65 protein-coding genes (1 of these 65 only partly in view) are annotated in these 56,495 nt (G+C 39.0%); 11 read left to right on the top strand and 54 right to left on the bottom strand.

Annotation, left to right across the window (positions count from 1 at the left end):
• Nucleotides 1–11: 11 nt before the first annotated feature.
• Complete coding sequence (locus AB5I83_RS04510; RefSeq protein ID WP_448973133.1) at nt 12–533, top strand: MerR family transcriptional regulator; 522 nt, start codon at nt 12–14, stop codon at nt 531–533.
• A gap of 140 nt (nt 534–673) precedes the next feature.
• On the opposite strand, the gene AB5I83_RS04505 is transcribed toward AB5I83_RS04510, so the two are convergent.
• From AB5I83_RS04505 to AB5I83_RS04480, 6 genes are all read right to left on the bottom strand, one after another.
• On the bottom strand, nt 674–874 hold the full coding sequence (locus AB5I83_RS04505; RefSeq protein WP_101641882.1) for a cold-shock protein: 201 nt from the start codon (nt 872–874) through the stop codon (nt 674–676).
• A gap of 106 nt (nt 875–980) precedes the next feature.
• Nucleotides 981–2,012, bottom strand: coding sequence for an ion channel (locus tag AB5I83_RS04500; protein ID WP_448973131.1), 1,032 nt, complete (start codon nt 2,010–2,012; stop codon nt 981–983).
• 17 nt (nt 2,013–2,029) lie between these two features.
• Nucleotides 2,030–3,259 carry a glutathionylspermidine synthase family protein gene (locus AB5I83_RS04495; RefSeq protein WP_448973130.1) on the bottom strand — a complete coding sequence of 410 codons (1,230 nt, stop codon included), beginning with the start codon at nt 3,257–3,259 and terminating at the stop codon, nt 2,030–2,032.
• A gap of 10 nt (nt 3,260–3,269) precedes the next feature.
• The gene (locus tag AB5I83_RS04490) at nt 3,270–3,734 is read right to left on the bottom strand and encodes an RNA helicase (protein ID WP_226085075.1); all 465 of its coding nucleotides are present in this window, start codon (nt 3,732–3,734) and stop codon (nt 3,270–3,272) included.
• 14 nt (nt 3,735–3,748) lie between these two features.
• Nucleotides 3,749–4,150 carry a DUF350 domain-containing protein gene (locus AB5I83_RS04485; protein ID WP_167832594.1) on the bottom strand — a complete coding sequence of 134 codons (402 nt, stop codon included), beginning with the start codon at nt 4,148–4,150 and terminating at the stop codon, nt 3,749–3,751.
• A gap of 12 nt (nt 4,151–4,162) precedes the next feature.
• Nucleotides 4,163–4,606 carry an aminotransferase yhxA gene (locus AB5I83_RS04480; RefSeq protein ID WP_448973127.1) on the bottom strand — a complete coding sequence of 148 codons (444 nt, stop codon included), beginning with the start codon at nt 4,604–4,606 and terminating at the stop codon, nt 4,163–4,165.
• 391 nt (nt 4,607–4,997) lie between these two features.
• On the opposite strand from AB5I83_RS04480, the gene AB5I83_RS04475 reads away from it, so the two are divergent.
• Entirely contained in the window at nt 4,998–5,972 is a 975-nt protein-coding gene (locus tag AB5I83_RS04475) for a LacI family DNA-binding transcriptional regulator (RefSeq protein WP_448973126.1), read from the top strand.
• A gap of 43 nt (nt 5,973–6,015) precedes the next feature.
• Here AB5I83_RS04475 and AB5I83_RS04470 read toward each other — a convergent pair whose 3' ends face one another.
• The 8 genes from AB5I83_RS04470 to AB5I83_RS04435 form a co-directional block, all read right to left on the bottom strand.
• Nucleotides 6,016–6,576, bottom strand: coding sequence for an MEDS domain-containing protein (locus AB5I83_RS04470; RefSeq protein WP_448973125.1), 561 nt, complete (start codon nt 6,574–6,576; stop codon nt 6,016–6,018).
• A gap of 193 nt (nt 6,577–6,769) precedes the next feature.
• Nucleotides 6,770–7,768 carry an NAD(P)H-dependent flavin oxidoreductase gene (locus AB5I83_RS04465; RefSeq protein WP_448973123.1) on the bottom strand — a complete coding sequence of 333 codons (999 nt, stop codon included), beginning with the start codon at nt 7,766–7,768 and terminating at the stop codon, nt 6,770–6,772.
• 115 nt (nt 7,769–7,883) lie between these two features.
• Nucleotides 7,884–8,069, bottom strand: a complete 186-nt coding sequence (locus AB5I83_RS04460; RefSeq protein WP_448973121.1) for a hypothetical protein — start codon at nt 8,067–8,069, stop codon at nt 7,884–7,886.
• Nucleotides 8,070–8,208: 139 nt separating this feature from the next.
• Nucleotides 8,209–8,784 (bottom strand): glycerol-3-phosphate acyltransferase, encoded by a 576-nt coding sequence (locus AB5I83_RS04455; protein ID WP_448973119.1) that lies wholly within the window; start codon nt 8,782–8,784, stop codon nt 8,209–8,211.
• A 170-nt stretch (nt 8,785–8,954) separates the two neighbouring features.
• On the bottom strand, nt 8,955–10,205 hold the full coding sequence (locus AB5I83_RS04450) for an MFS transporter (RefSeq protein ID WP_448973118.1): 1,251 nt from the start codon (nt 10,203–10,205) through the stop codon (nt 8,955–8,957).
• 485 nt (nt 10,206–10,690) lie between these two features.
• On the bottom strand, nt 10,691–10,924 hold the full coding sequence (locus AB5I83_RS04445) for a hypothetical protein (protein ID WP_448973116.1): 234 nt from the start codon (nt 10,922–10,924) through the stop codon (nt 10,691–10,693).
• 134 nt (nt 10,925–11,058) lie between these two features.
• Complete coding sequence (locus AB5I83_RS04440; protein ID WP_448973114.1) at nt 11,059–11,790, bottom strand: ZIP family metal transporter; 732 nt, start codon at nt 11,788–11,790, stop codon at nt 11,059–11,061.
• A 79-nt stretch (nt 11,791–11,869) separates the two neighbouring features.
• Nucleotides 11,870–12,253: a VOC family protein gene (locus tag AB5I83_RS04435; RefSeq protein ID WP_448973112.1), complete on the bottom strand. Its 384-nt coding sequence runs from the start codon at nt 12,251–12,253 to the stop codon at nt 11,870–11,872.
• Between the two features lie 386 nt (nt 12,254–12,639).
• On the opposite strand from AB5I83_RS04435, the gene corA reads away from it, so the two are divergent.
• Nucleotides 12,640–13,590, top strand: coding sequence for a magnesium/cobalt transporter CorA (gene corA, locus AB5I83_RS04430; protein WP_448973111.1), 951 nt, complete (start codon nt 12,640–12,642; stop codon nt 13,588–13,590).
• Between the two features lie 43 nt (nt 13,591–13,633).
• On the opposite strand, the gene AB5I83_RS04425 is transcribed toward corA, so the two are convergent.
• The 3 genes from AB5I83_RS04425 to AB5I83_RS04415 form a co-directional block, all read right to left on the bottom strand.
• On the bottom strand, nt 13,634–13,822 hold the full coding sequence (locus AB5I83_RS04425; protein ID WP_226641928.1) for a hypothetical protein: 189 nt from the start codon (nt 13,820–13,822) through the stop codon (nt 13,634–13,636).
• Nucleotides 13,815–14,786 (bottom strand): stage II sporulation protein P, encoded by a 972-nt coding sequence (spoIIP, locus tag AB5I83_RS04420; RefSeq protein ID WP_448973109.1) that lies wholly within the window; start codon nt 14,784–14,786, stop codon nt 13,815–13,817. The genes AB5I83_RS04425 and spoIIP overlap by 8 nt, the downstream gene beginning before the upstream one ends.
• A gap of 275 nt (nt 14,787–15,061) precedes the next feature.
• On the bottom strand, nt 15,062–16,000 hold the full coding sequence (locus AB5I83_RS04415) for a magnesium transporter CorA family protein (RefSeq protein ID WP_448973107.1): 939 nt from the start codon (nt 15,998–16,000) through the stop codon (nt 15,062–15,064).
• A gap of 308 nt (nt 16,001–16,308) precedes the next feature.
• Here AB5I83_RS04415 and AB5I83_RS04410 point away from each other — a divergent pair, with 308 nt between their 5' ends.
• On the top strand, nt 16,309–16,704 hold the full coding sequence (locus AB5I83_RS04410) for a hypothetical protein (protein ID WP_448973106.1): 396 nt from the start codon (nt 16,309–16,311) through the stop codon (nt 16,702–16,704).
• 76 nt (nt 16,705–16,780) lie between these two features.
• On the opposite strand, the gene AB5I83_RS04405 is transcribed toward AB5I83_RS04410, so the two are convergent.
• A complete protein-coding gene (locus tag AB5I83_RS04405; protein ID WP_448973104.1) occupies nt 16,781–17,503 on the bottom strand; it encodes a DUF421 domain-containing protein in 723 nt (240 codons plus the stop codon).
• Nucleotides 17,504–17,774: 271 nt separating this feature from the next.
• Here AB5I83_RS04405 and AB5I83_RS04400 point away from each other — a divergent pair, with 271 nt between their 5' ends.
• Complete coding sequence (locus AB5I83_RS04400; RefSeq protein WP_448973102.1) at nt 17,775–19,892, top strand: transglycosylase domain-containing protein; 2,118 nt, start codon at nt 17,775–17,777, stop codon at nt 19,890–19,892.
• A gap of 388 nt (nt 19,893–20,280) precedes the next feature.
• Here the strand turns inward: AB5I83_RS04400 and AB5I83_RS04395 are convergent, their stop codons facing one another.
• The 3 genes from AB5I83_RS04395 to AB5I83_RS04385 form a co-directional block, all read right to left on the bottom strand.
• Nucleotides 20,281–20,838: a GNAT family N-acetyltransferase gene (locus AB5I83_RS04395; RefSeq protein ID WP_448973100.1), complete on the bottom strand. Its 558-nt coding sequence runs from the start codon at nt 20,836–20,838 to the stop codon at nt 20,281–20,283.
• Nucleotides 20,839–20,907: 69 nt separating this feature from the next.
• On the bottom strand, nt 20,908–21,852 hold the full coding sequence (locus AB5I83_RS04390; protein ID WP_167832576.1) for an ABC transporter permease: 945 nt from the start codon (nt 21,850–21,852) through the stop codon (nt 20,908–20,910).
• Nucleotides 21,849–22,790: an ABC transporter ATP-binding protein gene (locus tag AB5I83_RS04385; RefSeq protein ID WP_448973097.1), complete on the bottom strand. Its 942-nt coding sequence runs from the start codon at nt 22,788–22,790 to the stop codon at nt 21,849–21,851. The genes AB5I83_RS04390 and AB5I83_RS04385 overlap by 4 nt, the downstream gene beginning before the upstream one ends.
• A gap of 213 nt (nt 22,791–23,003) precedes the next feature.
• Between AB5I83_RS04385 and AB5I83_RS04380 the strand changes: the two genes are divergently transcribed.
• A complete protein-coding gene (locus AB5I83_RS04380; RefSeq protein ID WP_102263026.1) occupies nt 23,004–23,159 on the top strand; it encodes a YpzG family protein in 156 nt (51 codons plus the stop codon).
• Between the two features lie 68 nt (nt 23,160–23,227).
• Here AB5I83_RS04380 and AB5I83_RS04375 read toward each other — a convergent pair whose 3' ends face one another.
• From AB5I83_RS04375 to AB5I83_RS04350, 6 genes are all read right to left on the bottom strand, one after another.
• Nucleotides 23,228–24,055, bottom strand: a complete 828-nt coding sequence (locus AB5I83_RS04375) for an undecaprenyl-diphosphate phosphatase (RefSeq protein ID WP_448973095.1) — start codon at nt 24,053–24,055, stop codon at nt 23,228–23,230.
• Nucleotides 24,056–24,194: 139 nt separating this feature from the next.
• Nucleotides 24,195–24,689 carry a GtrA family protein gene (locus AB5I83_RS04370; RefSeq protein ID WP_448973093.1) on the bottom strand — a complete coding sequence of 165 codons (495 nt, stop codon included), beginning with the start codon at nt 24,687–24,689 and terminating at the stop codon, nt 24,195–24,197.
• Nucleotides 24,646–25,680, bottom strand: coding sequence for a glycosyltransferase family 2 protein (locus AB5I83_RS04365; RefSeq protein ID WP_448973091.1), 1,035 nt, complete (start codon nt 25,678–25,680; stop codon nt 24,646–24,648). Before AB5I83_RS04365 ends, AB5I83_RS04370 begins: the two co-directional genes overlap by 44 nt.
• A 17-nt stretch (nt 25,681–25,697) precedes the next feature.
• Entirely contained in the window at nt 25,698–27,368 is a 1,671-nt protein-coding gene (locus tag AB5I83_RS04360; RefSeq protein WP_448973089.1) for a DUF6044 family protein, read from the bottom strand.
• A gap of 109 nt (nt 27,369–27,477) precedes the next feature.
• Entirely contained in the window at nt 27,478–27,933 is a 456-nt protein-coding gene (locus AB5I83_RS04355; protein ID WP_448973918.1) for a CBO0543 family protein, read from the bottom strand.
• Nucleotides 27,934–28,149: 216 nt separating this feature from the next.
• Nucleotides 28,150–29,394, bottom strand: a complete 1,245-nt coding sequence (locus tag AB5I83_RS04350; RefSeq protein ID WP_448973087.1) for an MFS transporter — start codon at nt 29,392–29,394, stop codon at nt 28,150–28,152.
• Between the two features lie 322 nt (nt 29,395–29,716).
• Between AB5I83_RS04350 and AB5I83_RS04345 the strand changes: the two genes are divergently transcribed.
• A complete protein-coding gene (locus tag AB5I83_RS04345) occupies nt 29,717–31,459 on the top strand; it encodes an AAA family ATPase (protein WP_448973085.1) in 1,743 nt (580 codons plus the stop codon).
• A 29-nt stretch (nt 31,460–31,488) separates the two neighbouring features.
• On the opposite strand, the gene AB5I83_RS04340 is transcribed toward AB5I83_RS04345, so the two are convergent.
• The 14 genes from AB5I83_RS04340 to ltaE form a co-directional block, all read right to left on the bottom strand.
• Nucleotides 31,489–32,316 (bottom strand): STAS domain-containing protein, encoded by an 828-nt coding sequence (locus AB5I83_RS04340; RefSeq protein WP_448973083.1) that lies wholly within the window; start codon nt 32,314–32,316, stop codon nt 31,489–31,491.
• A gap of 144 nt (nt 32,317–32,460) precedes the next feature.
• Complete coding sequence (locus AB5I83_RS04335; RefSeq protein ID WP_448973081.1) at nt 32,461–32,736, bottom strand: YkvA family protein; 276 nt, start codon at nt 32,734–32,736, stop codon at nt 32,461–32,463.
• A gap of 508 nt (nt 32,737–33,244) precedes the next feature.
• Nucleotides 33,245–34,006 carry a MerR family transcriptional regulator gene (locus AB5I83_RS04330; protein WP_448973079.1) on the bottom strand — a complete coding sequence of 254 codons (762 nt, stop codon included), beginning with the start codon at nt 34,004–34,006 and terminating at the stop codon, nt 33,245–33,247.
• A gap of 101 nt (nt 34,007–34,107) precedes the next feature.
• Nucleotides 34,108–34,743: a hypothetical protein gene (locus AB5I83_RS04325; protein ID WP_448973077.1), complete on the bottom strand. Its 636-nt coding sequence runs from the start codon at nt 34,741–34,743 to the stop codon at nt 34,108–34,110.
• Nucleotides 34,733–35,257 carry a sigma-70 family RNA polymerase sigma factor gene (locus tag AB5I83_RS04320; RefSeq protein ID WP_448973075.1) on the bottom strand — a complete coding sequence of 175 codons (525 nt, stop codon included), beginning with the start codon at nt 35,255–35,257 and terminating at the stop codon, nt 34,733–34,735. The genes AB5I83_RS04325 and AB5I83_RS04320 overlap by 11 nt, the downstream gene beginning before the upstream one ends.
• A 118-nt stretch (nt 35,258–35,375) precedes the next feature.
• Nucleotides 35,376–37,661, bottom strand: coding sequence for an ATP-dependent DNA helicase (locus AB5I83_RS04315; RefSeq protein WP_448973073.1), 2,286 nt, complete (start codon nt 37,659–37,661; stop codon nt 35,376–35,378).
• Between the two features lie 116 nt (nt 37,662–37,777).
• Nucleotides 37,778–37,906 carry a hypothetical protein gene (locus AB5I83_RS04310; protein ID WP_448973071.1) on the bottom strand — a complete coding sequence of 43 codons (129 nt, stop codon included), beginning with the start codon at nt 37,904–37,906 and terminating at the stop codon, nt 37,778–37,780.
• A 278-nt stretch (nt 37,907–38,184) separates the two neighbouring features.
• Nucleotides 38,185–39,405 (bottom strand): helix-turn-helix domain-containing protein, encoded by a 1,221-nt coding sequence (locus tag AB5I83_RS04305; protein ID WP_448973069.1) that lies wholly within the window; start codon nt 39,403–39,405, stop codon nt 38,185–38,187.
• 186 nt (nt 39,406–39,591) lie between these two features.
• On the bottom strand, nt 39,592–40,878 hold the full coding sequence (locus AB5I83_RS04300; protein WP_448973067.1) for a S8 family peptidase: 1,287 nt from the start codon (nt 40,876–40,878) through the stop codon (nt 39,592–39,594).
• A gap of 364 nt (nt 40,879–41,242) precedes the next feature.
• The gene (locus tag AB5I83_RS04295) at nt 41,243–41,989 is read right to left on the bottom strand and encodes a hypothetical protein (protein ID WP_448973065.1); all 747 of its coding nucleotides are present in this window, start codon (nt 41,987–41,989) and stop codon (nt 41,243–41,245) included.
• Entirely contained in the window at nt 41,976–42,638 is a 663-nt protein-coding gene (locus AB5I83_RS04290) for a cobalamin B12-binding domain-containing protein (RefSeq protein ID WP_448973063.1), read from the bottom strand. The genes AB5I83_RS04295 and AB5I83_RS04290 overlap by 14 nt, the downstream gene beginning before the upstream one ends.
• An 11-nt stretch (nt 42,639–42,649) precedes the next feature.
• Nucleotides 42,650–43,018 (bottom strand): hypothetical protein, encoded by a 369-nt coding sequence (locus tag AB5I83_RS04285; RefSeq protein ID WP_448973061.1) that lies wholly within the window; start codon nt 43,016–43,018, stop codon nt 42,650–42,652.
• Nucleotides 43,015–43,320 carry an antibiotic biosynthesis monooxygenase family protein gene (locus tag AB5I83_RS04280; RefSeq protein ID WP_448973059.1) on the bottom strand — a complete coding sequence of 102 codons (306 nt, stop codon included), beginning with the start codon at nt 43,318–43,320 and terminating at the stop codon, nt 43,015–43,017. Before AB5I83_RS04280 ends, AB5I83_RS04285 begins: the two co-directional genes overlap by 4 nt.
• A gap of 280 nt (nt 43,321–43,600) precedes the next feature.
• The gene (gene ltaE / locus AB5I83_RS04275; protein ID WP_448973057.1) at nt 43,601–44,626 is read right to left on the bottom strand and encodes a low-specificity L-threonine aldolase; all 1,026 of its coding nucleotides are present in this window, start codon (nt 44,624–44,626) and stop codon (nt 43,601–43,603) included.
• Nucleotides 44,627–44,760: 134 nt separating this feature from the next.
• Here ltaE and AB5I83_RS04270 point away from each other — a divergent pair, with 134 nt between their 5' ends.
• Complete coding sequence (locus AB5I83_RS04270) at nt 44,761–45,186, top strand: CBS domain-containing protein (protein WP_448973055.1); 426 nt, start codon at nt 44,761–44,763, stop codon at nt 45,184–45,186.
• A 38-nt stretch (nt 45,187–45,224) separates the two neighbouring features.
• On the opposite strand, the gene AB5I83_RS04265 is transcribed toward AB5I83_RS04270, so the two are convergent.
• The 4 genes from AB5I83_RS04265 to AB5I83_RS04250 all read right to left on the bottom strand — a co-directional run bounded on the left by AB5I83_RS04265 (nt 45,225) and on the right by AB5I83_RS04250 (nt 47,576).
• Complete coding sequence (locus AB5I83_RS04265; protein ID WP_167832553.1) at nt 45,225–45,683, bottom strand: STAS domain-containing protein; 459 nt, start codon at nt 45,681–45,683, stop codon at nt 45,225–45,227.
• Nucleotides 45,684–45,812: 129 nt separating this feature from the next.
• On the bottom strand, nt 45,813–45,950 hold the full coding sequence (locus tag AB5I83_RS04260; protein ID WP_448973053.1) for a hypothetical protein: 138 nt from the start codon (nt 45,948–45,950) through the stop codon (nt 45,813–45,815).
• A gap of 690 nt (nt 45,951–46,640) precedes the next feature.
• On the bottom strand, nt 46,641–47,249 hold the full coding sequence (locus AB5I83_RS04255; RefSeq protein ID WP_448973051.1) for a hypothetical protein: 609 nt from the start codon (nt 47,247–47,249) through the stop codon (nt 46,641–46,643).
• A gap of 177 nt (nt 47,250–47,426) precedes the next feature.
• The gene (locus AB5I83_RS04250; RefSeq protein ID WP_226641952.1) at nt 47,427–47,576 is read right to left on the bottom strand and encodes a hypothetical protein; all 150 of its coding nucleotides are present in this window, start codon (nt 47,574–47,576) and stop codon (nt 47,427–47,429) included.
• A gap of 261 nt (nt 47,577–47,837) precedes the next feature.
• On the opposite strand from AB5I83_RS04250, the gene AB5I83_RS04245 reads away from it, so the two are divergent.
• Complete coding sequence (locus tag AB5I83_RS04245) at nt 47,838–47,972, top strand: BA3454 family stress response protein (RefSeq protein WP_448973049.1); 135 nt, start codon at nt 47,838–47,840, stop codon at nt 47,970–47,972.
• A 77-nt stretch (nt 47,973–48,049) separates the two neighbouring features.
• On the opposite strand, the gene AB5I83_RS04240 is transcribed toward AB5I83_RS04245, so the two are convergent.
• The 8 genes from AB5I83_RS04240 to AB5I83_RS04205 all read right to left on the bottom strand — a co-directional run bounded on the left by AB5I83_RS04240 (nt 48,050) and on the right by AB5I83_RS04205 (nt 52,952).
• Nucleotides 48,050–48,451: an anti-sigma regulatory factor gene (locus tag AB5I83_RS04240; protein ID WP_448973047.1), complete on the bottom strand. Its 402-nt coding sequence runs from the start codon at nt 48,449–48,451 to the stop codon at nt 48,050–48,052.
• Nucleotides 48,452–48,455: 4 nt separating this feature from the next.
• Nucleotides 48,456–48,812 carry an STAS domain-containing protein gene (locus AB5I83_RS04235; RefSeq protein WP_102263056.1) on the bottom strand — a complete coding sequence of 119 codons (357 nt, stop codon included), beginning with the start codon at nt 48,810–48,812 and terminating at the stop codon, nt 48,456–48,458.
• A gap of 252 nt (nt 48,813–49,064) precedes the next feature.
• Nucleotides 49,065–50,081, bottom strand: coding sequence for a LysM peptidoglycan-binding domain-containing protein (locus AB5I83_RS04230; RefSeq protein WP_448973045.1), 1,017 nt, complete (start codon nt 50,079–50,081; stop codon nt 49,065–49,067).
• 401 nt (nt 50,082–50,482) lie between these two features.
• Nucleotides 50,483–50,914 (bottom strand): hypothetical protein, encoded by a 432-nt coding sequence (locus AB5I83_RS04225; RefSeq protein ID WP_448973043.1) that lies wholly within the window; start codon nt 50,912–50,914, stop codon nt 50,483–50,485.
• Between the two features lie 106 nt (nt 50,915–51,020).
• Nucleotides 51,021–51,881, bottom strand: coding sequence for a DUF421 domain-containing protein (locus AB5I83_RS04220; protein ID WP_448973041.1), 861 nt, complete (start codon nt 51,879–51,881; stop codon nt 51,021–51,023).
• A gap of 11 nt (nt 51,882–51,892) precedes the next feature.
• Nucleotides 51,893–52,096, bottom strand: coding sequence for a DUF1657 domain-containing protein (locus tag AB5I83_RS04215; protein ID WP_448973039.1), 204 nt, complete (start codon nt 52,094–52,096; stop codon nt 51,893–51,895).
• Nucleotides 52,097–52,154: 58 nt separating this feature from the next.
• Nucleotides 52,155–52,358 carry a DUF1657 domain-containing protein gene (locus tag AB5I83_RS04210; protein ID WP_023614288.1) on the bottom strand — a complete coding sequence of 68 codons (204 nt, stop codon included), beginning with the start codon at nt 52,356–52,358 and terminating at the stop codon, nt 52,155–52,157.
• A gap of 123 nt (nt 52,359–52,481) precedes the next feature.
• Entirely contained in the window at nt 52,482–52,952 is a 471-nt protein-coding gene (locus AB5I83_RS04205; protein WP_448973037.1) for a hypothetical protein, read from the bottom strand.
• 243 nt (nt 52,953–53,195) lie between these two features.
• On the opposite strand from AB5I83_RS04205, the gene AB5I83_RS04200 reads away from it, so the two are divergent.
• Together AB5I83_RS04200 and AB5I83_RS04195 are read left to right on the top strand one after the other, a co-directional pair.
• Nucleotides 53,196–54,359: a TIGR04053 family radical SAM/SPASM domain-containing protein gene (locus tag AB5I83_RS04200; protein ID WP_448973035.1), complete on the top strand. Its 1,164-nt coding sequence runs from the start codon at nt 53,196–53,198 to the stop codon at nt 54,357–54,359.
• A gap of 164 nt (nt 54,360–54,523) precedes the next feature.
• On the top strand, nt 54,524–54,820 hold the full coding sequence (locus AB5I83_RS04195; protein ID WP_448973034.1) for a HesB/YadR/YfhF family protein: 297 nt from the start codon (nt 54,524–54,526) through the stop codon (nt 54,818–54,820).
• A gap of 36 nt (nt 54,821–54,856) precedes the next feature.
• Here AB5I83_RS04195 and argS read toward each other — a convergent pair whose 3' ends face one another.
• Nucleotides 54,857–56,495 carry the 3' portion of an arginine--tRNA ligase gene (argS, locus tag AB5I83_RS04190; protein WP_448973032.1) on the bottom strand. Its footprint extends 59 nt past the window's final position, so 1,639 of the gene's 1,698 nt are visible here — the last part of the coding sequence; the start codon falls outside the window, past its right edge; the stop codon is at nt 54,857–54,859.

The following is a 56,495-nucleotide window of genomic DNA, read 5'->3' as shown; positions in this document are numbered from 1 at the left end:
GAGGGATTTTGATGAATACTAGCGCAGTCGCAAAGATGCTCGGAGTTTCTCCCAGCACGATTCAGCGGTGGGTGAAACAGGCAAACCTTCAAATGGAGCGAACAGAGTTGGGTCATTATCAGTTTTCTGATGAGAGCATCGAGGTTTTAAAGGACATTAAAGACCAGCTAAATAATGGGGTATTGTTACAAGACTTAAAAGTAAAGGGAAGAAAGCACAGAAAAGCGGCTATACCAGCTGTGAAACCAGATTTGCCAGTGGAAAAGCTGATGAAACGCATGGAGGAAATTGAAAAAAGGCTGGACAGAAAGGCTGATGAAGTAGTTTCTTATCAACTCCTCCAGCACCGCAGAGAAATTGAGGAACTGCAAAAAGAAGTAGCGCGGCTGACCGAAGTGATCACAAGCATGGAGGAGGCTGCTGCTCAACGAGAAACAATTACACAGGAGGAAAACAAACTCTCATTAACGCCTGGTAACACTTTAAAGAAATTCAAAAAGCGAAATATAATAAGCTCCTTTTTTGGATTTTAATTTGGCACATCAGGGATGTGTTATTTTTTTGGGGTTAAAAACACTATTCAAAGCTAATCTTATATAAATTCCCAATGTTAGAAAAGAACATATAAAAAAAACAGACCCAGTAAACCTGAGTCTGTTTTAGAAATCCTTAGTTAGACTTTCTGTACGTTTGTCGCTTGAGGGCCACGCTGGCCTTGTTCAACATCAAATGTAACTTCTTGTCCTTCATCTAAAGACTTATACCCTTCGCCCTGGATTGCTGAGAAGTGTACAAATACATCTTCTCCGCCTTCGCGTTCAATGAATCCAAAGCCTTTTTCACTGTTAAACCATTTTACCTTACCACGTTCCACAATTGTTGCCTCCTAGCGATTAAAAAAATTGCAATTTAACCTTGCGTGATTATTATATCCTTCCCAAAACATTTTAAACTCAAAAAAGAATATTTTTAGAAGAGGTTTAACTACTGGATATTTTTTTATAAGTTTCCTCATCGCAAATCACAAACATTTTCGTCCCTTCTGGGATTTGTTCATCATGTTTCCGTGCTATGTCTAGCGCATGGCCATCCGATATGAGTGTTGCTCCCAGGTCAAAAAGCTCCATTGCCGCTTGTTTATAGGTTGCCCAATGCTGCTTCTTTTCAATTTTATAGAGGTTTTCACCTTCCATGTTGCTGAGCAGCTGTTTAAACAGCTTGCTCGACCCAGGAAAAATCGCCGCTTGAGCCATGAGTTTGGATACCGATTCATTGGATAATATGAATTCATCGATGTTTGCATGTTCGAAAAGGGCGATATGTTTTTCCTTCATAATTTCTGCAATGGTATAAATATTTCTATTGGATTGTTTAGAGATATGCTCTACCCTTGAAGCAATGAGCAAGGTTTTCCCATCCGCATATTCTGGAAGATCAATCTTGTCATCAGTGAAGACTGCGACAGATCTTGATTCAAGGATGTTTGCTTGCATTAATATTTCTTCCTCAGCAGGGTTTCCACTGACAAAATGAACACGGTCATGCTGGACTGGCGATTCATTGCTATGATCGACAATGACAATATCACATTTACTATTGGAGTTCAGGATTTCCTCGACAACATTCTTTAGTTTATCTTTGGAGGAACCGATGAGTATATAATGGTCCTTACCTTTATAAGCCAACTTCCCTTCCTCCTTCATTCTTTTATACAAAGTCAGACTATCAAAAATCTTTCCGATGATAATACCCATCGCACCAATTCCAACCGTATACAGTAGGAACATCGTGAAAAGCCTGCCGATATCACTGCTGGGTGAGTAATCACCATAACCAACCGTCACGACAGTGGTCATTGTCCACCAGACAGCATCGAGGTACCTGGGAAAAGTGTCTGGTTCCAGTGTCTTGATAATCAGGCTGCTTAGCAGGATTACTCCAAGAACAATCAAGGTAATCTTTAAAAGGCTGATTTTAAGCAGTTTTGTAAACAACCGTTGTAAAATCCACATGGTTGACCTCCTTTCTGTTAAGCCAATCCAACTGGTAAAAAGCAAGATAGGTTGTTTGTGATTTCCCCACCGACACGGAAGCCAAGCGCTGAAGCTTTACCATTCACCAGAAAACTCCCTGTAAGAATGTGGCCACTTTGTTTCCCTTTTTCTGAATGATATGAAACAGTCGGCAGTTCAATATATTGCTGGAATATAGATGGCACATCCATGTAGTTTTTATGTTTTTCCTCCATTAACAACTTACCAGTGGAGCTGAATATTTGGACTGTATCTCCTTCTCTTCCGAAAATCGGCTTTTTAACATATGATACTTGTTTTTCAGAAAAGGGCTCTGCTTCCAGGTAGGTTGGCAGGAAATAGTCCTCGATCCATTTATGCTCTTCGTTTGTAAAAAAAGCATCTTTATTTTCATGTAAACCCCAAATCACGGCCTGGACAGCTTTATTCTGCAATAAAAAAGCAGAAGGTGGATTGATAATGGCCAATTTCTTTGTCTTTACAAGCTCAAGAAGCCACAGTCCGATTTTGTTTCCTGTTTCGTCTTCATCCATTATCAACCCTTCGATCGGAAACGTTTGCCGGTAGAGGATATCAATCCTGCGCCCCATTTGATCGTAGAGTCCGTTCCCTGGTACGATCCTTAGTTTATCCAGAGCAATGAACTTCGAAGGTAAACCATAAAGCTCCTGCAAATATAGAACAGTATTTCGATCTTCGATATTGTCTTCATGCGCAGTGAACACGATATATGGCTCTATCTCATTGAGCCATTTGGCTGAAGCAGTAACGGCAGTCCTAACGGCTCTCGCCAATTGCTCTTCGAATCCTTCATTTGGATTTCCGTAACCAAATTGATTAGCAACAGCCCCATTTACACTGAATAATTCCTTAATGAATGTTGGAGTATCAGAATTAATCTCGATGCACTTATATGTATTTTCAGTTTTAATAAGATCAAGCCTTGCAATGACACTTTCCATATTCATTGTCTTTAGTCGTATAAAGTCAAGCGTTTCACCCGGATACCCCAGTTCTCTTAAGGTATCCAGGTCTGCATTCCTCAGGAGATCAGTCACTTTAAAAAAGATCTTTCCGATCCGCTCCGTGGATATCCTGATGGCCTCTGCTTCATTATGATCGATGGTTGAAATATCGTATAAAGCGTATTCCTCTCCATATAAATCAGGCCAAAAATTCTTGATTCCACTATAAAAATGTTCTCTCTTTGTTCTGTAGGTTTTCATGGAATGCCTCCTATTCCATGTCGTTTTCACCAATGGCTTTCACATAGAGGACGTAAACTCCCCTGTCTTCATCCACTTCGGTTGAGGTGACGGCCATTTGACCTCCGCCAGGGACATCGATGATATCTTTCAATAGGTAGCGAATTACATCTAAATGAGTCCGGCAAGGAACTGCCGTAATCAATTTATAATTTTCACTCTCCCTGTACCGACGGAATTCCACATGAATGCCTTTTCCCCGATAGTTCTTTTCATCCAGGACGGAATTGTTCTTGCCTCGTTCTTCAAGCACCAGTATTTCTTCATCACCAGCCATCTCATTGGATACTAGTTCATACTGAGTCCCTTTAATAATAAAATAAGTGCATAGTTGTCGGGCATAAAATTCGTCTAACCCGACGTTCGGGATAGAATATTCATAAAATGGTTCATAATTGCCTTTACTATCATGAATGAAGTAAGTCAGTTTTTTCATAGAAGCTTTTCCTCCTAATAAGAAAGGCTCTTTGCAACGATCCAGCCTACAGCAAGGGAAAGTGAGAAAAGAATGACACCGACAGATCGGTTGTCTTCCTCGATTGCTTTTTGCAGGCTATATTTGATCGTAACTACCTCAGCAACAAAGAAAACGATGATTTGCGTAAAAATCCCAATTGATCCCCAAATAGCCATATCAAGGAGGGAAATCGAATATTCTGCAGCTGCGCCAAGCACGATTGCAAGACCCAACATTTTTCCGCCAAGCGAAAGAGCGGCAGTAATATTTCTTTTGCCAATCAGTTCAAATTCCTTGATTTTCGGGGTAGCCAGCACGAATAAACCGACACCTGCGGTTAGCAATACCAATCCAAGCCCTAGGTAAGCGGCAAAGCTTACATATAAATTTGTCATTGTTTCTCTCCCTTAACCGCCAGTAGTGCTTCTTGACCCGCTGCCGAATCCTGAACTGCCCTTTGGCGAAGTATTTTTATAATTGCTGTCCAGTCTTGCCCCTTTGAATGCCGAGCTCTGTTTGTATTTCATATAATCATTGCTCTTATAGAGTAAAGATCGGTTTGCAAAGAACATTCCTGCGAAAAAGTAATGTCCAAAATACGGAGAATTATTATCATCACATTCCCAAACCCCATCTTCATTGTCCCATTCCCAGTCAGAACAATCGGTGCCTTCTGGTACTGGAGGAATTTCTTCAGTCTGCTCGGAGCTCCAATCTTCCCCTTCACCGCCAGAAGGATCCTGATCCCAATCCCGATCAGGAATGGCCTGTGGGTTGTTATTGCATCCTACCAATCCCATCACCAAAGCTGTCGCTGAAATACCAGCCATCACCTTTTTTGTTTTGCTCATTCGTATCACCTCTTTCTTATTGACGTAAATATCTACGGAAATCCACGGGAAAAAGTTTCAAAATCTTTCCTAATATATGACCTGCCTTTTATTGTAACACTTTAAGTTGGTCAAAATGTTTTATTATTTAATTAGTTTGCACTACAATGCTCTATTCTCATGAACATACAGGATTGATTTAGTATTCCCCATTAAAAAACTCCTCGTAACTAAATTCCTCTATTTCCGCGTTACCTATTGCAATTTTTGCTAAAATAATTTCAAACAAGCATAATCCTGCCAACATCAAAAACCTGTTACCATAATGAACACTCCTTTGTGATATGTTTGAATTCACAATAATTTATGGAACGCGTTTCAGGTCAAGAATAAATATTTGCGAGGTTTTTACATGGCTAATATCCGAGAAATTGCCCGACAGGCGGGAGTCTCTGTGTCAACTGTCTCCAGAGTATTGAATAATCATCCATATGTAAGTCCAGATAAACGGGAAGCTGTTTTAAAAACTATAAAGGAACTGGATTACAGTCCAAATATTAATGCTGTCCATTTATCCCGGGGCAAGACAAATATGGTTGGTGTTGTATTGCCTACAATCAATCACCCTTATTTCTCTGAACTTCTGGAAGGTATTGCTGAAGAGGCGATCAAGCATAATACCCAGCTGGTTCTTTTCCAGACCGGATATCGGGAAGAAAAAGAATTCGAAGCGTTAGAACAACTGCGTGGCCATCTCATTGATGGAATTATTTTTGCTTCACGTGCCATTCCCTTTAACTTACTCTTGAAGTATAAAGATGACGGTCCTATTGTGTTATGCGAAGATTGTGATCAAGATGAGTTTCCATCTATTTCAATCAAACACGATGAAGCCTTCAACATGGGGTTGGAATACTTAATATCTAAGGGGCATGACCGCATCGCCATATGTTTGGGAAGGCTTGAAGGAACGAACAGCCAGAAGCGCCAGAAGACATATCTTAAAAAGATGGAGTTGATTGGCCACGAGGTAGACGATGAGTGGATTATTGGAGATTGTTTAGTTGTTCAGGATGGTAAAAAGGTGATGAACCGATATTTAAATATGAAAGAAAAGCCTACAGCCTTTCTGGTGGGCAATGACCAAGTTGCAGCAGGATTGATTACCGAAGCAACAAAAAATGGGCTAGCGGTACCCGGGAATGTCGCTGTATTAAGCTTTGATAACCATCCAATCTCTGAAATCATGGCGATAACAACAATTGACATCCCCACTAACCAATTAGGTTCAGATGCTTTTAAAGCATATATCAAGCGTTCAGAAAACAATGAATACGCACAAAAAGTTTCTCTGCCATTTCAATTGATTAAGAGAAAATCTGTCTGAAATGATAAAAAACCTGCCGATGGTCATCGGCAGGTACTTTCATTTAGCTATTTCGATCAATCTGTTGAATGGTATCGTCAGTCATGTAATAATCGTGCGAATCCATCAGGATGTCTTTCAAAGACTCAGGAACCCTATTGGCATCATAGCCACAAATGGTAATTAATGTTGTTGACTGAAGCATTTGGTTAGCCTCTTTTTCATAATTTCCAATATTCTGGAAAATATCTTCCTGATCTCTCCACTCAACATGTGCCCATGTCTGTACAGGAATGTTGTTTTCCAAAAAGGGTGCGAGCATATTATCTAAATAACTAAGAATCGTTTTCTTATTAAAGTTGCCGCGATAGCAGTAAAAATCATAATTATTGATTGTGTGAATCATTTCCTGCTGTTCCTCAGTTAGTTCACTCTTGATTCTCTTTTGGACCAAAGGCAAAATACGGTCATTTTCGATAATCATGACGTGATTGCCGAGACCGATTGCCGCAGTAAGATAGACTATAAGATTATCAACATATTTCCCTTCATCATTGAATGAATAAAAAATATGGGCTCCCGTTTCTTTCACACCGGAGATCAGGTCCTGGATTTTTTTTTGCATTGTATCAGTCTCCTCAGGGAATTCAAGGGAAACAAACAATGAATTCACATATTCAAATATACCCTCTATACTAACATACTTCTCCCCATTAATCGACTAAACAAAATTATGACTGAATCAAGAGAACCCTATCCATTTTTCCCCAGAAAAAAAACTCACCGATAATTGGTATCTTCAATCGGTGAGTTTAGGTTTATTCCATAATTAATGGCTTGATTTTGCTTGATTTTGAATTCAAATTTCTTAAAGCTTCACTGTATTCTGATTCTAGTTGGTTAATGATTTCCGATGTGGTTTGAATTTTTTCTATGGCCCCAACTCCCTGACCTGCAGACCAAATATCTTTCCATGCTTTTGCATTTGTCTCTCTTTGCATGGAATCAAAATTCACATTATCTTTTTTCTGAAGGGTTTCTGGATCCAGTCCTGCCCTGACAATGCTTGGCTTCAGCATATTCGCTTTCACGCCAGAAAATGCATCCGTAAGAATAAGGTCTTCCTGAGTAGCATCCACCACCATTTGTCTGTATTCATCGTTGGCCATGCTTTCTTTTGCGACAATGAATCTTGTGCCCATATAAGCTAGATCTGCTCCTGCTGCCTGGGCAGCAAGCACAGCTTTTCCAGTTGTGATTGATCCTGCCAGCACAATGATTCCATCCCAGAAAGTCCGTACAGAATCAACAAAAGCAAAGCTATTCAATTCCCCTGCATGGCCGCCTGCTCCATTAGCGACTAAAATCAGGCCATCTACTCCTGTCTCTGCTGCCTTCTTAGCGAATTTCACATCACTGACATCTGAGAATACAAGGCCACCATATTCATGTACAATGTCTACCACTTTCTTTGGACTGCCCAGTGATGTGATAACAAGCTGAGGTTTATGCTTTTTTAATAACTCAAGCTCTTCTTCAAGCCTGCTGTAAGTACTATGTACTACCATATTCATCGCCCAAGGTGCTACTTTTCGTTCTGGATCTTGTTTCTTTGCTTCTGCTAATTCATCATTCAATCTGCCCATCCATTCATCAAGAACTTCTATTGGTCGGGCATTAGGCGCCGGGAATGATCCAATCACTCCATTTTTACAGCAAGAACTAACCAAATCTGGACCTGAAACAAGGAACATTGGTGCAGCAATAGCAGGAACGGATAACTGCTCCCACCAGCTTTCCGGAATTTTTTTACTCATACTATCATCCCTTCTTCATTTCTAAATTTTCTGAATATAACTATATCATAGTTTAACAGAGTGGATATTTCAATCAGGATGAACATTTTATTATGCTAAAAAAGAATCCCTCACATCAATGTGAAGGATCTTTACGATATTTCTCCATAATTTTTTTAAAGCTTAAAAGTGTACGGCTGAAAAACCTTTCTTTTCTATCTTGTGGTTCCTTTAAATAACTGCGCCAAATAAAATGACTAACTTCTTCAATCACTAGCAAAATAATGATCGGCAGCAGCAAGAGCCAAACCCAGTTCCACATATTTCAGGCTCCTTTCGAACGGATACATTATCCTATTCATTTCATTACCTCGAAATGTGCGAATGATAAACATTAACTGCTCTTTATTTTGGTCCCAGATAGCATGGAATAGGTGGTTATCTGCTATTTACCAGCTTCTTTATTTTTTGGCTCTCTTATCTATTCTCTCATATATATCCTCACGGTGGATGTAGATGATCGCTATCACGAGGAAGCAGGCAATTAAAATGGCAATGAGCTGGATGCCAAGAAAATAGAAGCCAATTGGAAGCAAAACAAAGGAACCCAGTCCAGCAAATGTGAAACTTTTTAGAAACGGATAAAGAAGGATAAATCCAATAATGAGAATCAGAGCTGACATGGGTTCAAAGGCGATCATTCCTCCAATAAATGTAGAGATACCCATGCCTCCTTTGAATTTTAAAGTAATCGGCTTAACGTGGCCGAGAATGGCAAACCCTAATCCTACTAAAAGTAATTCGGGTGCCAAATTAAAAAATTCACCTAGAAAGACCACAAGCACCCCTTTTAATGCATCACCAAGAAAAGTAAAAACGAATGATACTTTTCCATGTACCCGGCCTGCATTCCTCGCCCCGACATTGCCGCTTCCCTCAACTCTTATATCTTTTTTCCCGAGGATCTTCACAACTAAATAACCAGCCATTAAGCTGCCAAGAAGATAAGAAATGAGAAGATAGCTAAAAATAATCATGGCTACACAACCTGTCCTTACAATATTAATAGAGTTTATTCGGTGTTAGTCCGATAAATTCCTTTATAAATCCCTTATAAAAAAATCCAGTCTTAAAAGACCGGATTTTTATACTCTTTTTTCCTATTTGATTGACAGGGGTATTAAGCACATACTCACTGTAAAAATCCCTATGCTTTTTGGACTGCCATTTTGTTACTGTTGAAGTATCGTTTTTTCATATAGAGATAGAATAGTAAAAATACCGCACCGGATACCAACCTTAAAACAGCTGCGAAATTCATAGCTGTATTGATTGAACTTAACTGAAGCAGGTATACTCCAACTTGCGGCGCGATAAAGCCTATAATTGCTAATAGGATATTGTATTGGGCTATGAAGCTTCCGCGATTCTGCTCCCTTGTTACCTCGAGAAGCTGATTGAATAACAAAAGCACAGTACCCGAAACAAACAGGCCAGAAGTAAAATTCACGAAGGTCAGATAATACATATTGGTTGATAGTATCGTAAGGAATGGTGCTGATGCCATCCCTATAGCTGTTATCGCCAGCATCTTCGCATTGCTGTGCTTGTCAGCCATCCTTCCCCACCAATTGAAGCTGATGATTTGGCCTACCTGATTTGCCACTGTAATGATACTGATCCAGAAGCCCGTCATATGCGCAACTTTAATATTATAGATATTGAATAATGGCCAGGCTAACTGCCAGGCGAAGTTGAAAAACAACCCACAGATCAAAAAATAAATGAACGGTTTATGTTGGTATGCATCCCAGCCAAAACTAACCCGTTTCTTGTCAGTTACATTATCTTTCTTCGGTTCTACATGTCTATTTAAATAAAAGATTTCCATCATTCCAAAAAGAAACGCGAGAATGAAGAGTATTTGATATGGCAGGGGATTGGCTTTATCAAACCATTGCAGTCCTATTCCAATTAGCAATGTCGTAACCATTCCGGCAATAGTCAAAACTCTGTTTCTCTCGCTGAAGAATCCACTTCTGCGGCTATCTGATATAAGATCCCCGATAAATGACTGCCAGCTAAGCATTGCGAATGATCCGGGAAGATTCATAAAACCAATGAGCAGTACAAACGTCCATGCCCTGTACTCTTCCGGAAGATATATGACGAAGAACATTGCCAGTAAAAATATACGCGTGAAAAAAATAGAGAGACCAGTGAACCTCTTTTTTTCCTGCAGCCTGCTCATGATCACTGTACCTAGAATCATAGCTAACATGCCGACTATTTGAGGCAGAGAACTGATTAATCCAATTTGATAATTCGTAGCACCAAGGACACCAATGGCAAACAAGGCAAAATAATTATTGCTCATACTCATAACGATCGTAGAGGCAACACCATTTATGATGCTATTCTTTTCATTCCTCTTTGTTATTTGTGAAGGACTATCCATGCATTCCCTCTTCTTTCGAATGATTCATATATTATTTTGGATACCGAAATATCCACCTAATTTTACTCCTTCTGGTTTTTGCTGGCAATAGGTTTTTTAATGGAGCATTAAAACAAAAATCTTCTGTCAATTCCACTTATTTGGAAGGTTATTTTCCTAAGCTGAGGCAATGACTCATATATTTCTAAAAACGCATTTCTTGGTGATTTTTCATAAAACAAAGGAATTCATAAGCGGAGAATTTCCGGCTACCGTCTATAATGGAAGCTTATTTAGCAGATATAAGCGGATATATTCCGGTTAACTGCTATAAATAAGTCAAAATCCAATGTTTTTTATTAAATAAACGGAAAAACGACCCTTATTTTTAAGAAAATAAGAGCCGTTTCAATTTTTACCGGAATTCTTCCGCTTATTTTTCAACTTGTGAAATCAACATCAGTTATAAAAGAGCAAAAAGGAGCAACTTGCTCCTTTTCACTTCATTACACATTCATTAAAACCAATTTCATTCTGTTGTTACGTTCGCTTCTTTCTTCTTCTGTTGCCAAGTCATACTTTTTCAGCAAATGGAATACTTCATTCAGAATGTCCTGAGTATGTTCTTTTTCAAAAAACTGATTGAACATTGGGTGAAATTCTTCAGGCAAAAAGTCTTTTTGTGACTCGTATTTCTTCTGGACGTCTTCTCTACTGTGGTCGATCTTGCATTCTCCCATATTGATCCCTCCTAATATGTATACAATTAGAATACCAGACTCTCTTTGTCTTTACCCAATCCTTTTGTTATTATCCTTTTTAATGCTAAGTTTTTATCCCCAAGAAAGGGCATGAGCCTATGCCTCTTCAACCTTTACCCAAAATGCAATGTGAGATAGAGCATGGAAATCAAGCCCAAGATAAATGAATATGTAGGGAATTTGACATGATGATCCTCTTGGCTTTCTGGAATCAATTCTTTATAGATAACAAAGAGCATCGCCCCTGCCGCAAAGCTCAAGCCGAAGGGTACTAGGCCATCCACTTCAGAGGCAAGGAAGTATCCAATTGTTGCGGTTACTATTTCCACAGCTCCAGTCAACGTAGCGATCAAAAGTGCCTTCATTCTGGACATTTTATGATGGATTAAATATAGCCCAACAAGGAATCCCTCCGGTGCATTTTGCAAGCCGATTGCAAAAGCAATGATTGCACCAAGATTTTCTTCCCCGGTTCCATAACTTACACCGACTGAAAGTCCTTCAGGCAAATTATGAAGTGTGATTGCTGTGATGATGACTAATGTCTTCCGATCAACACCTGGTAAAAATTTAAAGTTACTAGTATTCAATTTCTCTGTCTTCGAATTGATAAAATTCAAAATGAATGTTCCAAATAGCATACCAAGGGATAAGACCCAAATATTTGATGCTTTCATAGCTTCTGGTATCAAACTGAAGGTCGTCGCTGCCATCATGATCCCAGAAGCGTAGCCGAGAAGCAACGCCTTTAACCTTGATGAGACATTATTTAGAAATAATACTGGAATTGCTCCAAGCCCTGTTGCCATCGCAGAAATGACAATCCCCAAAAAAGCTTCTGCCATAATTTCCCCTTTGCCTCCTAATTATAAAAGTAAAATACCTTTCCCTTTATAAGAGGAATCAACACATGGAAATAATCATTCACGGTGCTGCCAATTCAACTTTCATACGGTCAGGACCTTCAAAGAATACCGCATAGTAGTCTGGGCCACCTGCAAATGGGTGTCGATCTTGATAAAGGATGGTCAGGTTTCTTTCTTTTAATTTTTCCGTCATTTGGTCCACATGTTCACGAGATTCTGCATAAAATGCGAGATGATTCAATCCAACCTGGGACCGGTGATATCCTGCTTTTAAGAACTTTTCATGAGTTTGTACAAAAACTAAATAAGTGTTCTCGAACTTCCAGCTTATACCGCTATCCCATTTTTGATAGACTTCATAGTTCAATTCACTTAAAAACCAATCCCAAAACTCAATCGCTTTATTTAAATCGCTTACATTGATTTCAATATGATGCAGCATTCTATCACAGCCTCCTAATCAAATCTGTTTTGCATAATGAACCTAAAAAAAACGGCACAAGAATAAAATAATGTCTTTTAGAAAAATGGATGGGGACCATCAATTCGGCAATCATTAATGTTAGTATGTTCTCTGTCCTCGGTCTCCACTGTAAAAGGCTTTAATATGGCATATTGCTAGCTATTCCTATTATAGCAATTTTTCTTTTCTTCCATCATCTTTCATACGGTGACTCCAATCTTCCTTAAGTAAGTTGCTTCTGTTTTGATTCCGAACATGTATTGCTAATATAATAGAGAGGGGTAACAGCATCATTGATGATTGCATACTCACTATTCATTAATCATTAACAAGCTGGCCTAGATTAAAATTTTCCGGGAGATTTTATGATACGTACAATTTCTGTTAGTCCTTCAGGTGATATTCAAACTGGTCAAAGCCTAGATACATTGCTATCAAATCCCGATCATTGGTATTGGATTGATTTTAATGAACCTACTGATGAAGAGATTCAATTATTGGACACACCGTTACAATTCCACCCATTATCCATTGAAGATTGTATTCACACTCTTCAAAGACCAAAGCTCGACTACTATGATGATTTCCATTTCTTTGTTTTTCAGGCATTGAATGGAGAATCCATGCAAAAGGAAGAGGTTGATTTATTCCTTGGACGTAACTATATTGTGACCTACCATAGTGTCAGTACCCATGAAGTTGATGAAGTCTGGAAGAGATTAGAACTCTCAAAGGTGGCAAATGAGTGGAATCCTTCAATCGTTCTTTACCATATTTTAGATAAGATTGTTGATAATTATTTCCCACATGTCTATCGTATTGAAGATTTATTGAATGAGATAGATGAGAATTCAGCCGATCGCTCAATGGAGGATCTGCTTGAAGATTTATTCGATACAAGACATGAGCTGCTCTCATTGCGGCATACCATCACCCCAATGAGAGATTTAGTGTACAGGATGATTAATTCCCATCGCCTATCCGGAGTCCTTGAACAAAAAGAATATTTTGCGGATATTCATGACCATTTATTGAGGTTGGCTGAGAAGGTTGAAGCCAGTCGTGAATTGACAACTGACATCCGCGACGCTTACTTATCAATGAATTCCCATGAAACCAATCGAGTGATGAAAGTATTGACGGTGATAACAACCATTTTCATGCCTCTGACATTCATCGCTGGAGTTTATGGGATGAATTTTGAGAATATGCCTGAACTCTCCTGGCAATATGGTTACTTCGGAGCTTTGTTTGCCATGCTTGTCATCGGGGTGATTATGTTCTTCTGGTTCAGGAAAAAGGGCTGGTTTAAGTAAAGAAGCGCATCTAAGGAAGAAAAAAACATTGAAGCTGCATGCCTCAATGTTTTTTTTCATTTTGCTTTTCTTCTTCCTGCAAGATTAAGAAATCCTCGACAAGACATTTACTGCTTATCATCATCCCTGAGAGAAAAAATGCAATGGTGACCGTGATAGGAAAATAAAAATACGCGAACAGCGATGTGGCAATCGTCCATACCAGCCAGTAGTATTTTTCATAATCAGCCATTAACCTCTTCCGCCTTCCAGTAGAGTTGACTGATTGCATCTGCTAACGCTTCTATCGTATTCTTTAATTCCTTCATATTATTATCAACGCCGCCAACCTCAACTACTAACGTGTTCGCATGCAAATCTTGATTGTATATTCCATCCACTCCGATTCCCTTTTTAGGCAAGACACCCTTGCTAATGCCCGGATAATTTTTATTGAGGATTTTATGAAGCTCGTTTGCAAACTTCAGGTTCTTTTGAAAGCTTTTATTTTCCTCGCCTATTACAAAAACTAATCTTGCATAAGGTTCATTGTTGATTGTAGTTGTAGTCGAATCTTTTCTCACAGAGTCTCGATGCAGATCTAGGAAGTATTCCAATTTCTTGTTATCAGCCATCGCCTCTTGAACCAATGAACGTGAAACCTCATAAGACTTATATGTCAGCCAGCCTTTCCTGTCCAGCTCCTGGCCAATATTGGTCTTATCCACGCTAGCCCCAATACCTCTCTTCTCCAATTCCTTCCCTAGTAAATCACCCACAATGGTAATGTTCGTCTTGCCATCAACAGCTTCATTTTCATTCTCTGCACCCTCAAGTCCAAGTAATGGCAGATAGGATTCCCAACTGTGCGTGTGATAAATGAAAACCGTTTTTTCTTCTGGAGAAGAACCGGAATAAACCTTCCCGCTGTTCAACTCCTTTAATTCATCTGCCGCCATATTCCTTTCCTGCAGCAGAACCTCCATTGGAGGGGCAGACTCCATCGGTATATCTGTAAAATCAACACCTTCATCCGCAATAAGAAAATTAGAATCAAATACACGAAAACCAGGAATTTCAGTCCTGACCAAGCTTCTTAGATCATTCATTTCGATATTTGTAAGCAATTTGAAACCTGTGGAAAATACAGGCAAATCAGTATTTGAACCTGTCAAGGCATGTCCGATCAATGGGTTTTCATAACTTATGATCCTCAAGAAAACCTCTGCTCCAATATCTCCATTCACCTTAAATTTAAAGATGCTGATATTCGAAGACGAAATGAGGCCGGCCACTAGAAAAAAGCTAAAAGTGCAAATTAATATAATGAAAACGGACAATACTTTCCTATAAAAACTGACCAATATTCCAGCCATTCCATCACCCTTTTACCTGTGATATCCATATAAAGCACCATCACTGTTAATTCATAAATATGTATGAAAGGCGATTTTAGACTAAAAAACGCCCGGACAGATGTCCAGACGCTTAGTTAGAAATATTTCTTTTTCCAAAAAATGAATGCTGTCAATCCCGCTAAAAAAACAGCCATACTGATAGCCAGGATAAATGCATAGGCATTATGCTGGAATGGAAGATCAACGTTCATACCGTAGAAACTTGCTACCATGGTCGGAAAAGATAGAATGATGGTAATGGAAGTAAGGAATTTCATCACCATATTGAGGTTATTTGAAATGATTGAGGCAAATGCATCCATCATGCCGCTTAAAATGGAGCTGTATGTCTCAGCCATTTCAATAGCCTGCGTATTTTCAATGATGACATCCTCCAATAAATCCTTGTCCTCTTCATACATCTTCAAATAATTAAAGCGCATGATCTTGGCAAGAACGACTTTATTGGATTTAAGTGACGTCGTAAAGTAAACCAAGCTTTTCTCTAATGCGAGAAATGCATACAATTCCTTGTTTTTCATTGACTGATGCAGCTCGCGTTCAATCTCATTCGTCTTTTTATTGATTTGTTTCAAGTACCGCAAATAATAAATTGAAATCACATAAAGGATTTGCAGGGAAAATCTCGTTTTCTTAAAAGTATAAAATTCCTTGACTCTGTTTGACTTGAATTCATTCAGAACAGGTGTTTCTTTCAGAGAAACAGTTATAATACAATTTGGCGTTTGGATGATCCCGACAGGAATCGTTTCATAGATTGGGAAGCCAGATTCATCATGCGTGATGTAGGGATAGTCAACAATTATATAGACCATTCCATCTTCCTTTTCAATCCTTGGACGCTCTTCATCATCAAGGGAATCCTTAATAAAATCAATTGCGACACCAGTTTCATTCGCTACTCTAAGGATTTCATCCTCAGAGGGATGTACCATATTGACCCAGCAGCCTTTTGATATTTCTTCCACACATAGTAATTGTCTTTGTTCACTGCTTTTATAGATTTCCAGCATTTGATCAACCTCCTCTTCTTTTATTGAGGAAGCCAACTACCTTTACTCAGAGTTGATAGTCTTGCAGCATTCAATTGTATCAAATCTAATAGATCATCGACTTCCCCGCACCTATCGGGATCAGGTTCCTTTGAATAACCCAAAGATACCAACTCCTTTCTGTTTTCACCTATTACATCTTACTCCTGACTGGCTAAAACCACAATGAGAACTTAAAATTATTCTGTTGACTAATTACCCATGGGGGTATATAGTTTTACTTGTAATAAAAATTAACCTTATAGGTATAAATAAGGAGGACATTTTGTATGTCAAAAATGATCATAAATTCCATCATTGCTATTGCGATGATTTTGTCTCTAGTCGTTGTTGGCGGTCCACAGCAAAAAGCTCAAGCTGCTACTACATCCGCTGATGTTCTGGTAACAGTTGGCCAAATGGGTGCGGATTCTTATTCTCAAACATTAAATGGAGTTCTTCATACAGTTGACCAGATTGGCTTCATGGCTGACAGAATTCTTTGGACACAAGAACAAATCGGTTTTATGGCTGACAGGATCGTATACGTAACAGAGTTTTCTCAGGATAACACTGTTAAAGTAATATACATGGCAACAGCTTTATGGCCAACCGGCACGAAGGATGGCGGATACACATATAAGGTTTCTCTTATGCCGGTTGCGATGCTTCCAGCTGGCTGGTAAATAGCAAAGTAAAAAGGCGAACATAGGGTTCGCCTTTTTGTTTATCTTAAAAATCTCCTGAACAATGACTGTACATTCAATGATATATTGGTGGAATATTTAAATCAGTTTGTTTCTTTAAAGTGATTTGCAGTGACTTACTTTCCGTAATGGAAGCGAAAAAGATATCCTTCAAATGATGAATTGATTCTTGTGCCAATCTATCCATCAGCCACTCCTCATCCAAGCTAAGCTGGAATAAAACTTTCTTATACAACTTCCCGTCGAGAATAAGAGGCATTGCCATATCTTCATTGCTCCTGGTTAGCTGCATATCTTCAAGGGTAACAGTTTCTTTCCCTTGCTTTTTTTTGACCGTTAAATTTCCGTTTGCTTCAAGTATCCCTAAATTTACATCCTGAACATTAAATATATCCTTTTCTCGTAACATCAACAGGATATTATCGATTGAGTATTGTGTTTTTCGTAAGTTCTCCACTATGAATTGCCCTTGATGAATGACTGTAACTGGTTCAAACGTAAGTAAACTTCCAACTCTCCTGCTCTTTATTTTCAAAAAGGCTACCAGCTTTTGAAGTAAAGCGATTAAAATGATCGCAACTGCAGTATGTATATGTGGAATTTTGGGGTCGGCAATGTCTGCACCTACTACAGCACCAAACGCTAATAAGGTTAAAAAATCAAATACTGGCAACTCCCCAATTGAACGCCTGCCCATAAACAACGCCGCAAACAGCATCAATGGGAGAATTGTGACTACCCTTCCTAAGAGAATGAGCATTTCTTCTAATAGCTTCATCTTTCGCCTCCAATTGAAAGAATACATTAGTTAGTTTTGATGTATGATGACCATTTATACCTAGATCGTCATATTCTCTTAATATCATTTCCTAACATGTATCCCACTCCTTTTCAATCAGACCGTTTTCATTACAGTACTTCAGGTCCTTTAGTCTGTTTAAATGGCTTCAACTTTCCTGAAATACAGCAAATCATATATAATGGAATTTAAATTAGGTAAAGAACCTAAATAAGTCACCAAAAGCTTCATTCATAAAAGGAGAAATGATATGCATTTACTGCAACGATTTTGGGAGGCTATTGTCCGATTCTGGAAACGGCGCCACCTGACTCAAATCTTGTTATTAATCTTATTGGTTTTCATATTGTTATCGATTCTATGGTTTGCTTTTATAGCCAGCAGGGCAAATGTTCAGACCCTGAAGGATGGTTTGAGCCAGGCAACCACGATTTATGACCGCAATGGTGATGAAGCAAGCAAACTTGCTACGAACCGGACTGGTGGAGTTTCGATTAAGGATATGCCAGAGCATGTCCCTAATGCCGTAATTGCAATTGAGGATGAACGATTTTATGAACATAATGGATTCGATATTAAAGGCATCGCCCGCGCTTTCTTCGGAAACCTTTTAGCAGGAGGCATAACCGGCGGTGGCAGTACCCTTACCCAGCAGTTGACAAAAAACGCTTTGTTATCATCAGAGCGGACATACAAACGTAAAGTGGAAGAGTTATTTTTGGCAGTAGAGCTTGAAAAAGAGTATGAAAAGGATGAAATTATAGAAATGTACCTGAACCAGGTGTATTTCGGGAGTGGTGCATTTGGCATCAACAATGCCAGCAAGAAATATTTCGCAAAGAATATTCAGGATGTCACCATAAGTGAGGCTGCATTGCTTGCCGGACTGCTTAAAGCCCCTTCTGCCCTGGATCCTTATAACAATTATGATGCTGCGATTAAACGCAGGAATGTTGTTCTAGCTAAAATGAACGAGTTAGGGATGATATCCGATTCTGAATTTAAAAAAGCAAAAGACGAAAAGATTGTATTAGAGGACGGTGGCGGATCTCTCGCAGACCGAAAATACCCTTCTTATGTCGATGCTGTTTTAGATGAAGCAACAAGTAAATATGGACTTACTCAGGATGAAATCATGACCAGAGGCTATCGCATCTATACTGAACTTGATCAGGATATACAAGCTGGCCTGGAAAATGTATATCAACAGGACCGCCTATTCCCTGATCGATCAAGAGACGTGTTGGTGCAAAGTGGCTCTGTGTTGCTTAATCCGGATAATGGTGGTGTCCGTGCGTTGGTTGGAGGCCGGGGTGAAAAAGTCTTCCGAGGATTTAACCGTGCTACACACCTAAGGGCTCAGCCAGGTTCGACAATGAAACCTCTGGCCGTTTATACACCTGCGCTTGAGGAAGGTTATGAATATGATTCCATGCTTGTCGACGAGAAGATGACTTTTAAAAATTACAGCCCAAAAAACTTCTCAGACACTTACCAAGGAGAAGTTCCTATGTATGAAGCCGTGGAAAAGTCGATTAACATACCTGCTGTATGGCTTTTAAATGAGGTTGGCTTGAATAAAGGCATCGATGCCGTAAGAAGATTTGGAATTAAGGTTGAAAAAGAGGATCAGAACCTTGCACTCGCCCTGGGAGGTATGCATAATGGGGTTTCTCCGCTGCAGATGGCTGAAGCATACTCTGTCTTCCCTAATGGCGGAAAGAAGCACGATGCCCATTTGATCACAAAAATTGTCGGGCCGACAGGTAAGATGATTGCAGAGCATGATGGATCGACAACTCGTGTTACATCCAAATCAGTGGCTAATGAAATGACGTCCATGCTATTGAATGTTGTAGAAACCGGGACTGGTAAAGGGACCAATATAGAGGGTGTTGAAATTGCCGGTAAGACAGGTTCTACGCAGCTCCCTTATTCAGATATCAATGGAACAAAAGACCAATGGTTTGTTGGTTATACACCGAACATCGTCGGAGCAGTATGGCTGGGATATGATAAAACGGACCGCGACCATTATTTATCCAGCAGCAGCTCAAAAGATGTAGTCCCCCTGTTCAGGGCGATCATGGAAGAAACAGTTCCCCATATTGAGCAGGAGGATTTCAAGGTACAATCAATCAACGAACGGAAGTCTGGTGCAGTAGTTGATTATGAAGAAACTGAAAAAGCAATCAGGGAAAAAGCAAATGAATTGGAGCAAGAATTAAAAGAGCGTGCTGGCAAAGTTGAAGAAAAACTAAAAGAGGAAGCGCCCAAGTGGAAAAGAGTATTTGATCAGATGCAGGAAGATGCCGGAAAGGTCGGCGACAAAGTGATGGACAAGCTTAGGGAGTGGCAGGGTCAATAAAGGAAGAACGAGCAGTCGGAATTGGCTGCTCGTTTTTTATTGTATTTATGTAATCAAATCATATTTTGCAAGCCTGACTAGCCTTCAGAAAAATTACTGCTATTCGCTACAATTTTGTCTGAACTCGGCTTTGCTTCAGACAAAGTTACGGGCATTCAACTCGGTTTTGTCTGAAGTCGGCTTTACTGCAGACAAGATCAGGAACCTTTATCTCGGTTTTGTCCGAACCTGGCTCTACTTCGGACAAAATCAAGAACCTTCAACTCGGTTTTGTCCGAGCATAGTATCTCTTCAGACAAAATTCCGCACCTTTGTTTCGGTTTTGTCTGAACGTCTACCATTTCTGACAAAGCTCCAATCGTATAAAAGTTTGCATCAACCCAAATAGTTAAAATACCTTCGAATAAATACAGGTATCTCTTAATTCACCGTCGACGGACAGTGAATCATTCTTTAATATTCCATCGAGAGCAAACCCTAGCCTTTTGGGGATCGCTCTGCTTTTGGTATTCAACGAATCACATCTGATTTCGATTCTGCGTGCTTTAAGCTCCCGGACAGCAAAATCAGTGATACCCTGGACAGCCTCTGTCATATACCCTTTTCCACTAAAACGGGTGTCAATCCAATAACCGATTTCGAATTTAGGGACGTCCCAGTTTATTCTATGCAGACCGGATGACGCGACAAACTCCCCCGTATCCTTCTTGAATACAAGGAGACGCATGTCTGACCGGTTCAAAAAGTTAATGTAGCCCTGCCTGACCACGATTTCTGTTTCTTCAACACTTTGTTCTTTTTGAGCAAATGGCATCCATGGCTTAAGCTCCTCTAAAGATGCATTGATTGATTCGCAGGTTACAGCTCCGTCCCCAGGCATCGGCATCCTGATTAAAAGACGTTTTGTTTCAAATTCGGATGGAAAATCCAACAAAACAGGATTCACCTTCACCTCTCCCCTTTCATCTTCCATATAAAAAGAGCGGTCACAGGACCGCTCTTTAAATTATTCTGCTTAAATACTGATATCCCTCTTTTGGAAAAAGAAAAAGGTGAGCATCATAAAAATAGCGTAATATACCGCAAGAATAGATAGCGAAACCGGCAATGTTATATTCTCAAGGATTCGATCCTGGAGTGCATAGACAGTCAAATCCAGATGCGGGAAAATCAGAAATTTTGCCCATGTGTATTTATCCGCAAGCATCAGGATGATTCCTCCGATTGTAGAGGAAAAGAACAGAACGAAAATCCCGATACCAACCGCAAGAGCCTGGCTTTTAAATAAGGTAGACAGCATAAACGCGATTGTCATGATGATCAGCAAGCTCGGAATGAAGTAAAGCATTTTTAACATGAATTGTGTACCAACAATTGCTACCTTTCTTCCTTCCAGCGTAATTTCAAAAATCTTCATATTGAAATCTCCACTGCCAAATAAGATCAATCCAATTAAATATCCTGAAACAATCAATGTCAGGACCAATAATAATGCATAAATGATGACGGCTATATACTTTGACAATAAAATTCGCCATCTTTGATGCGGCCGAATCAATAGCTGTTTGATTGTTCCATCAGAGAATTCTGCAGCGACATTGGCACTGCCGACAACCACCACGAACAAGGTGACAAGAGAACTGACACCCACGACTACATCGTTCATGAAATGCCAGTTTGTTTTTTCATTTGGGTTAATGTCTTGATCAAGATACTGCTGAGTCTGTTCAATTTGGTTTTGGATCATTTTCTTTTCATCATCAGAGGCTGATGCCATCTGATTTTCAAGCATCGCAATCTCATTCTGGGTATCCTGTCTCCAGTTCGGATTTGGGTCTGCGCTGAACTTCATATAAATGATTCCAGCAATCAAAACAGCCAACACGATTATGACCATATAGATCCAGCTGGCCATTTTGCCGAATATCTTCATCAGTTCATTTTGAATTAAAGGAATCATACCATCTGCTCCTTTTTATCTTTATTGGTTATTTCCAGGAATCTGTCTTCGAGTGTTGCTTTTACATTTAATATTTCATAAACATCGATATCATGTTGAACAAACAGTTTGTTGATTGTTGGGATTTGTTCTTTGCGGGCTGCTAAAGTTATGCGATTGCCTTTACTAGATGTTACTTTAATATCAGTCATTTGCTCTGCCAAAAGCTTAGAAGCAAGCGTTGGATTCGATAATTCCACTTCGATCGTTTTTACTTCGATCGTTTCTGATGTTTCATGGTCATACATAGAAGAAATATGTATTAATTTTCCTTTCTCGATGATCGCAAATCGATCGCACATTAGCTGCATTTCAGACAATAAATGAGACGAAACTAATACAGAGGTCCCCTGGCTTGCGAGCAAGCGTAAATAATCCCTGAACTCACGAATTCCCTGGGGATCCAGTCCATTGGTAGGCTCATCCAGAATCAGAATGGACGGTTTATGTAAAATCGCTTGCGCCACTCCAAGGCGTTGTCGCATACCCAATGAATAAGTGCGGACCTTATCATGAATGGCATTTTCAAGCCCTACCAGCTTTGTTACTTCATTTAACCGCTCTTCAGTAATTTCGCTTAATGCCATGCGAGCATAATGCCTGAGATTCTTATATCCACTAAGGTATTTGTAGAATTCAGGATTTTCAACGATGGCTCCTAATTCATTCATTGCTGCTGTAAAGGAATCATCCAGATCATGTCCATTTACGAGCACAGTTCCTCCACTACGATTAATCAGGCTAACAATCATTCGGATAATGGTTGTTTTGCCGGCACCATTTGGACCGAGCAGACCGAAAATTTCTCCCCGTTCCACTTGAAAACTCACGTCATCAACGATTGTTTTTTTACCAATCGTCTTAGTCAGGTCTTTTACCTCGAGGGCAAATTGCGACATAGAATCTCCTCTTTTCCTAAAAAAATTATATAAAATGGCTTCACAAAGATTAATACGATGAAAATTGTAAAAAGTTACAAAAAAAGCAAAAAAAGATTATTTTTAAAAAGCATTTATTATTTTTCTGTATATTGGTCCTTCATAATACAAACGATATTACTGATATTCGTATGAATATCGGGTGTTTCAAAAATCCATTCATGAGGTGATTGTATGAGTTACAAAGATCATTTGGATCCACACTCACAACTTTTTCACCACAGCAGGTCAAGGCGCAAGCATACAAACTCGCAGATCAATGGGGAAACCCAGGTGGCACAAAATGTCCTTATTGCGAGGAGTAACGCTAAAGCGCACCGCATGTTTTGATTTTTTGAAACCAAAAAAGGAAAAGGCGCATTTTTGCGTCTTTTCCTTTTTAATATGGTGTAAGAGCTTTATAGAAAAATAAAATAAATCAATCCAGCCAAAACAATCCGATAAATCGCAAATGGCATTAATTTAATTTTATTGATAAGTTTCAAAAAGAAGCGAATGAAAATCAATGCAAACACGAATGCACTGATAAAGCCTACAGTGAAAAACGGTAAAGCATCCATTGTAAAGTACTCCCAGTTTTTCAAGAGGGAAATGCCGCTGGCACCAAGCATGATTGGAACCGCCATGATGAAAGTAAAATCGGAAGCTGCGCGGTGGCTCATCCCAAGAAGAACGCCACCGGCGATTGTAGAACCAGACCTGGAGAATCCTGGCCATAAACCAAGACACTGGAACAAACCTACTCCGAAGGCTTGTTTATAACTGATATGATCAACATCCTCGGTCTTAAGCGTCTTTGGCTGTAAGCGGTCTGCAATTATTAACAAGAATGCCCCAACTACTAATCCGATAATGACAGTTTCAACCGAAAATAGATGTTCATCAATATAGTCCTCAAATAAAACGCCCGTCACCCCAGCAGGGATCAACCCTACAATCACCTTAGGCAAACTCAGCCTCCCTTTTGATTCACCAATCGAAACACCCTTTTCCAATCCCAATAGATTAATGAATCGATCTTTGAACACAATGACCACTGCCAAGATCGACCCTAATTGAATAACTACTTTAAACGTATTGGCAACTGGTTCTGTGAATAGTTGTTTAGAGTGCAATAGCAGGTCATCGACAATAATCATATGACCGGTTGACGATACAGGCGCAAATTCAGTTAATCCTTCTACTAGCCCGAGTATAAATGCCACAAATAGTTCCCAAATGTTCATGAAATGGTCTTGCTCCTTTAAGGGGTAAATTTTTAGGTGCTGTACTTTACGGTGTTTTGAAGTCCTAAAAAACAAACAGCAAATGCACTTATTCATTTTTATCTATAATTGGACATTTAGTCAATAAAAAAAAGCAGCATCAAGAGCTGCTTTGAGCGTAATCATTAAAAACAAAATATTTTTGTCCAATATAGTTAGCGAGAGTATAGATGAGAGCCCCTAACAGTATCGCGAAATTGTCTGAATCGATATAAAATTCACCAAGTGTGAAGGAGTCCATAGAACCAGTTATCAGCCTGCTGATTGAATAAGAAAATATATAACACGCTAGAACAACTGCAGAAAATCTCGGTATTCCAACCTGGATAGGAACCTTACTATTAAATGTAAAAGTTCTGTTCATTAAATAGCTGACTATCGCGCCAACCGTATTTCCAGTGAATGTGGCATACCAAAATGGCCATTCCAGCCCATTTTTCAAAATAAGCATCAAACCCATTCCAACAAGTGTATTCAATAACCCGACCAGCAGAAATTTTATGAATTCCAGAAAGCTTACATTCCCGAGTCCAATCCTCTGCGCCAGCTGGTTAGTTATTCTCAGATAGCTTCCGAGTTTCACTGATTGGCTCATAATCTGCTCCTTCCATGTTGATCAATTTTCTCGACACAGGCAGATTAAAGAGATCGACATCGATAATATATTTTGGACGCCGCTTCGTTTCTTTGTAAATTTTCCCTATATACTCTCCAACCAAACCAAGGGCAATCAGTTGCAGGCCCCCAATAAGCCATATAGATGTTATTAAGGAAGTCCATCCAAGCTCTGTGTTCCCAAAAAACTTCAATGTGAGAAAATAAAGACCGAATACAAGGCTTACGAGAAAAGAAAGACATCCTATAAGCATCACAAATCTGATTGGTGTCACTGAAAATGAAGTGATGCCATCAAAGGCGAATGCCAGCATTTTCTTCAATGGGTACTTTGTTTCCCCTGCTAGGCGTTCTCTCCTTTCGTAACATACTGAAGTAGAGTTAAAACCGATTAAAGGGACAATTCCACGAAGAAACATATTGCTTTCCGCAAATTGTTCCAATTCTTCTACAGCCCTCTTGCTCATCAAACGAAAATCTGCATGGTTGAAGACTAGTTTGACTCCCAGCTTGTCCATCAGCTTATAAAATCCTTCTGCAGTAAACCGCTTGAAGAATGTATCACTCCCCCTGCTGCTTCTCACACCGTATACCACTTCGTAACCCTCGTTGTACTTTTTAACCATTTCGTTAATAGCATGAATGTCATCTTGGAGGTCAGCGTCAATGGTTACCATGCAATCGGACGCTTCCTTTGCTGAAAAAAGTCCGGCGAGCAAAGCGTTTTGATGTCCGGCATTCCTTGAGAGCTTAAGGCCTTTTACCATTTCATTATTTAAGCTGGCTTTATAAATCAAGTGCCAGGTCCTATCTTTGCTTCCATCATCGACAAATAGGACTTTGCTTTTATCTGATACTATATTTTGCTTAATCAGTTCACTGAGCTTGGCAGTCAACTGATCGATTGTCACTTCCAGGACTGCTTCTTCATTATAACAAGGTACGATAATTGTGAAGATCGGCGTATTCATTATTAGCCTCCTTGGTGTCATAAAGCTTCATAGAGGTAAATTTTCCAGGCACTTTCCTTTGAGTCAAAGACTTTATCAAGCTTCAGGTCATTTTCTGATGCGTTATCAATAGGAACTGAAGAAAAGATAAACTCTCCGCCCATCTCTTTAAACTGCTTTATGTTCACGTCTATGTTTTCAATTCTTCTCTTTGATGTTTTTTTAAACACATAATGTTTTCCCAATTCATCGGTAAAAAGATAACAGCGTCCGCCCCACTCATCAAAGTAGATCCGGATTTTCTTATTCTTTTTAAGTTCATTTTCAATAATCTTCCTGAACTGCTCTTTATAACTCAGAGGATAAAAATTATTGTAGGTATCCAGGGTGTAAAATCCATTATATTGAGCGATTGCTGGATGCAAGCCTATACTGGCTACACGATAGTGATGTTGAGGTTTTCCTATGTGATTTTTGATAGCTTCAAATTGTTCTACTGCGTAAAATTCCCCGACACTAGGCTTTTTGCGGTGTATGATCTCTTCGTTTGAGAACAAAAGAAGGATAATTTGGGCAGCTATTAACCAGGGCACTATTTTCTGCAATTTTATTTCATTCCATAGAATCTTGAGGCCGATGGCAAACAGAATATACAAGAGTAATGGACGCAAAAAGTGAAACCTGGCGAAATTAAATGTATCCAGGAAGTGGAATTTTTCAGTTAATGGAAGCCATCCTTTATAAAACCAAAATGCATACCAGGCAGATAATACAAAGTTAAGAGAAAAAAAGACCACAAAAATGCGTTCTTTCTTCCACTTTTTATGCTTCCAAATAAGAAGCATCGCTGCTACAATGACTGGCAGTATTACAAGAGTATGTACCGTCATAACATGTGTGTGTCCTAGGAAGAAGTTTTTGAAGGTTAGCCTGACAGAGTGCCAGAACGATAGTCGTGCGTGAAAGTATTCATCTCTGCTATTCGGTTCCCCATCAAATAAGAAGGAGTACACCAGTCTGTAATCAGTGACTAAATACATAGCTGTCATATATGCTATCGCTAAAAAGAACCTCCAATTCCAGCCTTTTCTGCGGATGAAATCATAAAGCCAAAGTATTCCCATTGCACTGAGGAAAAAGAAAAAACCAAGAACGATACTTGAATAAAATGGCAGGAGTGTAAGCGTAAGATAATACGACCAGGAAACCCTGCCTTTTCTGATATGCAAAAAAGCCCAGAGTGCGAGAGGCATACCTAAGGTACTAAGCATCCCAGACGGCCAAAATGGAGTAAGGGAAAATGCAAGAGCTGTCCCGACACGAATAATGCTTTTTTCTTCCGCTTTAATAAAGTGGTCCTTCAAAACTAAATACATACCAAGGAAAGCTACGAACCTGGTGATTCCCTGACTTACTCCATAAGCAACCATTGTCGGGAATAATACATACAGCCATACAATTAGGCTGAGCTCGGTTCCAAGCGCATTCCTCGGCAGCCCATTGATGATTTGAGGAATCCTGGAATCTAAAGAACCGGTAAGCTCGCCACTCTCAGCAAGCACCTTGTACCAAGCCAAATTTGAGTCAAGATTGTCATGGACCCTAATATGGGCATCGTCTCCTAAAATAAAATAAGGGGATAAGTAGAGAGAAATCACAATGAGTGAAAATATGATGAGTTTTCGCTCTTTACCCAATAAGTAAGACAAATCACATTACACCTCAAATTTCATATTTGCTTCGATTATTATTATGGTTTGCACATTTTTTGAAACTATTCCCTCAATTGTCCAGGGAACAACAATTGCACCTTCACCCTCATATAAGCTGGTAATTAAAAATCAGTAAATAAAAGAGGACAAAGAACACCGAGAGGATTAACGCAACCAATGGCTTCTTGTGGTGCAGCATGAGCATGGGATACATCGTACTATAGAAAAAAACTTCCCAGCCCATAGACCAGCCGTGTGCAAATTTAATGGCTCCTATTTTGAAGGCAATGGTCTCGACTAAGATAGACAACGATATCCATTTAACATAGTGCAATATTCTTTGGGATTTGCCCTGTGGATAGTTTCCCAGAAACAGAATGATCATACTTGGGTAAAAAATGAATGTATATAATGTTTCAGTGACAAATAGACTGATAAAATTTCTGTCAAATTCCCATAAGTGTTTGTTGCCGATATAAGATATGTACTCATAGAAGCAACTAAACAGAGCCCAATAATAAAAAGTAGGGAGAAATTCCTTCCATCGTTCCCACTTCCCCATTCCAACCGACAAAGCAAATCCACCTAATATAACAAAAGCATGGAACAATTTCTTCCCTCCCTTTTATCCCAACACTTATAACTTCAATTGATTTCCTTTTCTTCAATCAAATGTATTTTCTACTATTCAAAAGGTTTTATGTATGAAGGGATACCTGTACTGCAGTCACATCACAAAAAAGCTGTACTGGTGTGATTTAAACCAGTACAGCTTTTTTTACCCCTCTTTTGTTAAATTGTTCTCTGCCTCAAGAATGAAAAGGTCTTTTTTGGACTGAAGAAATATCAGCGACATCAAGGCTGCAGCGAGTAACAGTCCTATTGCAGAGAATGCGACAGTAACTGTTTGCAGTGTAACTACTTCTGCTATATAACCCAATAACAAAGTTAACAGGATTTGAACCATTGCCTGAAAGAAGGCAAATGAACTGCTAAACCTGCCCATCAAGTCGACTGGTACATTGTTTTGGAAAAAAGTTGCATAACCAGTAAAAGAAAATGGTGAAAAGAACCCAATAATGATAAATCCGACCACAGCCAGCGGGATCGTTTGTGGTGAAGCAAGATAAAACATCAAGTAACCGGTCACCGACAGAAAAGACCCCATACCCAAGAGCATCCTTATTGAAAGACGATTCGCCAGCGCTGACACAGCTAAAGAACCAGCCACATACCCAGCTCCAGTGAGGCTTACCAATAATCCGTAATTCTTTTCGGATAAGCCCATAACCTGTTGTATGAAGGTAACCTCCTGTGAGTCGAGGGAAAATGAAATTAAAGTGATGAATTGAAACATAAGGAAAATGATCATAAAACCAGTTGCTGTTTTTCCAAAACTGATGACAGCCTTCCAATCCTCAGCGATCATTTTCATCGTAATCCGTTCCCTAACTTTTTCACTGCTTAACTTTTCATCCACATCTGGCAGGAAGAATATGGCCAATGCACAAAAGAAAAAAGTAACTGCATTAATGTAAATACTTGTATTTATGCTTCCAAACATAATCAGAACTCCTGATACACTAGGTCCTACAAGCATCGCACCAGACGTTGCAAACGAAAAGATGGAATTGAAACGTTTTCTTTTTTCAGGTGGAACAAGCTTTGTTATATAAGTTTCTGACGTGGGACCAAAAAATGCTCCCGCTATATTTGTTAAGAACATAATTATGTATATCGGAACAATTGAATTAAAAAATGGGATGATTGCAATAAGAATTCCACGAAGTATGTCAATGTAAACTAATAATCTCCGCTTATTGACACGATCAATGACGCTGCCTGCCCATGTGTTCGTAAAAAGGATTGCCAATGGCCTAATGATAAATAATCCAGCGATTGCAGCGGCAGAACCTGTTAATTTTAGAACCAATAAATTTATAGCCACAAAATAAATCCAATTACCAATGTTTGAAACCCCTATCCCCAGAACTAAAAGTATGGGATTCTTCCAGCCTTTCAAACAGACCCCTCCCGTGTGCTGAATATGAATGCAAAATTCACTTATCTATTCTCTTTCCATCCTATCTTCAACTTCCAAAAGTTTCAAGAAGCTATTTATATACATTCCATTTTTTTACTGAATTCATTAATTGTCACAATTTGTCCATATTAATTTTCCCAACAATTTTTCTGAAACAGGCTCTATACCCCTATTTATGAGCATATTAAACATTTAGTCTATTCTTTTCATTTATTTACCAGCGGGAGTCATACGATTTACCTATTCCTTACATAGGTATATTACTTATAATGGTATATAGAATAGATAAGGAGCTGAAACCATGAATTCAAATCCGAAGTTTGTTTCTAAGATTCTTCCGCTTTTTGCGGCGTTTATGGTTATAGTTACGATTGCAGCGACATTTGTCGTTCAAAATACTGATGATAAAGTATCTGTCCCTTTTTCTTCTCTTGTCAAGAGTATAGAAGGCCTTAATGGCAGCGAAGCAACCCTTACTGAAAAAATGGATGGAACTCTAGTACTTGAAACGAAAGAATCAACATTAGTTTCCCAAGTTCCTCCCGGAAGCCAGATGGTCGATAAATTAGTAGAAAAATATAATGTGAACTATCAATATATGAATAACAGCAAATATGGTGCCTGGATCCTCGGCGGAGTATTATTGCTTTTGCTAGGTACTGCGTTTGTTATTCAAAAGAAAACTGGTGGTATCGGTACAGGAAATAGAATGAAGAATAGTCTTTCAAAACCTAACCCTCTCCCTTCCATTACTTTAGAAGATGTAGGTGGATTGCAGGAAGAAATGAAAGAGGAAATTTTTCAGACACTCTCAATACTGAAAAATCCGGAAAAGTCAGCAAAGATGGGCATTAAACCGCCAAAGGGCATACTATTGTATGGACCTCCAGGCACAGGCAAAACCTTGCTTGCTCAAGCTATTGCTCGTGAATTGAACGCCAACTTTTTCTCTGCCAGCGGATCTGCATTTAATGAAATGTTCATCGGTGTAGGTGCCTCTCGTGTCCGAAGCTTATTCCAAAGTGCACGGAAGCAAGGGCCAGCCGTCATTTTCATCGATGAAGTTGATGCTCTTGCCGGTAAACGTAAGCCACATGGCGGTGAAGAAGGTGAAAAGACACTGACAGAACTGCTTGTCCAGCTTGACGGAGGCCACGCTAATGATGGAATTCTTTTCATTGCAGCTACGAACAGGAAAGACATGCTGGATGATGCATTCCTACGTCCAGGTCGTATCGATTTCTCATTTAATGTCCCACTTCCGGATACAAAAGGCAGAAGAGAGATCATTAACATTCATATTAAAGGAAAAAACCTGGCAGATGACGTTGCAGCATCACTGGATAACCTGGCTGAAAGCACTTCTGGATTCTCAGGGGCCGAGCTGCACTCGTTGTTTGAAACAGCAAGCAGACGTGCATTAAGGAGTGGACAGGATTTCATTTCAAAGAGTGATATTGATTACTCTCTTGATCGGACCATCCTCGGAAGTACTTCCCGTACTCTTCAGGATGCAGATACAAAGCGCAGGGTTGCCATCCACGAGGCAGGACATGCACTTGTGTCAGCAGTCACTAAACCTGGTTCTGTCCGAAAAGCAACAATCATCCCCAGAGGGCAGGCACTTGGATATGTGGCTCCGATTCCAAAAGAACTTCAATTGTCGACTCATAGCGATTTAATTGACCGTATAGCGATGATTCTTGCTGGTGGTGTAGCCGAAAGGATGATTCTCGGTGAACATAGTATCGGAGTAAGCGGTGATGTCCAGCAAGCTAAACAGATTATAGAGCAAATGGTTGACACGGGCTTGCTGCAGGAAGGTTTCTCACTAACATTCAGTAAAGGCTTGAAAGAAACAAAGATGCAGGAGCTTTTCGATGACGCTCTAGAAAAATCCGAAATGATCATTAATGCTCACAGAAGACAATTTGATATGCTAGTAGAAGAATTGCTAAAGAAAGAAACACTTGAAGGTTCAGAAGTTGATGAAATTGTCCAGGATAAGACTGGTTTTCGTGAAGATCAGTATTTAATGGCATAACAAAAAAAGGCTTTCTGCGGAAAGCCTTTTTATTTTTGGTCTAGAGCCTGGGCCAGGTTTGTTCTGATCTCTTTATCTTTGAAAGAGAGCCCAAGTTGAACAGCTGTCTGGGCAATTTCTGGTCTGATGCCAGATAGCGTGGTCTTTACACCTATTATTTCTAATGCGTTCAATAGCTGGAATATTTGATGGGCAACCATAGTGTCAATCATCGCCACCCCTGATAAATCAACAAATAGGTGATGAATATCCCTTTTAGTGCATTGCTTAAGTGTATTTTCAAGAATCATTTTTGCTCTTGAAGTATCAATATCCCCGATAAGAGGCAGCAAACCTTGATGGTTGCTTAATGAAATAACTGGGGCACTTAATTCATTGATAGTCGCCTGCTGGGCTTTCAACACGTTTTGAGAGTATTTATATGTAGCTTCGACGAAACGTAAAATGACCTCGTCCATTTCTTTAAGGATAATATCATACCATAAATCGACTTCTTCCCTTGTGATCCCCGGGTTCATCTGAATAAATTTACGGACATAGTCAAAATACTGATTCCTTACGTTTTTAAATTCCCTGATTACGTAATGAATAGGCGTATTAATATGTTCAAAATCACTTGCTATCTCGATGATCCATGGCTCGAAGTCCCGGAAAAATTCTTGTTCCCCTTTATTGAATAACTCAATAAAATGTAAATGGAAATCATGATTTTGTTTTTTCAACGCTTTAATAACCTTAGGGTCACTCGAAGCATATACACCTGCAGTGTTTGACTTATCAATATTTTCAAACCATTCTTCAGTTAAATTATAGCTGTTTTCTTTTAGGTATTCATATAAGTAATGATTTCTGTGCATCAAGCTTCCCCCTGTCTCGAAATGCACCAAATGGAAATAGTGACAAGATGCAAAATCTTCTATTTTGTATTATACCAATAAAGACTGCCTATTATAAACTTTAACGAATCTATCCTATTACTGGCTTGTATACTGTATCAAACTTTATTCAAGTTTGTGTTTTTCCTTTAACTCAGCCGGAGCCATTTTTATCATCTGTTGGAAAATAATAAGCAGGACACCTACATCATCAACGACTCCGATTAATGTTAAGAAGTCAGGAATGATATCAAATGGCAGGAGAAAATAGCCGATGATCAAGCCAGCTGAAATGAATTTTTGCTTTAATGGAACTAGCCTCGAAGTAAAGAACTCTATTAAAAAGGGTAAAAATTTATGCACTTTAAATACAAGCCTGATTCTTTTAAAAAACTTTTTCATGAAAACCCTCCTTCTGACTATTATTATCCACTTTCACATTTTATTGAATCTTAAAACATTGTAAGAACATCTGGTTAACATTAATACGTTGGATTTGAAGATATGTTTCAATTCAGGAATCAAAAAACAGCCTATAGAATAGAAGCCACTGAAAGTATGCCGATTTTTTAGATTTTCTTAAGAGCCAAACATAAAAGCAGATCAAACTCCATATTTCAGGAATTGGATCTGCTTTTTTTGTTTCTTGTCCTCTTTTGCCTCTAAAGATAATGTCTTTAGTTTAGTTGCACTAGGTTGATTGCAATGGAAGGTGCGTAGACTCCTGCGGGATCAGCGGGTCAGGTGAGACCCCTCAGGCGCTTTAGCGCTGAGGAGGCTACACCTCACGCCCTGCGGAAAGCGAAGCATCCTGGAGTGGAAATCAACCGGCCAATTTAACTAAGTTACCCTATAAGGACTTTTTCAGTGGCCTCATAGAGTATTGGGTGTTTTTAAGACTGTTTATTCATTACTTTTCTTGCTGGTCACAATAAAAGTGGATCGCTTCCTTAAAGAATGCTGCCAGTCCTTGTTGGTATTTATCTATGTTCTTTGTGAACCTCGGATCGTCCACATATAAATTTCCCAGCCCACGAAAGATTTCCAGTGTGCAATCATAATAGTGATCGGTGATAAACTGACGCCAATCCGCTACAGCCTGCTGTACTTCTGGAGCTTCTGGGCCCTTGTCCATCCCGGCAATAAGCCGTTGATAAATTCCCTCTGTTTTACTTTGGATGTCTCCCCAGTCTTCCGCTGAATATCCAGCAGTCTTCTTCTCGACTTTTTCGACAGTCTCTTTCCCGTACCGCTCTTTCGCTTCCTCACTATATTTCTTTTGATGTTCTTCAATTTCCTTCATATCAAACCCTTTGAACATATCCTTTTCTGCCATCTTATAACCTCCTTCTATTGAATGAATTGTCCGTTCCACAGTCATGATCATCTCTTCTAACCGCTTTTTCTTAGCTAAAAGTAATTCTTTATGCTTTGTTAAATTCTCCTTGCGGTTAAACTCCGGCCGATCAATGATATCTTTGATGCTTTGAAGAGAGAGATCCATTTCCTTGAAAACTAATATCTGCTGAAGGCGCTCAAGATTTTCTTCTGAGTATAGTCTATACCCGGCAGTGGAAACAGCTTCTGGTTTTAGTAACCCAATTCGATCATAATGATGTAGGGTCCGTACACTCACTCCCGTAAACTCTGCAACTTCTTTTACTTTATACATGTCTTGATCACCTCCACATATAAATCGTAATCTATGACGCAGCGTCAGAGTCAATACTTTTTATTATTTTATATTTGAAGTATGATTCTAGTCTTCTACACTTACTTAAATGGGATTTCTTTCTGATACGCCTTTTCGTATTTAGTTAATAGCTCCTCTTTATGTGCTTCACTATTGAGTAGAATGTCTCCGTATCCTGGCACTATTGTATGCCATTCCTTTTCTTCATTCTGCCTGGAAATAAATAAGTAGCTTTCACCTTCTTTGAGCAGCTGGTCATTTTCCACCAGAATCAGGGTTTCCCCTTCATAGCCCCCTTGCTGGTTGACTGTTATGTCTCCATGCAATTCACCTTTGATATTTTCAGCCACTTCCACTTTGAACTGCGTTTCAAGCATTCCTCTTTCATCAGATGTTCCAGACAACTTTACAACTCTTCCAACAAACACATTATCTGCCCATCCGACAAGCCTTTTAGGGTCAGTGACATCAAAAGCGTGACTGGTTTGTACTGTTTTGATGACGGGATTTTCAGGTGGCTGATTAGATAACAATCCAGGGCCTGCTATCCCCAGTGCAATGATCACAGCGAGACCGGGTGCTGCAAAGGTGAACCATTTCTTTTTATTGTTATTTCCCATCTCAGATTTTGCCTTTCCAATCCCTAATTTGCTTCGCTCGCTCAATTCATTCGGTATTTCAATTTTGCTCATTTCTGTTTGGACTTTATTGCTCATATGCGTCATCTCCCTTCCAGTTTTTGCGAAGCTTTTCTAACCCTCGATACAATATTGTCTTTGCTGAGCCTAGTGGAATATCCAATGTCTCCGAAACTTCTTTTAAAGTCATTCCTTGATAAAATCTTAGCAGGATGACACTTTTTTCTTCCTCCCGTAACTCTTCAATCAATCCCCTTAATGTAATTTCGGAAGTCAAATCTTCATGAACTGCTCCTGAAATAAAGTCCTCAAAATCAGACTTCAATGGCACAACCTTTTTCCTTTTTCTAAGAATGTCGAGTGAACAGCTAATGGCTATTCTGATCAGCCATGATTTAAAATATTGTGGCTCCTTCAGTTCTTTTATAGATTTAAACGACTTATACGCTGTTTCCTGTACCACATCCAATGCGTCGTTCTCGTTTTTCACATATATATAAGCCATCCTGTATAGATCCTGCTCATATTGCTGGAAAAGCTCAAGAAATGCTTTGTCATTTCCCCTCTGGGCTTTTTTAATCAATGACAGCAATAGATGCACCCCCTTGTTCCATTCTTAATCATTAGACGGAAGTTGCGCCGGTTTGGCTTTCAATTCTTAAAAAAATTCTATAAAAATAAAAACATCCTCTAAAAAGCAGGATGTTTGTCTATTTTACACGATAACTTTTCCATAAATCTGGCAGCAAGAACTGATATTTAGACTGTAAATAACGATCATCCATCAATATAATGGTTCCTGTATCTTTTTCTGAACGAATCAGTCTGCCGCCTGCTTGAAGGACTTTGTTCATACCTGGATAAACATAGGCATAATCATATCCATTTTTACCTGTGGAGGAAAAATGCCGTTTGATCAAATCCCGCTCGAAGCCAATTTGAGGCAGTCCAACCCCCACTATCAACACACCATTCAATCGGTCCCCCTTTAAATCAACTCCTTCTGAAAAGATTCCACCAAGGACAGCGAAACCTACCAGTGAGTCTGATCTTCCTGGTTTAAAGGATTCCAGATACGCTTCACGTTCGGCATCTCCCATTCCTGTATCCTGTACAATTGACGGTATGCCATAATTGCCGAGGTTCCATTCATCCAACACCGAATTAAGATAGAGATAGGATGGAAAGAAGATCAAGTAGTTGCCTGGCTTAGTCTGAATGGTTTCGACAAGTGTTTTGACAATCGGTTTTATCGAGTTTTCTCTATCCTTGAATCTAGTCGAAATAGGCTTGACCATTACCTGGGTCTGTTCTTGGGAAAATGGGGAAGGAATTCTGACAACATAATCATCTTCTTCTCCGCCTAACATATCACGGTAATATCCAGTAGGGCTCAAAGTGGCCGAAAAGAAAACACGGGCTTTGAAACTTTTACCTGCTTGCTTGATTAGATAAGAAGGATCAAGGCAAAATTGCTTTATTTTCACTTCATTCCTTTGTATCTCTGCATATAAAATAAAGCGTTCATCATAAAGCTTGCCGATTCTTTGCCAATTCTGCGCTGCAAAATAGGTTTCAAGCAACAATTCTGGATTCTCAGATCTTTCGCTTAACAGTTCCTGTTCAGCAAGTTCAATAAAGTCCGATACCAACTGATTGAAATCCTCAAGAGGCTCTTCAAATTCGATTGTTTTTGAAGATTCAGCCTGCTTTTTCACCTTGATAAAATAGTCGTTCATTAGCTTGGAAATTTTATGTATGTTTTCGTTCTTCCCCTTAAACTCCCTCTTAAGCTGCAAAAAAGGTGCCTTTTCCAGAGTGGATGAATACATATCCCTCCCTCTGTCAACCAGGTTGTGAGCTTCATCAACAAGAAGGACTGTTGCTTTTTTTTGCTCATCAAATAAACGCTTTAAAGAAACTTTCGGGTCAAATATATAGTTATAATCACATATGACTGTGTCCGCACTATAAGCAAGATCTAGGGAAAATTCAAAAGGGCAAATCTTGTGTTTAAATGCATATTGGTCTATACAATATCGATTTAAAGAGTTTTCATTTTGCAAAATATCAAGTATAGCGTCATTGATTTTGTCATAATAACCGTCCGCAAACTCACAATGCTCTTTATTGCATTCTCCCTGCCCGGTAAAGCAAACTTTGTCCTTTGCCGTTATAGTCACTACTTTCATTTGAAGGCCTCCAGCAAACAGTTGACTAAAAGCATCCTCTGCTGTTTGCCTGGTCGTTGTTTTAGCAGTCAAATATAAAATCTTTTCCAGATGATCTTCACCTATTGCTTTAATTGCCGGAAAGATGGTAGAAATGGTTTTTCCGATACCAGTTGGAGCAGTTGCGAAAATGGTCTTATTTTCAAGAATTGTCTTGTAGACCGTACCAGCTAGCTGACGCTGCCCTTTACGGTATTGAGGAAAAGGAAATGCCAATTCTTTGATGCTTTGATTCCTTTTCAATTCATGCTCTAATCGCAATTTTGCATAGGGAGCAAACATGGATAACATGTACCGCATAGCTTCGTTGATCTCGTCATTTGTCCGAGTCTTACGGAATCTTTTTATTTCACCGGAAGATTTCTGTACATACGTAAGCTGGATATCGATGCAATCCAGTTCATGGTCCTGCATGTACATATACGCATAGCATTCTGCCTGGGCCCAGTGAGCAAGATTACTTTCTTCATTGATCACATCCAGGCTTAAGGAGGTTGATTTAATTTCATCGATTGTCATGTGTCCATCGTTTTCAAGAAGACCGTCACAACGCCCTTCAATCATAAAATGAAGATTCTCACATTCAATTTCAGTCTTTAAATAGACTTCACATTGATCTTGTTCATTATATGTTTTTTGGACTTCTCGATGGATTCGAGATCCTTCGGCAAATGACGAAGTTGAGCTGAATCCAGATACGATACTCCCACTTTTATATACATACTCAGCCAAAGTCCTCACCGGTATCTTCACTACCTTCTGCATCCACTCACCTGCCCCGATCTCTAAAAATCATATAACTAATTATAGTACATACGTTCTTATATATCCAATTAAATAAAAAATCCGCTCCAGAGAATCCTGGAACGGATTAATATCTTTTACCAATGGCGTGTAATTTCAAGCAAAGTGTCAATTTCAATTTGGTTCAGCGCATAACTTAAATCATTTTCAGCAACATCCGTTGTCTCTTCCAACAACTCGTCAATATCCATGCTAATTGTTCCCATACCGAACCTCCTCATGTTTTGAGTGGACAGAATAACATGTCCGCTTCGTAAAGATAGTTCGTTTATTATATGAGGGTTCTGGGGGTAATTTAACGTCATGAAAACTTTCCCAAGTTTTATAGGTATAAAAAACAAAAAGGCCTTAATTTGGCCTTTTTGTTACATTTTTTTATACTGGAGGTTGGATTGGCGGCATGCCCGCTACTAATACTCCTAAAGCAAATGCACTTGATGAAAGTAAAGCAAATAACTTCTTTTTCATTTTTCCATTCCTCCATTTAATTAATTTTTTGAATATATTTTACTGCTTGATCGAACCTGCCAATATTTTGATAGTGGTTCGATAGCATTTTGTAAAATCCGATTAATTCTTCACTTTTCCCATCACTTTCTTCTAAAAAAGGGATTACTTTTGTTTCGGAATATGCAAGTGATTTTTCAGGAGACTCAAGATTCATAAGATAATAATTTGATAGAATCTTATACTTGCGATTATCCAACTTCTTTGATACTCTTTGAACCTCTTGAAAAGCCTCTCTTGCCTTATCCATATTACCAAGTTCCAAGTTAATTTCACCAATAGAATAAGATGTTATTAAATAATGAAGATTAATCTCTGTCTGCATTGCTTTACTTTTTTCAAAGAATACAATAGCTTCCTGAAATTTATTAAGTTTTTTCTGCAAGTAACCCATATTATGATATATTTCTGGCAGGAGTTTGCTTTCTTTTAATAATTCTGCATTCCGAATCAAATGTTTAAAACAATCTTGAGCTTCTTCATAAATCTTTGAATGCGTATAATTGATCCCTAATAAAATCAATACATGCAATATCCTTTTGAAGTTATGGTCCACCATAAATTCTTCCAAAGCTAATTTGCCGTAATAAATAGCGTATCCTGGTTCTTCAAGAGAACTCTTGGCCAGGGCTCGGTGATATAGTAATTCTCCTCTTGATATTTCTATCTTAGAAGCTTTGCCGATCGAACTTAAGATCTCATCTGCTTTTCTACAATTACCTTTCTTTAATAACCATACAGCATGCAGATAGGAAAATAAAGCCATCTGAGGTTGGGAAAAAATATTCTTCTGTTTATTCAAAAGTTCAAATTGCTTACTTGCTTCTGATATCTTACCTTTAAAAATCAAGTATCTATATTTAGCTAGTTCATATGTATGTAAATTTGTTGAAAAAGGTATTATTCCTTCAAACTCCTGAAGGTTCTTCATCACTTCGTCAGCTTCGTCATTTAAATAATAATCGATCTTCTCATTCAGTTCGCTTACTAGCAGCTTAATCTGCCCTTCATTTTCCGTAATGGAAGAAAGGTTTACGCCAAGTCTTTCAAGTAAAAGCCCCATTGTTTCTTGGTTGGCTTCTTTGGAATTGCTTTCGATCTTGCTCAAATGGGGAACTGAACATATGCCATTTGCCAGTTCCTTTTGTGTTAGACCTTGTTGAATCCTATAAAATTTAATGAGTGGTCCAAACTGCATATATTCACCTTCCGTTTTTTATTTTAATCTACCATCTTTCCCAAAATTTTAAACAGTTCAAAAGTACTATTTTTGAAAAATTCTATATTTTATAAATTATTTCTTCATATATTACAACAAATACTGAAATAAAGCCACCCGGATCAATCAACCCGGATGGCTAGCAAAGTTGTAAGTGTGTTCGTATTATCTCACTCGTGGGAAACCGAACCCTGAAGCATAGTCATCGCCTGTAGCTGCTCCTGATCCACCTTTGATGTCATAAAGTTTCGCACGTCTTTGAATTTCAGATCGAAGCTGTGAATTGCTCCAAGACTTATTCGCAGACCATAATTTTGCTGCAAGTCCTGAAATATGTGGCGTTGCCATTGATGTACCGCTCATAGTTGTATAGTTTCCGTCAACAGCTGTTGAATAGATGCCGCCGCCTGGTGCTGCTACTTCAACGTCTTTTTCCTGGATATAATAGTCACCGTCAGTATATGGGTTACCGCGAGAAGAGAAGTCAGATACTTTATGTGTTCCATTTACGAATGTATTATCCAGTGACGCAACAGCAATTGCATTTGTTAAAGCACCAGGGTACCCAATGGTGTTGGCACTTGGTCCACTGTTACCTGCAGCCGCGACAACCAGTGCACCTTTGCTGTATGCATAGTCAACTGCACTTGCGATCATTGAATCTTTGCCGCTTGAACCTAGTGACATTGAGATGACGACTTTGGTTCCTGTACGTACACCTTCATCTGCAGCATGGCGGATTGCTCCTGCGATATCATCTGAATAACCAGAACCATTATCTCCTAAAACCTTATATCCCCACAGTTCCGCTTCAGGTGCTACTCCATATACTCCAGCACCATCGTACCCGCCATTGGCAACAGCTGTTCCGGCAACATGTGTACCATGCCCTTGACGGTCAGTACAAGACCCATTAACCATCGAAGAATATGATTGGGTGAAATCTTTACATTGTTCAACATTGTCAGTTAAATCAATGTGGTTCCGGTTGATGCCTGTATCCAGGACAGCTACCTTGATTCCATTACCACCGCTCGTGGCTTGGATGTAATTATCGTTATAGATTGCCTGGATGCCCCAAGGAGTCTGATCAGATGGATAAGATGCCTGGACTGTATAATCACCCTTGCCTTTTCCTTTGCTATTGCTATTTCCTTCTACACGTGCGTCAATGGTATGAATCCCTACCTGAGACACTTCGATATTTTTGTTCTTAAGCAAAGCTTGATATTGTTTACTATTTACCTCTGCTGTAAATCCTTGTTTGCCAAAATCCCATCTCTTGCCATATTGTTCTTTTACTTTTGCTTTTTCTGCACTCGGACCTTTAATTAAAACTCGATAAGTATCCTGGCTTTCTTGTACTCCCGCGCCAAAAGCCCCTGTTGCAAACAATGAAACACCCATTGCTAAACTAAGTACTGCTGATCCGAGTATTCTCTTCTTCTTCATTCTTTTGCTCCTCTCACCTTTACAAATTTTCAGCTGGCCGGCTGCAAAAATAAGTATATTTTAAATTTTCAGCCAATATCAACAGATAACCAAGCCTATTTGATTGGGAAAATAGAGAGAGCAGTAATGGACGTCCGCTCAAATTTGGTGTCTTTTAGTAACTCTCTTTACAGTTAAATAAACAGTTCTCGCTGGAACATAAATTCTGTAAAACTGATTACTTCCTTATATACTTTTTTAGAAATGCGGAAGCAATACAAGCTTAGTTAACATATAAAATGGTAATTCAACACTCAAAAATATTGGGAAACCAGTGGTTCACCAAAATAAAAACACTCCGATAAAAATTATCGAAGTGCTCATTTTAAGTTGATTTTCTAAACGCTTTGCTGAGAGTATTTAAATACGGTACATCTGGAACAGTCTTTGAACTATTAAGGTAAAAGGCATGATTCGGTTTAATTCCAATTATATATGGCTGAAGCCCCATTATCTGCAACTCCTTAACTAGTGTCACAAAAGCTTCTACTCCCTCAATTGTAAATTCTCCGACACCATTAAAATCGAACAGTACTTCTAGGTACCCACCTTCTTGGGCTTTCCCCAATACCCTATGTTCGTTTTGGCAGATCAGTTCCTGATCCAGGTTCCCAAAAAGGGGCACCAATGCCGCGCTTTTAGTTAATCTAATGAATGGACAGGACAGACTTTTCATCTCGTAAAGAGTCTTTTCAACCAACTCTTTTTTTTCAAGAAGCTCAAGATTCGTATCTGACAGCCGTTTCCGATGTTTTTCAACAATACTTTCTAATTCTATAAGGCGATGGTCTTTTTCAATACAAATGACATGACCCCTGCCCTCATTCCAAATGACACTTATATCGAAAAGGGCGTAAGGAGATTCTCTTGTTTTCATGGTCAGTTCTCCTTCCGCCCTGCCTTCTTTATTTCCCAATATGGATTTTGTTTTGCCATGGCTTTCCCAATCCACCAAATCAAGAAACGTATCTCCTATAGTAAAAGTTTCCGAACTAATTTGAGAAAATTCGAGAATATTATAGTCACTGTCTAATAAAAAATAAGGTTGCGGTGAAAATTTAAGATCCGACATTTGTTTTCACTCCGTGCTGATGACGTTCCAGCCAATCATTTATGTCTTTAAGATTTCTAAGGAAAAGCGTCCGTTCCGATCCATAACGGTCAAATTCATACTGACTTAACAGTCGCCCACCTACAATCACAGCTGGACGGCACGGCAGCTCCTCTAACTCCTTAATATAAGGACGAAGCTGTTCCGCATGATAAAGAATCGAAAAAGAGAGGCATATTGCATCAGGCTTCCAATCCTCGGCGGCCTTTTTAATATATTCAAGGGGAAGATTCGGTCCATGGAATTTTATTTCCCACCCATATTCACTGAACAATTGGCTAGCCATTTTCAATCCAAGATAGTGCTGTTCATTCTCAACACAAAGAAACATCGCTTTTTTCCCAATTGAGGGAATTTGCATATCCCTGCCCTTTTGCCAACTGTATCGAGCCAATATATAATCACATGTCGAGGTTGCCAAATGCTCATCGGCAACCGTAATTTTATTTGTCTCCCACAAATGCCCGACATGCCTCATGGCAGCCGTAATGATGTTTTCATAGATATATAAACTGTCTTTCGATGCCTCCATCTCACCTTCCAATAGTTCCCAGGAGGCATCCTGGTCACCATCAAGCAAAAGCTGTGAAAGCTCTATAGCCTTGTCCATGACACCTCACCTCATTCATTTAATATTGCATCATTTGATAATGAATCGATCGCTTGTTCAAGCATATTAACATATGCTCTTGCAGATTTGTCATCGTTCGATTTTTCAATAGCACCAATCAATCTATTAAAATTATCAATAAGATGCTCTGTCTTCATCCCTCTTGAGGTCAAAATGCCATTTAGCCAATGGGCATAATCGATAAAGTATTTTTCCTCATCCATACTAGCCGCTGTTTGAAGATACTTTATATGATGTTCATTGTCCTCTTTGCATTTTTGCCTTCCCCGTTCACCATATTTTTCGAGCAGGATAGGATAATCTTTGTAAATCCCGTCGGTAACCTCTTCTATAATTGAATTGATTAATGTTTCGTTCATTTGGCTACCACCTGGTATCGTCCAACAGTTGGACGTATGGTAGCAAGTTCCTGATCAGGATAATTCTTTTCAAGTTCATGAACTTTTTTATAGGCGTCACTCGTAATATATTTTATATAATTTCCCTTTGATTCCCAGCAGATTTGGACGGTCAACTCTGATGGTTTTTGTTCGTTTTGAAGCAAGTTAAAGGAAATGAATCCTTCATACTCATCTACCAGGCGTGATCTTTTTTGATAGATTCCTATCACCTCATCAACCTTACCCTCTGGTATATTTACAGTTGAATGTACGATATACATTATTCATTTCCTCCTATTCCCCTTTGAGACATAGTCCAATTATACATTTCTAGTGGTAGGCATTCAAATTTACTACGCTCTCAGGAACATAGAAGGTCACTAACTTTAGAAAATACTAGTAATTCTTGCCTTTAGTAAAATGGATTATGTTAACTTTAATACTTATTTTCAAAAGATCCTATACCTGTTTTACACTTCAGATGGCCATCTACTACATAGGTTGAAATCCATTAATCCCGATGCATTAAAAAAGCTGGATGTATGTCATCCAGCTTTTGCTTCATTGTCTGGCAACCTTGGCTATCGCTTCGATTGACTTCTGAATTTGATCTTCATTTACATCATAATGGGTTACAAACCTAACAAAAGTAGGGCCAAAGGTACCAGAGAGAATTCCTTCACCTCGAAGCCTCTCAACAAAAACATCGGAAGTAATGTTCAGACCTGCAACATCTGCGACAACAATATTCGTTTCAGGCTGCCGGGCAAGCTTCATACCTGGAATTGCTTCAATTGCTTCTGCCAGTATCCTAGCATTCCATTGGTCTTCTCCAAGCCGATCTTTCATTTTCGTCAACGCAATTAAACCAGGTGCCGCAATGACACCAACTTGTCTCATACCGCCACCAAGGCGCTTTCTCCATTTGCGGGCAGTCGTAATGAATTCAGCATCACCAGCTATGATAGAGCCCACAGGAGCTCCAAGTCCCTTTGAAAGACAAATTTGGACAGTATCTGTATACTTAGCAAATTCCTTAGCATCCACGCCTGCAGCAGCTGCGGCATTGAATAATCTAGCACCGTCAAGATGAACAGGTACTTTATTTGCTTTGGCAATATTATAGATCGCTTTCATATTATCAACAGGTATGACTGCTCCACCTGCACGGTTATGAGTATTCTCCAAACAAATTAATCCAGTTTCTGGGAAATGAATATCTTCCGTTCTGATTGCCCTTAAAACATCATGTGGGTCCATTGCTCCCCTATGCCCTGGAATGGTCCGCGTCTGGACTCCAGCAAGGGCAGCTACAGCGCCTGATTCATAATAAAAGATATGTGATTCTTCCTCTAATAGTAATTCCTGTCCTGGCCGGCAATGTGTCAGAACAGCAATTTGATTTCCCTGTGTCCCGCTCGTAACAAACAAAGCTGCTTCCTTACCAAGTAATTCGGCCGCGGTATCTTCCAACTCTCTGACGGTTGGGTCCTCTCGATAGACATCATCCCCCACATCAGCTGTGTACATGGCTTTACGCATTTCTTCTGTTGGTTTTGTGACAGTATCGCTTCTTAAATCAATCATAATGTCCTCCTCTATTCTAATTACATTTTACATTTATTCATATTTTACCAACAGAACCTGCAAAAAACTAACAGTTTCTCATTGTTAGCATTCGGGTATTCCCCTAATAGAAGCTTAAAAAGGAGGATGAATTCATGAATATCGAAAAAGTAATGACCAGAAATGTAGAGTATTGCAAGCCTGATACACCAATCCATGAGGTAGCAGCAAAAATGAAGGATTTAGATGTGGGTGTAATGCCGATCTGTGATAATGACCAATTGACAGGTTTAGCAACAGACAGGGATATTGTATTGAAAGCTGTTGCGCAAAACACTTCAATGGATACACCTATTTCCGAGGTCATGACAGCCGACCCTGTACGTGGGACAGTTAATATGTCTGCTGAAGAAGCAGCAGATTTAATGGCAGACGCACAAATTCGCAGACTCCCAATAGTAGAGGACGGTAAGATGGTTGGAATTGTATCGTTAGGTGATCTTGCTGTCACTGATAAAATGGAGGATGAAGCAGGAGAGGCTCTAGAAGATATATCCACTCCATCCCAACCTGAAAAATAAGCCGCAAAATAACCCGCCATAGTAGTGGCGGGTTAACTTTATTCTGATATTTTTCTGAATTCCAACCCTTTTTCTTTCATTAAATGCTTTAATGCTGATTGAAAAGTCGAGAATGTTTGTGCCTCTAGTTTTATTCCATCAAGTACCATTCTTTTGACAAGTTCAGGATTCATCCCCACAAATAACGTCTTAACGCCCATCAAAGATATGGAAGAATCCAATTCATGCAGCTCTCTTCCTATTTCCTCAAGGCAAATATCCTCAACTCTTTCTCCACTTATATCAGTCAAATCAATGATTGCGGTTTCAATATCCTTATTATGAATAAAGGCGAGCAACTTTCCGCGGATTTTATCAAACCGTTCAGCTCTAATTAAACCTGTGATTGGCACCAGGATTGTTTGTGGGACAATGGAAGGTATTATGGGTGCGGACATCTCAGAAATAATTGTCTCATATTCTTGAATTTTATCTTCTAATTCTTTCAGCCTGTTCATTTCCAACCTGTTAAAACCCTCCCGAGATCTTTTGGTAACAGAATCGCTGCTTTTTCTATCATACAGTTAATATAATCGTTTGTATAGAAAAAAACTGCTGTCGTTAATGAAGCAGGGAGGTGAGTTATATTAAGTGATTACATTGATTAAATGCATGATATCTTCGTATATCTGTTCTTGATATTCGTCATCGCAACATCTTTTATAATCATCAATTAAACGTCCAAGTTCTTTTAGAAAAATTAATTTTTCTTCTTCGTTGATCATGGCAAAATTCTCCTTAATAGGACAAAAGTCATGTGTGGTTTAATTTAACATAAGTATGTCCTTAAAACAACCTAGGAACTTTTTAATAATGCATTATTATATTTCGTAAATGTGGAGAAACTATGCATTATGTGAACCAAAAGTTTTGTTTTAGTTCGGAAAGGAGTCTCCATGTTACATAATATATTCAGGCTTAGTATGCTTTTACTTTCCTGGTCCACTTTGTTATTATATCCAAAACGTGCATTTAAACAGTTTCTTCCTGTCACGCTATTTGTTACAGGACTCGTATCGATATTACTGCTTCTTTCGCACCCTTTTAAGCTCTGGAAGGTATCCGGAGGCATTGGAACTCGTATTTACAATGACCTTACTTTCACACTTGGCCCATTTTTTGCAGCAAATCTATGGGTGTTCAAGTTATCCTATGGAAGTATTTGGCAGTATTTAGGGATAAATCTCGTGATTGATTATTTATTAGCATTTCCTATTAGTAATCTTTTTAAGAAAATGGGCATTTATCAATTACAACGTCTGAAACCTATATATTTTTTCAATGTTATTTATTCCTTTGCAATTTTTGCCTACGGTTTCCAGTTCTATTTTCAGAAGGTGAGGCGACGATCCTTTTTTCGCTAATGCGGTTGAAAAAACAAAAACCCTTCCATCAAAATGAGGAAGGGTTTTTTGCTATTCTTCATCTATTGTGATAATTTCCATGACTAGTTCAATCCCTTTTGTATTCTCGATATAATCGATAACGGGATCAACTTCGTTTCTAAGCTTTGGGCTCAACGGCAACTCAATTTTTTGATTATCATATGTAAAAATTAATTTATCAGGAGTTAAGGTACCTCCCTCTTTTTTGTTAATTTGTTTCATTTCAGTGATTTTATCCCACGGATATTCAGTTTGTTTCAATTTCCAAAGCTCATCATAGTATAATCCATCTTTATCCATATAGTAATAATTGTCGATACTTAAGTACCCGCCTGAAGCCATTATTAGCAGTGTGAAAATCGAAGCAATGAATACATTGAAACTTCTTTTTTTCGATTCATCTGTTTTGAAAAGATAGATGGCAATGATGATCAGCAATACCGGTATAACCAACAACATCGCAACCATGGAGATGTAGGATGACATTGGGCTGTCAAAAAACCATTGCGACTTATCAATATAAATGGATTGATGAATAAAAGTAACGATGAAAATACCAATTGGTACAGATGCGAAGATAAGAATAACAGCGACTGTTATCAGCAAGCTCCCCGCTCGGTCAGCATTATGTGCATTCAAAATATTGTTCCCCTTTTCTTTTCTCTATATTTCCATAATATATATTCAACTTATAGTAAAAAATTTCCTTCTAATAAAACATACTTTTTTATTTTTCCAGCTAACAATAAACTATTATTTCATTATTAAGGTTCAATCAACAAAAAAATAAGCCGGACTATGTCCAGCTTATTCCGACTATTTTCTAAGGTTTTCCTGGTCCTTTAATCTATTTTGCTGATCGGGAACTCTTCCCTGATCTTTGAACTCATCCATCTTTTTATCTTTCCCTAATTTTTCTCGTTCATATTCGACCAGGCTTTGCTGATCCTTTTTTGAATCTGCCAAGGTGCTTCCCTCCTTAATCTTTATATACATCCTATTCCCTTTACGAAAATAGCAAAACCCCTAATGCTTAAGATACAGTACTCTATTCCACAGGATCTGCTTTTTCATCAAGATTTTTCAAGAGTTACCAAAACACCCAACAACAAAAAAGTGAGGCTGCCTGCCAGTCCCTGATGTTTATTCAACCTCAATAGTTGGTATTAAGAAAAACACGGAAGTATTAAACTGATCACGAAAACACATTAGAAAGGGTAATGTACAATGAGAGAAGTAACAGTATCTGTAGACTTAGAGGGTAAGAATTATTTAACGAATGTCATTGCTGATCGTGAAACATCAGAGGAAGAAATCATGGAGATGGCACGAAAGCAAGTTCAAGAGCAATGGCTCTTTTAAAATAGTGAAAAGGATGTTCAACGATTGTTGAACATCCTTTTATTTTTTCTGTTATTCATACGAAGCATTAATTCATATTATCTTGCCCATTTGGTAATCGTGATTTTCGTACCAGCCCCGGGTCTAGAATCAATATCGAAGCTGTCCATTAACCTTTTAACTCCTGGGAGCCCTGCACCAAGGCCTCCAGAGGTAGAATAACCATCCTGCAAGACCATCCTGATGTCATTAATGCCGGGACCATCATCAGCTGCAGAAATCCAGATTCCTCGTCTTCCGTTTTCTTCTAAGACGTCAATTGTGACCCTGCCGCTTCCCGCATATAAATAAATGTTTCTCGCAAGTTCAGAAATGGCTGTTGTTATTCTTGCCTGGTCAACGCCGCCAAATTGGAGTTCTTTCGAAACTTCTCTTCCTTTTTGACGGGCAAGCACTATATCAAATTCATTATTAATATTAATAATAATCGGTTCTGTCATCTGGCTAACCCTCTAACAATTGGCTTAAAATCGAAATTCCTTGTTCAAGATCCAGTGCAGTATGGACATTTTCCAATGTTATGCCAAGTTCAATCAAGGTAATGGCGACTGCAGGTTGGATACCGGTCAGCACAGCTTTAGTGCCCATCAGGCTTGTCATTACGATTACGTCGCCTAATACTTTTGCAATGAAAGAATCAATCATATCGACAGAAGTCAAATCGATGACAACACCTTTTGCTCCTGTATCTTTAATTTTATTTAACAGGTCTTCTTGAAAAGTAAGTACCGTCTGGTCATCTAGTTCTACTTGAATTGAAACCAATAAATAGTCTTTTAATTTTAAAATAGGAATTCTCATTTTATATGCCTCCAAATCATTAAACTCACCAGAATTCACTATGTACAAATAATTTTCATTCAAAATGGTCAACATCCAACCACTTGCACGTTAGTAAATAAGATTTTAATTGGATTATACGCTATATAATATGTGGTTTACAAATTAAAAGCTGTACCTAGTAAAATGATAGTCTTCGTTTAATGAAAATAAAAAAACCTCCGAGGTGGAGGTTTCAAAATTCAAAGAGCTGGGTATAGGTAAACAAGCAGATTAAAATGTTGTTTTTGCACCTAGGTAACGTGGCTTCCAATAAGAGTTGTTCATGTCACTGATTTCCACACCTCTTGAAGAACCAGCATGAATGAACTTACCGCTGCCTAGATAGATACCAGCATGAGAAGGGCCTGCTTTATATGTTTCAAAGAATACAAGGTCTCCTGCTCGTGGAGATGAAACAGGTTTTGTTGCATTCCAAATGGTTTCTACTGTTCTAGGAATCGAAATGCCAACATTATTATATACGTAATTTAAATAACCGGAACAATCAAAGCCTGCAGGTGTGCTGCCAGCCCAAACATATGGTACTCCCATATACTTTTTGGCCTCACCAATTAATGAATTTACCTTAGATGTAGAACCATAGGTTGCCATTACAGGTGTAGTGGCTGCTGACACATTAGTCGCAACTGGTGTTGTAGATGAACCGGTTAGCTTCAATACTTGACCAGGGTAGATCAGATGAGAGTTCAGATTATTGATTGACATCAATTGTGATAGCGATAAATTATGGCGAACAGCAATCGTTGACAAATTGTCACCGCTACGGACTGTGTATGTGCTGGACGTATTTACAGTTGGAGAACTGGCTGTTGTTGCAGCAGATCCTGAAACTTTCAATTTTTGCCCAGGGTAGATGACATCAGATTTTAATCCGTTTAAGGATTTAAGTCCACTTATGGACATTCCGTACGATTTTGATATTCCCCATAACGTATCGCCTGTCTTTACGATATACGTAGAATCAGATGAGCTGACGGAAGTATTTGAATCAGATGAATGACTATGCGGCGCTAAGACTGATAGTTTTTGATTTACATAGATGGTTGTGCTTGAAAGATTATTCCACTTTTGAATATCATTTATACCGACATTGTATATATTTGAAAGCTTCCATAAAGAATCTCCGGACTGGACTGTGTGTAATTTATCATGTGCACTTGCTGATCCATTGAATGATGTAAATAAAATCCCGGCTGTTGCAGCCACCGTTAAAAGCTGTTTTTTCATGTTGAGCAACTCCTTTGATTTCGTTACAAATTAATAGTAGAGTTTCCCAAACTAGTTTTGAATCTATAAATATTGGTTTGTGAGGAATACTTTTCCTCTGGTAAAAATACCGTTTACATGGCAATTAATCGCTAAACCCCATTCTTATAGGGATTAGAGGAGCTTTTTTCCTTCTCGACTCCCGTTTTGTTACATTAGTGAAATATAAGCTTAACATTGTTGTAATTTTACCAACCTATGCCACGAGACTCATTCCCTATTTATAACAAGGTAAAAAGGAACTAATTGATTGAATAAATAGTGACTTTCATTAAATCTATAAGTAACAAAAAAGTCTCGCTGAAGTCACAGCGAGACTTTTTTGTTGTTTTTTATTCATTTGTTCTAATGAAATAGCCTATCTAAAGGTTGCGCTTAATTAATTGATTGGCTAGTTGATCCACTTGCTGGCTATTTCCAGGTTCTTTGGCGGCCGAAGCAATTTGGTTAATCATTTGACTGCTTTCCGGGTTCGTCGAGGTCGACGAATGAAAACCTGTCGTACTTTTTGTCTTATTGGTATCTAAACCAGAGGTGATTTCCTTTGCAAATTCTGTAATTCCTGCCGCCATTGGCTTATTAAAAGTTGATGCGGCATTAGAATTTTGGAAAAGCTGCCTCATCCCATTTCCATTTCTATTGCGAACAATAAAGGCTGCTGCTGCACTTGCTACAACCCCTATAATCGAGTAGGTCATGGAGCGATTTCTCTTACGTTTGTATCCGAACATTTTCATCATATTCTGAGGTATATTCGATTTCATCAACGTAGAAATCCATGCAGATCTATTCATCAGGCAGCACTCCTATTAAGAATTAGAGGAGTATCTTTATATCTCCTCCATCCATTAGTATTTGATTTAGCCTTATCGTTATACCGGAAATGATTACATAGGATGTTTACTCTTTCAGGTACGGTTTTACTTTTTGAATAGCTTCTTCCAATTTTTTCGCGTTTTTTCTATACATATCCTGAGCTTTAGAAGACTCCGTTTCGAGAGCAAATAATTCAAGGTCTGCCTGGCACTTTTTCATCATGGTTAGCAATTGCTTCCTTGGTTGAGGTGAAGGTACTTGAACCTGGTCATCGTATGTATCAATATATAGACTGCCATAAGAATCGACTTGACCTAAAAAGACATTATCAAGCGTCACTCCTAAGTTAGCCAGTTCAATGTCTAGCCATGCTTTGTTTTTACCAGCATAAGCCAATTGATCATTGAATACATTTCCATCCATTATGACCGTATACGTTTCTTTTTCTGGTGCTACCGGCATATCTAAATCATTCGGAGTTAACGGAAGGAATTGCTTTTTTAATAATACACTCAAATCACCTTTTGGCTCTAATACAGCAAACTCAACGTCTGCAGTTCTGAAAACATTTTTCTGCCTTAACAAAGAATTCAATTCATCGATTGTATATTTTTCTTTTTTCAGGTTCTCTTCCATCACTTTTCCATCTTTTATAATCACGGTTGCCTTTCCCTCAAATAAATCTCTGAACTTCTTGCTTTTAATTCCAATGAGGTCATGCAAATATGTGAAGGACCCAAATATTACAATAGCCAATACTCCATGAAATAAATTACCATCCAGTCCCATAATTACTTCACCGGCAATACTTCCTATCGTAATACCCGAAACATACTCAAAAAAAGACAACTCCGACAGTTGCTTCTTCCCGCCTATTTTCGTTATGGCAAATAAAGTCACTACAAACAGCACAGACGAAATAATAATATGCGTCCATTCATTCATTTTCTCACCTACTAGCTTTTATATTGGGGTTCTTCTTTTTCAATCTGTGTTTTCCTGTCTTGCAAGTCGGTTTTAATCTCCCCAATGATCAGCATGGTTTCATGAAAGATTGTGCTCGCTTCAGGAACATTAGTATTCAGCGCCATTGTAGATAACTGTGCTTCAATTCCTTTTATTGTGAAAAGAAGTTGATTCATGTTTGATGCTACCGTCAATTTACATCACCTCTGTAAAAAGGAAAAGGGTCGGTTCAACCTGCCCCGTCCCTGCCGTTTACTGTTTATATTGTGGTTCTTCTTGTTCTATTTCCTGCAGACGCGGTTGAATGCTATCTATAACTGCCTGTGTTTGTTGTGCAGCTGTCTGATAAAGTTGCTTTGCTTGTTGATTATCCGTACCAAGTGCAAAAGTCTCCAAACTTGCCTGAGCACTTTTTAGACCAGCAATTGTTTGCTTAACTTGCGCTCCAACTGTCATCAGGGTCCCTTCTTTCTACAGAATTTCTGGTACTGTTTTAGTATGGCAAAGCTAAGAGAAATTATTCGGGGCGATTAGTAAACAAAAAGCCATGAGCATGCTTTTCAGCAAGCCCATGGCTTGTCAATGCTCATTATCATGAACAATCACTCTCGCAGTATACAATACATAACCATTTTCCCATTTAGCATGAACTTCCAGAGCGTAATCACCAGAAGCGACATTGTATTCTTCAAAGTTTAAAGGGTATCCAGTTAACTCTTTATAAGCGAGTCTACCCGTATCCATATCCCATAAATAACATTTTACTGCATCCGGTGATTGTTTAAATAAAAGCTTAACATTATCATTTGAATCGACTATAAGTGGGGTGGATTCTCTGGCAAGTACAGCAGGTTCAATATTCATATCCGCAGAAGCAGTCCTTCCCCATTTCCTTAAGGTATAGGTTACCGGCTTAACTTCCATGATATGTTTAGCTGCAGCAACTTCCAATTCAGGAGGAGTTGGTTTATAAGAGTTATACGTGATCCAGCTGGACATACTGATCAAAACCAAAATAGACAAGGCTATCCACGGAACAGACTTCTTCACCGATATCCCCCTTTTCACAATTCCTGAGTTCTCCCTATAAATAGACGTAGATGACAGTGGGAAAGTTTCAAATTTTTCAATCAATTTGACTCGGGAGTCTTTGCAGTTTTAGCTGGTGAAATTGCCTTTTTTCTAATAATTCAGCAGGAAAACCATTTTCGGTATTATGTAACATTCGTTACATGCGTAGAAAATCACTTATTTTATAATGAATAAATAAATGATAAAAAGTTGGTGATCATTATGCATAGAGTTGGACATTTCCTTTCTACAAGCTTCCACCCTGGTAAAGTTGATTTTGACCAAAATCCTTATATCGTTATTTGGGAAGTAACAAGGGCTTGCCAGCTGAAATGTTTGCATTGCAGGGCAGATGCTCAAAATAAACCTGACCCAATGGAATTAACTCCTGAAGAAGGGAAAAAACTTATTGATCAAATTTATGAGATGGGAAATCCCATGCTAGTTTTTACTGGTGGAGATTGCATGATGCGGGAAGATCTTTTTGACCTTGCCGATTATGCCATTAGAAAAGGGATGCGCGTTTCCATGACTCCTAGTGCTACAGATAATGTGACAAAGGAAAAAATGGAAAGGGCCAAGGAAGTTGGACTCTCACGATGGGCTTTTAGCCTCGATGGGCCAACTCCAGAAATCCATGATCATTTTCGCGGAACTCCCGGTTCGTTCGACCTTACGATTGCAAAAGTAAAATACTTGAACGAATTAAACATGCCCTTGCAGCTTAATACTGTTATTTCCCGTTACAATTATGACCACCTTGAACAAATGGCAGAATTAATGAAAGAGCTAAAGGTAGTGATGTGGTACATATTTTTACTTGTACCGACCGGGAGAGGGCAACTCGATGCCTGCCTTACTCCGGCCGAACACGAAAAGGTGTTCAGATGGCTATATGAGTTAAGTAAAACGGCACCATACGACATTAAGACCACTGCTGCCCAGCACTACAGACGTGTAGTTCACCAGCAAAAAGCAAGAGAAAATAAACTCACCAAAGAACAAGGCATCCGCTATGTGGACACATTGACTAAAGATATGGCCTCCGTCATTGATGGGCTAAAGCGGGCTCCTAAAGGGGTGAATGACGGCAACGGTTTCGTTTTTATTTCCCACACCGGAGATGTCATGCCATCCGGGCTCCTGCCTCTTGTCGGAGGGAATGTCCGGGAAAAGCCTTTAGCAGAAATATATAGAGACTCCCCTATTTTCAAAGACTTGCGCAGCCCTGATAAATACAGCGGCAAATGTAGTGTTTGTGAATTTCGCTATGTATGCGGCGGTTCACGCTCGAGAACCTATGCTGTTACTGGAGACTATATGGCCAGTGAGCCATTTTGTGTTTATATCCCAGAAGCAATGCGTAAAAAGGAAACTAGGGTTTAGGGTTTAGGGTTTAGGGTTTAGGGTTTTCAGCTCCTCACTTGGGGAGCTGTTTTTAATTGGAACATATTTGACAATGTAATGACATTGAGAAAAGTGTGACATAAAGCACGGCAGCCAGTACCTTTGAGGTTTTACAATAAAGCTAACGAAAGGATGGTGCAAAGATGACAATCAAGATTGATCAAAACGCATACAAATGGTTTGAAAAGGAATTTGATACACAGAAACCGTTTCACATCCGCCTTTATCCTCAATATGCCGGGTTTGGCGACAAGAATAAAGGTTACAGCCTGGCATTTTCGCTTGAATCTCCTGCCATAGCCGCCGAACAGCAAGAGATTGACGGCATCACTTTTTTTGTAGAAGCAAACGATACATGGTTCTTTGACAAAACAGATGTAGAACTGAAGTACAGCGATACCGCTGGTGAAATTTTCGCCAGTTATATAGAACATAATTGAATCTAAAAGAGTCCCCGGTTCATCCAGGGACTCTTTTTACATTTCTTTTGGAGCCTTGACTCCCAGTATTCTAAGACCTTCTTCGAGCACAATGCTTACACAATGGACTAATTGAAGACGTGCGTTCTTTTCAGCATTTTCTTCTAGGATGCGGACTTCTCCATAATATTTATTAAAGGCCTGGGACAAATCAAGGACATATTTAGCAATCAAAGATGGATCGTTTTTATCAATCGCTCTATTTATTGTTTCCGGAAAGTTCTTAAGCTCAGTGATCACTGGCCACTCCGCAATAGCTGCCCACTTGAAGTCTTCATTCGTCCATTTGAATCCTCCCTTTTTCAATAACGATTGTGTCCGTGCATTTGTATATTGAACATAAGGTCCTGTTTCCCCTTCAACCTTCAACATTTCTTCCAGGGAAAATTCAATGTCGTTCATCCGAAAATTCTTCAGGTCATGAAAAACAATTGCGCCGGTACCAACCATTTTTGCAATCTCTGTTTTATTTTCCAAATGAGGATTTTTTTCTTCTATATTCTTTTCTGCCAGTTGAATGGAATCATTAAGAACATCTTCGAGCAAGACTACCTTCCCTTTTCTCGTGGACATTTTCTTACCATCCTTTAACATCATGCCAAATGGAACATGAACAATATCGACAGCCCATGGAAAGTCCAATTTTGCCAGCACTGCTTTGAGCTGTTTAAAGTGCAGACTTTGCTCATTGCCGACCACATACAATGATTTTACAAATGAATAGCTATCGAATCTGTACTTAGCTGCGGCTAAATCCCTGGTAGCATACAATGTTGCGCCATCCGATTTTTTAATAAGACAAGGCGGAAGTTCATGTTCTTCCAAGCTGACTACCTGTGCCCCATCCGAATCAACAAGCATGTCCTTTGCTTTTAGCATTTCCACGATTGAATCCATTTTGTCATTATAAAAAGCTTCCCCAGCGTATGAATCAAACACAATTCCCATGAGATTGTAAATCTTCTTAAACTCCTTAAGTGACTCCTCCTTGATCCATTTCCATAGCTTGAGTGCCTCAGCATCCCCGTTTTCCAGACGTCTGAACCAGTTTCGCCCCTCTTGCTCCAGCTCCGGCTGGCTTTCTGCTTCATCATGAAACTTTATATATAGCGCCAGCAGCTCCTGTATTGGGTTCTTCTCTACTTTCTCCTCTGATCCCCAAAGTTTATATGCTGTGATAAGCTTGCCGAATTGAGTTCCCCAATCTCCTAAATGGTTGATTTTCACGGTCTTATATCCAGCCTTTTCATAAATAAGCGACAATGAATTTCCTATAACGGTTGACCGCAGATGGCCCATGGAAAAGGGTTTCGCAATATTCGGAGAAGAAAGGTCAATTGTGACAATTTGATTTCCACCAAGATCAAGATCACCATAATGATTCCTCTTTTGCCCGATTTCAATCAATAGTTCTTTGGTCACTTCCGCCTTGTTTAAAAACGCATTTACATAACCACCGGCTGCTTCAAAACGTTCCATTGAATTATTAACTGAGCTTTGCAACCGGGCATGTAACTCCTCCGCAATAACAACCGGCGGTTTTCTCATGGTTTTTGCCAATTGGAAGCATGGAAAAGCTAAGTCACCCTGATGCAAAAATTTCGGTTTCTCGATTAACCTCTCTATTTCTGAACAC

Source organism: Mesobacillus sp. LC4 (assembly GCF_053543455.1).
The sequence above is the reverse complement of the archived record's forward strand: the minus strand, read 5'-3'. Positions and strand labels throughout refer to the sequence as shown.

Excerpts from the sequence above, each read along its gene's own strand:
- AB5I83_RS04510 (WP_448973133.1), top strand. The coding sequence starts at position 12 with ATGAATACTAGCGCAGTCGCAAAGATGCTCGGAGTTTCTCCCAGCACG.
- AB5I83_RS04500 (WP_448973131.1), bottom strand. The coding sequence starts at position 2,012 with ATGTGGATTTTACAACGGTTGTTTACAAAACTGCTTAAAATCAGCCTT.
- AB5I83_RS04495 (WP_448973130.1), bottom strand. The coding sequence starts at position 3,259 with ATGAAAACCTACAGAACAAAGAGAGAACATTTTTATAGTGGAATCAAG.
- AB5I83_RS04490 (WP_226085075.1), bottom strand. The coding sequence starts at position 3,734 with ATGAAAAAACTGACTTACTTCATTCATGATAGTAAAGGCAATTATGAA.
- AB5I83_RS04485 (WP_167832594.1), bottom strand. The coding sequence starts at position 4,150 with ATGACAAATTTATATGTAAGCTTTGCCGCTTACCTAGGGCTTGGATTG.
- AB5I83_RS04480 (WP_448973127.1), bottom strand. The coding sequence starts at position 4,606 with ATGAGCAAAACAAAAAAGGTGATGGCTGGTATTTCAGCGACAGCTTTG.
- AB5I83_RS04475 (WP_448973126.1), top strand. The coding sequence starts at position 4,998 with ATGGCTAATATCCGAGAAATTGCCCGACAGGCGGGAGTCTCTGTGTCA.
- AB5I83_RS04470 (WP_448973125.1), bottom strand. The coding sequence starts at position 6,576 with ATGCAAAAAAAAATCCAGGACCTGATCTCCGGTGTGAAAGAAACGGGA.
- AB5I83_RS04465 (WP_448973123.1), bottom strand. The coding sequence starts at position 7,768 with ATGAGTAAAAAAATTCCGGAAAGCTGGTGGGAGCAGTTATCCGTTCCT.
- AB5I83_RS04460 (WP_448973121.1), bottom strand. The coding sequence starts at position 8,069 with ATGTGGAACTGGGTTTGGCTCTTGCTGCTGCCGATCATTATTTTGCTA.
- AB5I83_RS04455 (WP_448973119.1), bottom strand. The coding sequence starts at position 8,784 with ATGATTATTTTTAGCTATCTTCTCATTTCTTATCTTCTTGGCAGCTTA.
- AB5I83_RS04450 (WP_448973118.1), bottom strand. The coding sequence starts at position 10,205 with ATGGATAGTCCTTCACAAATAACAAAGAGGAATGAAAAGAATAGCATC.
- AB5I83_RS04445 (WP_448973116.1), bottom strand. The coding sequence starts at position 10,924 with ATGGGAGAATGCAAGATCGACCACAGTAGAGAAGACGTCCAGAAGAAA.
- AB5I83_RS04440 (WP_448973114.1), bottom strand. The coding sequence starts at position 11,790 with ATGGCAGAAGCTTTTTTGGGGATTGTCATTTCTGCGATGGCAACAGGG.
- AB5I83_RS04435 (WP_448973112.1), bottom strand. The coding sequence starts at position 12,253 with ATGCTGCATCATATTGAAATCAATGTAAGCGATTTAAATAAAGCGATT.
- corA (WP_448973111.1), top strand. The coding sequence starts at position 12,640 with ATGATACGTACAATTTCTGTTAGTCCTTCAGGTGATATTCAAACTGGT.
- AB5I83_RS04425 (WP_226641928.1), bottom strand. The coding sequence starts at position 13,822 with ATGGCTGATTATGAAAAATACTACTGGCTGGTATGGACGATTGCCACA.
- AB5I83_RS04415 (WP_448973107.1), bottom strand. The coding sequence starts at position 16,000 with ATGCTGGAAATCTATAAAAGCAGTGAACAAAGACAATTACTATGTGTG.
- AB5I83_RS04410 (WP_448973106.1), top strand. The coding sequence starts at position 16,309 with ATGTCAAAAATGATCATAAATTCCATCATTGCTATTGCGATGATTTTG.
- AB5I83_RS04405 (WP_448973104.1), bottom strand. The coding sequence starts at position 17,503 with ATGAAGCTATTAGAAGAAATGCTCATTCTCTTAGGAAGGGTAGTCACA.
- AB5I83_RS04400 (WP_448973102.1), top strand. The coding sequence starts at position 17,775 with ATGCATTTACTGCAACGATTTTGGGAGGCTATTGTCCGATTCTGGAAA.
- AB5I83_RS04390 (WP_167832576.1), bottom strand. The coding sequence starts at position 21,852 with ATGATTCCTTTAATTCAAAATGAACTGATGAAGATATTCGGCAAAATG.
- AB5I83_RS04385 (WP_448973097.1), bottom strand. The coding sequence starts at position 22,790 with ATGTCGCAATTTGCCCTCGAGGTAAAAGACCTGACTAAGACGATTGGT.
- AB5I83_RS04380 (WP_102263026.1), top strand. The coding sequence starts at position 23,004 with ATGAGTTACAAAGATCATTTGGATCCACACTCACAACTTTTTCACCAC.
- AB5I83_RS04375 (WP_448973095.1), bottom strand. The coding sequence starts at position 24,055 with ATGAACATTTGGGAACTATTTGTGGCATTTATACTCGGGCTAGTAGAA.
- AB5I83_RS04370 (WP_448973093.1), bottom strand. The coding sequence starts at position 24,689 with ATGAGCCAATCAGTGAAACTCGGAAGCTATCTGAGAATAACTAACCAG.
- AB5I83_RS04365 (WP_448973091.1), bottom strand. The coding sequence starts at position 25,680 with ATGAATACGCCGATCTTCACAATTATCGTACCTTGTTATAATGAAGAA.
- AB5I83_RS04355 (WP_448973918.1), bottom strand. The coding sequence starts at position 27,933 with ATGGGGAAGTGGGAACGATGGAAGGAATTTCTCCCTACTTTTTATTAT.
- AB5I83_RS04345 (WP_448973085.1), top strand. The coding sequence starts at position 29,717 with ATGAATTCAAATCCGAAGTTTGTTTCTAAGATTCTTCCGCTTTTTGCG.
- AB5I83_RS04340 (WP_448973083.1), bottom strand. The coding sequence starts at position 32,316 with ATGCACAGAAATCATTACTTATATGAATACCTAAAAGAAAACAGCTAT.
- AB5I83_RS04335 (WP_448973081.1), bottom strand. The coding sequence starts at position 32,736 with ATGAAAAAGTTTTTTAAAAGAATCAGGCTTGTATTTAAAGTGCATAAA.
- AB5I83_RS04330 (WP_448973079.1), bottom strand. The coding sequence starts at position 34,006 with ATGTATAAAGTAAAAGAAGTTGCAGAGTTTACGGGAGTGAGTGTACGG.
- AB5I83_RS04325 (WP_448973077.1), bottom strand. The coding sequence starts at position 34,743 with ATGAGCAATAAAGTCCAAACAGAAATGAGCAAAATTGAAATACCGAAT.
- AB5I83_RS04315 (WP_448973073.1), bottom strand. The coding sequence starts at position 37,661 with ATGCAGAAGGTAGTGAAGATACCGGTGAGGACTTTGGCTGAGTATGTA.
- AB5I83_RS04310 (WP_448973071.1), bottom strand. The coding sequence starts at position 37,906 with ATGGGAACAATTAGCATGGATATTGACGAGTTGTTGGAAGAGACAACG.
- AB5I83_RS04305 (WP_448973069.1), bottom strand. The coding sequence starts at position 39,405 with ATGCAGTTTGGACCACTCATTAAATTTTATAGGATTCAACAAGGTCTA.
- AB5I83_RS04300 (WP_448973067.1), bottom strand. The coding sequence starts at position 40,878 with ATGAAGAAGAAGAGAATACTCGGATCAGCAGTACTTAGTTTAGCAATG.
- AB5I83_RS04295 (WP_448973065.1), bottom strand. The coding sequence starts at position 41,989 with ATGTCGGATCTTAAATTTTCACCGCAACCTTATTTTTTATTAGACAGT.
- AB5I83_RS04290 (WP_448973063.1), bottom strand. The coding sequence starts at position 42,638 with ATGGACAAGGCTATAGAGCTTTCACAGCTTTTGCTTGATGGTGACCAG.
- AB5I83_RS04285 (WP_448973061.1), bottom strand. The coding sequence starts at position 43,018 with ATGAACGAAACATTAATCAATTCAATTATAGAAGAGGTTACCGACGGG.
- AB5I83_RS04280 (WP_448973059.1), bottom strand. The coding sequence starts at position 43,320 with ATGTATATCGTACATTCAACTGTAAATATACCAGAGGGTAAGGTTGAT.
- ltaE (WP_448973057.1), bottom strand. The coding sequence starts at position 44,626 with ATGATTGATTTAAGAAGCGATACTGTCACAAAACCAACAGAAGAAATG.
- AB5I83_RS04270 (WP_448973055.1), top strand. The coding sequence starts at position 44,761 with ATGAATATCGAAAAAGTAATGACCAGAAATGTAGAGTATTGCAAGCCT.
- AB5I83_RS04265 (WP_167832553.1), bottom strand. The coding sequence starts at position 45,683 with ATGAACAGGCTGAAAGAATTAGAAGATAAAATTCAAGAATATGAGACA.
- AB5I83_RS04260 (WP_448973053.1), bottom strand. The coding sequence starts at position 45,950 with ATGATCAACGAAGAAGAAAAATTAATTTTTCTAAAAGAACTTGGACGT.
- AB5I83_RS04245 (WP_448973049.1), top strand. The coding sequence starts at position 47,838 with ATGAGAGAAGTAACAGTATCTGTAGACTTAGAGGGTAAGAATTATTTA.
- AB5I83_RS04240 (WP_448973047.1), bottom strand. The coding sequence starts at position 48,451 with ATGACAGAACCGATTATTATTAATATTAATAATGAATTTGATATAGTG.
- AB5I83_RS04235 (WP_102263056.1), bottom strand. The coding sequence starts at position 48,812 with ATGAGAATTCCTATTTTAAAATTAAAAGACTATTTATTGGTTTCAATT.
- AB5I83_RS04230 (WP_448973045.1), bottom strand. The coding sequence starts at position 50,081 with ATGAAAAAACAGCTTTTAACGGTGGCTGCAACAGCCGGGATTTTATTT.
- AB5I83_RS04225 (WP_448973043.1), bottom strand. The coding sequence starts at position 50,914 with ATGAATAGATCTGCATGGATTTCTACGTTGATGAAATCGAATATACCT.
- AB5I83_RS04220 (WP_448973041.1), bottom strand. The coding sequence starts at position 51,881 with ATGAATGAATGGACGCATATTATTATTTCGTCTGTGCTGTTTGTAGTG.
- AB5I83_RS04210 (WP_023614288.1), bottom strand. The coding sequence starts at position 52,358 with ATGACAGTTGGAGCGCAAGTTAAGCAAACAATTGCTGGTCTAAAAAGT.
- AB5I83_RS04200 (WP_448973035.1), top strand. The coding sequence starts at position 53,196 with ATGCATAGAGTTGGACATTTCCTTTCTACAAGCTTCCACCCTGGTAAA.
- AB5I83_RS04195 (WP_448973034.1), top strand. The coding sequence starts at position 54,524 with ATGACAATCAAGATTGATCAAAACGCATACAAATGGTTTGAAAAGGAA.